The 57,671-nt window shown below is 42.0% G+C and carries 51 protein-coding genes (1 of these 51 running past the window's edge); 19 read left to right on the plus strand and 32 right to left on the minus strand.

The genetic code is table 11. From position 1 onward, the window contains the following. Positions 1 to 191: 191 nt before the first annotated feature. From lepB to P1X15_RS24155, 3 genes are all read right to left on the minus strand, one after another. Positions 192 to 1,358 carry a signal peptidase I gene (lepB, locus tag P1X15_RS24145; protein ID WP_277340707.1) on the minus strand — a complete coding sequence of 389 codons (1,167 nt, stop codon included), beginning with the start codon at positions 1,356 to 1,358 and terminating at the stop codon, positions 192 to 194. Positions 1,359 to 1,453: 95 nt separating this feature from the next. Next, complete coding sequence (locus tag P1X15_RS24150) at positions 1,454 to 2,797, minus strand: ABC transporter permease (protein ID WP_277340708.1); 1,344 nt, start codon at positions 2,795 to 2,797, stop codon at positions 1,454 to 1,456. Positions 2,798 to 2,862: 65 nt separating this feature from the next. Next, entirely contained in the window at positions 2,863 to 3,798 is a 936-nt protein-coding gene (locus P1X15_RS24155; RefSeq protein WP_277340709.1) for an ABC transporter ATP-binding protein, read from the minus strand. Between the two features lie 295 nt (positions 3,799 to 4,093). Between P1X15_RS24155 and P1X15_RS24160 the strand changes: the two genes are divergently transcribed. Together P1X15_RS24160 and P1X15_RS24165 are read left to right on the plus strand one after the other, a co-directional pair. Beyond that, positions 4,094 to 5,080 carry a c-type cytochrome gene (locus tag P1X15_RS24160; protein ID WP_028663903.1) on the plus strand — a complete coding sequence of 329 codons (987 nt, stop codon included), beginning with the start codon at positions 4,094 to 4,096 and terminating at the stop codon, positions 5,078 to 5,080. An 88-nt stretch (positions 5,081 to 5,168) separates the two neighbouring features. Beyond that, the gene (locus P1X15_RS24165) at positions 5,169 to 6,029 is read left to right on the plus strand and encodes an SdiA-regulated domain-containing protein (RefSeq protein ID WP_277340710.1); all 861 of its coding nucleotides are present in this window, start codon (positions 5,169 to 5,171) and stop codon (positions 6,027 to 6,029) included. A 40-nt stretch (positions 6,030 to 6,069) separates the two neighbouring features. Here the strand turns inward: P1X15_RS24165 and P1X15_RS24170 are convergent, their stop codons facing one another. Beyond that, on the minus strand, positions 6,070 to 8,175 hold the full coding sequence (locus P1X15_RS24170; RefSeq protein WP_277340711.1) for a prolyl oligopeptidase family serine peptidase: 2,106 nt from the start codon (positions 8,173 to 8,175) through the stop codon (positions 6,070 to 6,072). 183 nt (positions 8,176 to 8,358) lie between these two features. Here P1X15_RS24170 and P1X15_RS24175 point away from each other — a divergent pair, with 183 nt between their 5' ends. From P1X15_RS24175 to P1X15_RS24200, 6 genes are all read left to right on the plus strand, one after another. Beyond that, positions 8,359 to 9,753: an aldehyde dehydrogenase family protein gene (locus P1X15_RS24175; protein ID WP_277340712.1), complete on the plus strand. Its 1,395-nt coding sequence runs from the start codon at positions 8,359 to 8,361 to the stop codon at positions 9,751 to 9,753. A 102-nt stretch (positions 9,754 to 9,855) separates the two neighbouring features. Next, a complete protein-coding gene (locus P1X15_RS24180) occupies positions 9,856 to 10,167 on the plus strand; it encodes a type II toxin-antitoxin system HigB family toxin (protein WP_277340713.1) in 312 nt (103 codons plus the stop codon). Between the two features lie 16 nt (positions 10,168 to 10,183). Beyond that, the gene (locus P1X15_RS24185) at positions 10,184 to 10,531 is read left to right on the plus strand and encodes a type II toxin-antitoxin system HigA family antitoxin (RefSeq protein WP_277340714.1); all 348 of its coding nucleotides are present in this window, start codon (positions 10,184 to 10,186) and stop codon (positions 10,529 to 10,531) included. 18 nt (positions 10,532 to 10,549) lie between these two features. Further along, positions 10,550 to 11,257, plus strand: coding sequence for a glutamine amidotransferase-related protein (locus P1X15_RS24190; RefSeq protein WP_277340715.1), 708 nt, complete (start codon positions 10,550 to 10,552; stop codon positions 11,255 to 11,257). Between the two features lie 76 nt (positions 11,258 to 11,333). Then, positions 11,334 to 11,930 carry a hypothetical protein gene (locus P1X15_RS24195; RefSeq protein ID WP_277340716.1) on the plus strand — a complete coding sequence of 199 codons (597 nt, stop codon included), beginning with the start codon at positions 11,334 to 11,336 and terminating at the stop codon, positions 11,928 to 11,930. Between the two features lie 93 nt (positions 11,931 to 12,023). After that, positions 12,024 to 12,800, plus strand: a complete 777-nt coding sequence (locus tag P1X15_RS24200; protein WP_028663909.1) for a DUF1080 domain-containing protein — start codon at positions 12,024 to 12,026, stop codon at positions 12,798 to 12,800. A 434-nt stretch (positions 12,801 to 13,234) separates the two neighbouring features. On the opposite strand, the gene P1X15_RS24205 is transcribed toward P1X15_RS24200, so the two are convergent. The 24 genes from P1X15_RS24205 to P1X15_RS24320 all read right to left on the minus strand — a co-directional run bounded on the left by P1X15_RS24205 (position 13,235) and on the right by P1X15_RS24320 (position 36,292). Then, a complete protein-coding gene (locus P1X15_RS24205) occupies positions 13,235 to 14,329 on the minus strand; it encodes a hypothetical protein (RefSeq protein ID WP_409049706.1) in 1,095 nt (364 codons plus the stop codon). Between the two features lie 11 nt (positions 14,330 to 14,340). Then, positions 14,341 to 15,093, minus strand: a complete 753-nt coding sequence (locus P1X15_RS24210) for a GLPGLI family protein (protein WP_277340718.1) — start codon at positions 15,091 to 15,093, stop codon at positions 14,341 to 14,343. 64 nt (positions 15,094 to 15,157) lie between these two features. Next, positions 15,158 to 18,022: an outer membrane beta-barrel family protein gene (locus P1X15_RS24215; RefSeq protein WP_277340719.1), complete on the minus strand. Its 2,865-nt coding sequence runs from the start codon at positions 18,020 to 18,022 to the stop codon at positions 15,158 to 15,160. 263 nt (positions 18,023 to 18,285) lie between these two features. After that, complete coding sequence (gene rpsG / locus P1X15_RS24220; RefSeq protein WP_028663913.1) at positions 18,286 to 18,753, minus strand: 30S ribosomal protein S7; 468 nt, start codon at positions 18,751 to 18,753, stop codon at positions 18,286 to 18,288. A 137-nt stretch (positions 18,754 to 18,890) separates the two neighbouring features. Beyond that, positions 18,891 to 19,319, minus strand: a complete 429-nt coding sequence (gene rpsL / locus P1X15_RS24225; protein WP_028663914.1) for a 30S ribosomal protein S12 — start codon at positions 19,317 to 19,319, stop codon at positions 18,891 to 18,893. Between the two features lie 131 nt (positions 19,320 to 19,450). Continuing rightward, positions 19,451 to 20,041 carry a Holliday junction branch migration protein RuvA gene (ruvA, locus tag P1X15_RS24230; RefSeq protein WP_277340720.1) on the minus strand — a complete coding sequence of 197 codons (591 nt, stop codon included), beginning with the start codon at positions 20,039 to 20,041 and terminating at the stop codon, positions 19,451 to 19,453. A 52-nt stretch (positions 20,042 to 20,093) separates the two neighbouring features. Next, positions 20,094 to 20,468, minus strand: a complete 375-nt coding sequence (locus P1X15_RS24235) for a Dabb family protein (protein ID WP_409049704.1) — start codon at positions 20,466 to 20,468, stop codon at positions 20,094 to 20,096. Between the two features lie 52 nt (positions 20,469 to 20,520). Next, positions 20,521 to 20,721, minus strand: a complete 201-nt coding sequence (locus P1X15_RS24240) for a hypothetical protein (protein ID WP_277340721.1) — start codon at positions 20,719 to 20,721, stop codon at positions 20,521 to 20,523. A gap of 75 nt (positions 20,722 to 20,796) precedes the next feature. Continuing rightward, entirely contained in the window at positions 20,797 to 21,666 is an 870-nt protein-coding gene (locus tag P1X15_RS24245; RefSeq protein WP_277340722.1) for a hypothetical protein, read from the minus strand. An 11-nt stretch (positions 21,667 to 21,677) separates the two neighbouring features. Next, positions 21,678 to 22,328, minus strand: coding sequence for a DUF2306 domain-containing protein (locus P1X15_RS24250; RefSeq protein ID WP_310586044.1), 651 nt, complete (start codon positions 22,326 to 22,328; stop codon positions 21,678 to 21,680). Then, complete coding sequence (locus P1X15_RS24255; RefSeq protein WP_277340723.1) at positions 22,328 to 22,990, minus strand: hypothetical protein; 663 nt, start codon at positions 22,988 to 22,990, stop codon at positions 22,328 to 22,330. Before P1X15_RS24255 ends, P1X15_RS24250 begins: the two co-directional genes overlap by 1 nt. Continuing rightward, on the minus strand, positions 22,977 to 24,245 hold the full coding sequence (locus P1X15_RS24260) for an AAA family ATPase (RefSeq protein WP_277340724.1): 1,269 nt from the start codon (positions 24,243 to 24,245) through the stop codon (positions 22,977 to 22,979). Before P1X15_RS24260 ends, P1X15_RS24255 begins: the two co-directional genes overlap by 14 nt. Position 24,246: 1 nt before the next feature. Continuing rightward, entirely contained in the window at positions 24,247 to 25,440 is a 1,194-nt protein-coding gene (trpB, locus tag P1X15_RS24265; RefSeq protein ID WP_277340725.1) for a tryptophan synthase subunit beta, read from the minus strand. Between the two features lie 81 nt (positions 25,441 to 25,521). Continuing rightward, positions 25,522 to 26,163 (minus strand): phosphoribosylanthranilate isomerase, encoded by a 642-nt coding sequence (locus P1X15_RS24270; RefSeq protein ID WP_277340808.1) that lies wholly within the window; start codon positions 26,161 to 26,163, stop codon positions 25,522 to 25,524. A gap of 25 nt (positions 26,164 to 26,188) precedes the next feature. After that, a complete protein-coding gene (gene trpC / locus P1X15_RS24275) occupies positions 26,189 to 26,989 on the minus strand; it encodes an indole-3-glycerol phosphate synthase TrpC (protein WP_277340726.1) in 801 nt (266 codons plus the stop codon). After that, entirely contained in the window at positions 26,989 to 27,585 is a 597-nt protein-coding gene (locus tag P1X15_RS24280) for a Uma2 family endonuclease (RefSeq protein WP_277340727.1), read from the minus strand. Before P1X15_RS24280 ends, trpC begins: the two co-directional genes overlap by 1 nt. A 1-nt stretch (position 27,586) precedes the next feature. Continuing rightward, positions 27,587 to 28,576 (minus strand): anthranilate phosphoribosyltransferase, encoded by a 990-nt coding sequence (gene trpD / locus P1X15_RS24285; protein WP_277340728.1) that lies wholly within the window; start codon positions 28,574 to 28,576, stop codon positions 27,587 to 27,589. A 21-nt stretch (positions 28,577 to 28,597) separates the two neighbouring features. Continuing rightward, a complete protein-coding gene (gene hemC / locus P1X15_RS24290) occupies positions 28,598 to 29,524 on the minus strand; it encodes a hydroxymethylbilane synthase (protein ID WP_277340729.1) in 927 nt (308 codons plus the stop codon). 25 nt (positions 29,525 to 29,549) lie between these two features. Then, positions 29,550 to 30,530 (minus strand): bifunctional heptose 7-phosphate kinase/heptose 1-phosphate adenyltransferase, encoded by a 981-nt coding sequence (locus P1X15_RS24295; protein ID WP_277340730.1) that lies wholly within the window; start codon positions 30,528 to 30,530, stop codon positions 29,550 to 29,552. Between the two features lie 197 nt (positions 30,531 to 30,727). Further along, positions 30,728 to 31,294, minus strand: a complete 567-nt coding sequence (locus P1X15_RS24300) for an aminodeoxychorismate/anthranilate synthase component II (protein ID WP_028663875.1) — start codon at positions 31,292 to 31,294, stop codon at positions 30,728 to 30,730. Positions 31,295 to 31,378: 84 nt separating this feature from the next. After that, positions 31,379 to 31,828, minus strand: coding sequence for a methylglyoxal synthase (locus P1X15_RS24305; protein ID WP_277340731.1), 450 nt, complete (start codon positions 31,826 to 31,828; stop codon positions 31,379 to 31,381). A 48-nt stretch (positions 31,829 to 31,876) separates the two neighbouring features. After that, the gene (nadE, locus tag P1X15_RS24310) at positions 31,877 to 33,901 is read right to left on the minus strand and encodes an NAD(+) synthase (RefSeq protein ID WP_277340732.1); all 2,025 of its coding nucleotides are present in this window, start codon (positions 33,899 to 33,901) and stop codon (positions 31,877 to 31,879) included. 648 nt (positions 33,902 to 34,549) lie between these two features. Then, positions 34,550 to 35,698: a hypothetical protein gene (locus tag P1X15_RS24315; protein ID WP_277340733.1), complete on the minus strand. Its 1,149-nt coding sequence runs from the start codon at positions 35,696 to 35,698 to the stop codon at positions 34,550 to 34,552. A gap of 72 nt (positions 35,699 to 35,770) precedes the next feature. After that, positions 35,771 to 36,292 carry a redoxin family protein gene (locus tag P1X15_RS24320; protein WP_277340734.1) on the minus strand — a complete coding sequence of 174 codons (522 nt, stop codon included), beginning with the start codon at positions 36,290 to 36,292 and terminating at the stop codon, positions 35,771 to 35,773. 197 nt (positions 36,293 to 36,489) lie between these two features. On the opposite strand from P1X15_RS24320, the gene P1X15_RS24325 reads away from it, so the two are divergent. The 7 genes from P1X15_RS24325 (at position 36,490) to cobA (ending at position 48,027) form a co-directional block, all read left to right on the plus strand. Then, a complete protein-coding gene (locus tag P1X15_RS24325) occupies positions 36,490 to 39,540 on the plus strand; it encodes a TonB-dependent receptor (RefSeq protein WP_277340735.1) in 3,051 nt (1,016 codons plus the stop codon). A gap of 49 nt (positions 39,541 to 39,589) precedes the next feature. Next, on the plus strand, positions 39,590 to 40,987 hold the full coding sequence (locus tag P1X15_RS24330) for a RagB/SusD family nutrient uptake outer membrane protein (protein WP_277340736.1): 1,398 nt from the start codon (positions 39,590 to 39,592) through the stop codon (positions 40,985 to 40,987). A gap of 47 nt (positions 40,988 to 41,034) precedes the next feature. Further along, a complete protein-coding gene (locus P1X15_RS24335; protein ID WP_277340737.1) occupies positions 41,035 to 41,919 on the plus strand; it encodes a hypothetical protein in 885 nt (294 codons plus the stop codon). Positions 41,920 to 41,971: 52 nt separating this feature from the next. Then, positions 41,972 to 42,460 (plus strand): lipocalin family protein, encoded by a 489-nt coding sequence (locus tag P1X15_RS24340; protein WP_277340738.1) that lies wholly within the window; start codon positions 41,972 to 41,974, stop codon positions 42,458 to 42,460. A 1-nt stretch (position 42,461) separates the two neighbouring features. Then, entirely contained in the window at positions 42,462 to 44,840 is a 2,379-nt protein-coding gene (locus P1X15_RS24345; protein ID WP_277340739.1) for a M43 family zinc metalloprotease, read from the plus strand. A gap of 261 nt (positions 44,841 to 45,101) precedes the next feature. Continuing rightward, positions 45,102 to 47,276, plus strand: coding sequence for a nitrite reductase (locus P1X15_RS24350; RefSeq protein ID WP_277340740.1), 2,175 nt, complete (start codon positions 45,102 to 45,104; stop codon positions 47,274 to 47,276). Positions 47,277 to 47,280: 4 nt separating this feature from the next. Then, the gene (cobA, locus tag P1X15_RS24355) at positions 47,281 to 48,027 is read left to right on the plus strand and encodes a uroporphyrinogen-III C-methyltransferase (protein WP_277340741.1); all 747 of its coding nucleotides are present in this window, start codon (positions 47,281 to 47,283) and stop codon (positions 48,025 to 48,027) included. A gap of 129 nt (positions 48,028 to 48,156) precedes the next feature. Here the strand turns inward: cobA and P1X15_RS24360 are convergent, their stop codons facing one another. Continuing rightward, the gene (locus P1X15_RS24360) at positions 48,157 to 49,656 is read right to left on the minus strand and encodes a choice-of-anchor I family protein (RefSeq protein ID WP_277340742.1); all 1,500 of its coding nucleotides are present in this window, start codon (positions 49,654 to 49,656) and stop codon (positions 48,157 to 48,159) included. Between the two features lie 142 nt (positions 49,657 to 49,798). Here P1X15_RS24360 and moeB point away from each other — a divergent pair, with 142 nt between their 5' ends. Both moeB and mnmD read left to right on the plus strand, forming a co-directional pair. After that, positions 49,799 to 50,887, plus strand: a complete 1,089-nt coding sequence (moeB, locus tag P1X15_RS24365; protein ID WP_277340743.1) for a molybdopterin-synthase adenylyltransferase MoeB — start codon at positions 49,799 to 49,801, stop codon at positions 50,885 to 50,887. A gap of 47 nt (positions 50,888 to 50,934) precedes the next feature. Continuing rightward, on the plus strand, positions 50,935 to 51,615 hold the full coding sequence (mnmD, locus tag P1X15_RS24370; RefSeq protein WP_277340744.1) for a tRNA (5-methylaminomethyl-2-thiouridine)(34)-methyltransferase MnmD: 681 nt from the start codon (positions 50,935 to 50,937) through the stop codon (positions 51,613 to 51,615). On the opposite strand, the gene P1X15_RS24375 is transcribed toward mnmD, so the two are convergent. Further along, the gene (locus P1X15_RS24375) at positions 51,606 to 52,028 is read right to left on the minus strand and encodes a hypothetical protein (RefSeq protein WP_277340745.1); all 423 of its coding nucleotides are present in this window, start codon (positions 52,026 to 52,028) and stop codon (positions 51,606 to 51,608) included. The two genes, mnmD and P1X15_RS24375, sit on opposite strands and share 10 nt — an antisense overlap. Before the next feature lie 44 nt (positions 52,029 to 52,072). Then, positions 52,073 to 52,399 carry a LytTR family DNA-binding domain-containing protein gene (locus P1X15_RS24380; protein ID WP_277340746.1) on the minus strand — a complete coding sequence of 109 codons (327 nt, stop codon included), beginning with the start codon at positions 52,397 to 52,399 and terminating at the stop codon, positions 52,073 to 52,075. A gap of 246 nt (positions 52,400 to 52,645) precedes the next feature. Between P1X15_RS24380 and P1X15_RS24385 the strand changes: the two genes are divergently transcribed. Together P1X15_RS24385 and P1X15_RS24390 are read left to right on the plus strand one after the other, a co-directional pair. Further along, on the plus strand, positions 52,646 to 55,720 hold the full coding sequence (locus tag P1X15_RS24385) for a two-component regulator propeller domain-containing protein (RefSeq protein WP_277340747.1): 3,075 nt from the start codon (positions 52,646 to 52,648) through the stop codon (positions 55,718 to 55,720). A gap of 26 nt (positions 55,721 to 55,746) precedes the next feature. Further along, a complete protein-coding gene (locus P1X15_RS24390; protein WP_277340748.1) occupies positions 55,747 to 56,508 on the plus strand; it encodes a LytTR family DNA-binding domain-containing protein in 762 nt (253 codons plus the stop codon). 4 nt (positions 56,509 to 56,512) lie between these two features. Here the strand turns inward: P1X15_RS24390 and recG are convergent, their stop codons facing one another. After that, positions 56,513 to 57,671: the 3' portion of an ATP-dependent DNA helicase RecG gene (gene recG / locus P1X15_RS24395; protein WP_277340749.1), read on the minus strand. The gene runs 956 nt beyond the window's last position; only the last 1,159 of its 2,115 coding nucleotides appear in the window; the start codon falls outside the window, past its right edge; the stop codon is at positions 56,513 to 56,515.

A 57,671-nucleotide genomic window follows, 5' to 3' on the forward strand; every position in this document is an offset into this window, starting at 1 on the left:
TCCAATCGATACAGTTCAATGACATGCCATCGAAAGGCACCTGTTTTGTACTTTTTCTTTAAATTAATAAAGCTGCTCACTTTCATAACTTTACACAATTTGTGTCAAGCTATTTCAGGGATATACACCAAGTTTCGAAGTTGTTTTTATGTTAAACTTGGGAAGTTTGGGCGTTGCTCTTAATAAGAAAGCTAGTTGATAGGCCTCAACAGACGATTCCAACGGATTTTATGCAAAAATGACTTTGGATTGGGGTCAATAGACATCCACGTAAAAATTGCTTTACCTACGATATGGTCTTCGGGAACAAACCCCCAAAAGCGCGAATCGGCTGATTCGTAGCGATTGTCGCCCATCATAAAATAATAGTCTTGTTTGAAAGTGTAGCTATTGAGAGGTTTGCCATCAATGCTGATTTTGCCATTGGCGATGATTACCTTTTCTGTATCATTGTGGTCAAAGTACTTGATAGCGTTTCCGTATTTAGCCACATTAGCCGAATCTAGCTGAATTGTCCAGCCTTTTTTGGGTACTTGAAGTGGCCCCCAAAACTCCTGATTTTGTTTTATCGCCGCCGGGAAAATACCCATTTCGGGGCTTGACGCCGCAGAAGCATATCTTGTTACTTGAGCAATATTTTTTATGAAATCGTGTTTTTTTAGACCTTCTACAATTTCGGGAGTAGTGCGAATTTGGTACAAAAACAAATTTGGTTTTGAAGAGTCCGCAGGGTAGGCACCGTGGTCTTGGATGTCTTCATTTTCAAAAAAACGGTCATCAAGAGCGTCAGAAGATTCTAAACGATAATAAAATTCGGCATGAGGCGGAACAGCGCCCGGTTGACCGTTTACGTACACAACCGCATTTTTGATTTCTATCACATCGCCGCTGACACCGATACACCGTTTGATGAAGTTGTTACGCAAATCTACTGGAAAATGTTTATAGCCTCCGTCACCTCGTATTACATCTTCAAAAGGTTCGTCAGGGTCGCCAGGATAATTGAAAACCACTACATCGTTGCGTTTGACATCAGTAAAGCCCGGTAAGCGGTACATCGGAAGCTGAATCAAAGTTGAAAAAGAGGGGATACGCGTTCCCCAAATAGTCTGATGAGTAAGCGGTACTTGCAGAGGCGTCACGGGAGTACGCGCGCCATAATGAAGATTGCTGACAAAAATGAAATCTCCCACAAGCAAGGTTTTTTCCATGGACGAAGAAGGAATCACATAGGGCGTAAAAAACAACCAACGAATGAAAGTGGCTGCCACTACGGCAAAAACTATAGAATCTATCCACTCTCTAAAAGCAGATTTCTTTTTCTTTTGGGGCGCAGTGGCCGAGGGCGTTGGGTTCATAGTACGTAAGGTAACTCCAGGCTAGAATAAATTATCGGTGAGCATGTAGACCTGCTAAGTTTTCACAACTTAGCAGGTCTCGTAGAGATAGTTAATTAGCCTTTATAAAAAATCCATTTAGACAATTCTTTGTAATTGACTTTTTTGCCGTACATCAAAATACCTACTCGGTAGATGCGCGCCGCCAACCATGTAGTACCTACAAAACCTAATACAAGCAGCACCATGGAAAGCGCAATTTCCCAAGCAGGTACTCCAAAAGGAATGCGTGCCATCATCACCACGGGGGAGGTAAAAGGAATCATCGAAGTCCAGAAAGCCAAGGCCCCGTCGGGTTGATTGATAGCCAACTGCGCAAAAAAGATAGCAGCAATGATAGGCAGCATAATCGGAAACGTAAATTGACCTGCTTCTTGTTGGTTTTCGACTGAGGCACCTATCGCAGCATAGAGTGAACTATAAAGCAGATATCCACCTAAGAAATAAAATAGAAAACAAACGAAGATTTGAATAAGTGGCAATGATTGGGCTGAAGCAGAAAAATCGCTGATGGTTTTGAGAGTGTTGCTTTGTGTTTTCTCAATCTCCTTTTTGAGTTCGGGGTCGGCTTGGGCCGTTTGTTGGTTTAAGACTTCCTCCGTAGCAGTAAATCGATTAAAACCAAAGAGCGTTTGGGTAGCGCTTGTCACGCCAAAAGTCAGAACTCCCCAAAGCAAAAACTGCGTAAGCCCTACGGCAGCAACACCTAAGATTTTGCCCATCATCAAATGGAAAGGCTTCACCGACGAGATGATGACCTCAATGATACGGTTTGATTTTTCTTCCATTACACCCTGCATCACTCCCGCGCCATAAATCAGAATAAAAATATAAAGCAAAAAGGCCGCTGCATAACCCGCTACATACGCCGCCATGGTACTACTCGAACGCGTTTTACCTTCATCGTCGAGGTTGAAAGTTTGGGCATCTACGTTTTGGTTGGCTTCTTCAATCACCTCTTGTGTAATTCCTGCCTTAGAAAGCTTGATATTGCGAAGTTCTTTTTGGACAATCTTTTCGATACGTCCTTGAAGCATAGGCCCTATGTTTTTTTCAGAATAAATCTGCAAACCTTTTGGTTGCTCCATGATATTGGCAGGAATAAAAACCAGTAGATTACCTTCTTTACCTTTGAGCTTTTTTTGGGCTTCGCTGATAGGTTGATTGATGAATTCGAAGGTGGTGTTTTTGTCATTTTTAAATTTGTCTTTAAACAATCCACTTTGGTCAATCACTTGGATGGTCTTGTGTTCGTTTTTGAATGAACCAACAGCCGACCATACAATGATACCATAAAACGCTGCGATGAGAATAGGAGTCAGGAAAGTCATAATAATAAATGACTTCTTACGTACCCGAACCAGATACTCACGTTTGAGAACAAGGAATATATTTTTCATAATTTGTAGTCGTAATGGTTGATAATTAACTTCTTGGTTTAGGGAAATCTTCCAATGATTTTCTTTTAAGAGATACTACCTACTTCATCGGGAATTTCGCCCCCTACGGCTTTGATAAATATCTGATTGAAAGAAGGGATGTTTTCGTGAAACGAAACTAACTCTACTTGATTGATCAGATGTCCTACTAATTGATTGACAGACGCATCGCCTACGAGCTTGATATTGAATTGGTTAAGATTATTTTCAATATTTTTTTGGGAAATAACCTCAAAATCAGAAGGCAAAGAGTCTAAACTACCGTGGAATCTGACAGAATAGCTATTGTCTTTGAACTGATTTTTTATTTCACTCTTGCTCCCGTTAAGAATCACTTTAGACTTGTTGATAAGAGCGATATGGTCACAAAGCTCCTCGACCGATTCCATGCGGTGCGTCGAGAAGATAATGGTGGTGCCACGGTCGCGGAGTTCCAAGATTTCATCTTTGATGAGGTTGGCATTGATAGGGTCGAAGCCCGAAAAAGGTTCATCCAAAATAATGAGTTTAGGTTCGTGCATGACCGTGGCCACAAACTGAATCTTCTGCTGCATCCCTTTTGAAAGGTCTTCGATACTTTTGGTCCACCAAGTTTTGATGTCAAATTTTTTGAACCAAATCTTGAGTTTTTCCATCGCTTGCTTCTCCGAAAGTCCCTTTAACTGAGCTAAATACAAAAGCTGTTCGCCAACTTTCATTTTTTTGTACAAGCCGCGTTCTTCGGGCAGATATCCTATATCTTCGATATGGTCAGGTTTGAGGCGTTGACCATCGAGAAGTACATAGCCTTCGTCGGGAGCAGTAATCTGCGTGATGATACGGATAAGTGACGTTTTTCCGGCGCCGTTGGGCCCAAGTAAACCAAAAATACTGCCTTTCGGAACACTCACGCTCACGTTGTCGAGGGCGCGATGCGTGGCATACTGTTTTACGATGTTGTGAGCTTCGAGAATATTGGACATATGGCTTAAGGTTAAGAAGATAAAAGAGAGCAAACCGCCCTCTGTAATGGTATTTCGTAGTGGATGACTGTAAACTAGGATGGGAAAATACAGCCTTCGTGGCTACAGTTTCAAGCGATTGAGGATAACTGGAGTTTTTGAGGGGTTAAGCGGTAAGGCTAGGGGCTTTAAGGAAAGTGAATATTTTGATGTGTAGAACCTACAAACGATAAATAAAAAAAACTTGCAGTCAGGAGGTTAGCTTTTGCTTTACAGTATCTTTGATGCGTAACTCATTTACAAAAACCTCAACTACATGAAAAAACTCTTCAAAATCGTCGGTATCGTTTTAGGTATCGGTATTGTTGGCCTTTTGGGCGCTATGGCGTATGTTAAATTGGCTCTGCCTAATGTAGGCGATGCACCTGATATGAAAGTCGAGCTCACTCCTGAGCGTATCAAAAGAGGAGACTATCTGGCCAATCACGTCAATGTTTGTATGGATTGCCACAGTACGCGAGATTATACTTTGTTTTCGGCGCCATTGGTACCCGGTACCCTCGGCAAAGGTGGCGAGCTGTTTGATCAAAGGGCTGGCTTTCCCGGGGCATTTACTTCCAAAAATATCACTCCCTACGGGATTGGTGACTGGACCGATGGCGAAATTTACCGCGCCATCACGACGGGTGTTAGTCGCGACGGTCACGCTTTTTTCCCAGTGATGCCTTATCCTTACTATGGAAGCATGGACGAAGAAGATGCCAAAAGTATCATTGCTTACCTTCGTACCCTAAAACCTATCGAAAACAAGCCTGCTGAGTCGAAAGCTGATTTTCCGTTTAATTTTATTCTGAATACTATTCCTAAAAAAGCCCAGCCTACCAAGCGCCCTGCTGACACTGATGTACTAGCTTCGGGCAAGTATTTGGTCAATATCGCAGGCTGTGTAGAGTGTCATACACAAGCTGATAAAGGACAAATTATCGCTGAGAAAATGTTTGCCGGTGGGCGTGAGTTTGCCCTTCCTAACGGTACGCTGATTACGCCAAACATCACCCCTGACAAAGAAACTGGTATTGGAAACTGGACCAAAGATGCTTTTGTGGCTCGTTTTAAAGCTTTTTCGGATAGCACCTATACTCCTCACAAAGTAGGTCCTAAAGAAATGCAGACACTCATGCCTTGGATGATGTATGCTGGCATGACTGAACAGGATTTAGGAGCGATTTATACTTATTTGATGTCGTTGAAGCCTATCAAAAATCCAGTGCCGGAAAAATTTAAGCCTTTGGCAAGTCTCTAAAAAAGCCTTGAGATTTGGATAAAGGAATGGTCACGGGTTTGGTTGTCTCAAAAACTTTGTGTTAGTTGAGAAAAAAACACGCACATATATGACCATTTCTAAAAGAGTATTAGCAACGGCAATGTTGGCGAGCTTTTGGGCTTGTAATCCAACCGAAAAAAAAGAAGAAGCTAGCAGCGAAGATACAATTGCTACCTTTTCGTATGATTTTACTAAATCTGACGAAAAATATGAGATGCCCAAGATTTTAAAAGAAATCTCGGGCATCTCTTTTTATGCCGACGGGCAGCTTGTATGTGTGCAAGATGAAGACGGAGAGGTGTTTGTGTATGATCTCAATCAGAAAAAAGTCACGGCTCAACATCAATTTGGCCCACCAGACGACTATGAGGGCATTGAGAAAGTAGAAGATGAAATCTACGTAATGCGCAGCGATGGCAAACTCCTTAGTTTTAAATTTGGGGATAAAGAAACGCGAGAAATTGAAACGAGTTTGCCCGGAAAAAATGACCTTGAAGGGCTGACCTATGATAAAGTAAACAAACGACTTTGGTTGGCCGTGAAAGACCCTTCCAAAAAAGCAGCCAAAGGTGACGATAAGCTGATTTACTCTTTTGATTTGAAAAGCAGGAGGATTTTTACAGAACTCGAACTCAAAGAACAACAATTTGAGAATGTAGGACTCAAAGGTAAAGATTGGAAAGATTTTAAGCCTTCGGGAGTTGCGTTTCATCCCCAAACTGGCGAAGTATATTTGATAAGCTCGGCGGGGCATCGTCTCATCATTATGAGTCGTAGTGGGGTTCCTTTAAAAAACATTGAGTTGGATAAAGAGCTTTTGAAGCAACCAGAAGGCATTGCCTTTTCGCCTGATGGTACTTTGTATATTGCAAGTGAAGGCGATGGTGGAAATGGCTATATTCTGAAGTTTTCACCTACTTCTAAGTAAGTAAACCCCGGCGCCGTTCAAAACGTCACCGGGGTTAGTGTTACAGTTTCTTCTCAAAAAACGTCGCAATTGCCTTATTGGCTTTGACTTGATTGGCGTGTAGCATAAAATGATGCGTATCATCCACAATCACCATGGTTTCGATAGGGGTGCCTTGGTCTTCTAAGCGTCTCACAAGGTCGGTGGTTTGGCTAAAGCGGACGTTGCGGTCGTCGTCGCCGTGGATAAAAAGAACCGGGGATTTCCAGGTATTTACATAAGCTATGGGCGACGATTTCCAAGCTACTTCTAGCGCACGGGCAGCGTCGGGGGCTTTCTCATATTGGTCGGGCAGCATCAGATTGCGGGTACGTTCGATAGTGCGGTCGTGTACCCCATGTACGTCTACCCCCGCCGCAAAGAGTTTTGAGTCATGCCCTAGGGCAAGGGCGGTCAGAAAACCACCGTATGAGCCTCCATATACGCCTATGCGTTTGGGGTCAATTTGGGGCTGTTTGGCAAGCCACTCGCCCGCAGCTTTGATGTCTATGTATTCAGAGGCACCGTTTGAACCAGCATTTTTGGGTTGGTGAAATTCGTATCCGTAACCAATACCTAAGCGGTAATTGACCGAAAGTACTACAAATCCCTTGCTTGCCAAGTATTGATTCATGGCATAAGCATTGGCATAATAATCCGAATAATGCCACCCCAAAAGCATCTGACGCGGAGGACCACCGTGTATATAAACGATAGCTGGCTTTTTGGCCGCGCCTCCTGCTTTCTCAAAAAGTTGACAGTGAATAGTAAACCCGTCGGGAGTTTTGAAAGTAACCTGTTTAGGAATGACCAAATCGTTGGTAGGGAAGTTGACAGGAATGAGTTCCAAAGCAATGTTTTGTGACGACCCTCCCTTAAAAGCAATAATACTGACCAAAGGTGGGCGCTGCGCTGTGGCGCTGATATAAGCCACCGACTGAGCATCGCCCAGTACCACAGGCGACCATTCTAAGCTTTCTCCGGGAGTAAGTATTTGCATATCAGCTTTATCCACTGATACTTTTACTACGTGACGGCGGTCTATATCTTGGGGAGTATTGCCCGCATTGGCTGAAAAAACGAGGGATTTACCATCTGAACTAAGTTTGATGTGCTCACACATGAAATTCCCCGATGTTAGTAAAAGGGGGCTTCCGCCTTGTTCGGGAAGGGAGTATAAATGCGGCCAACCGTCATGATAAGATAAAAAAACGATGCGATTGGCGGCCCAATGCAAATTAGTTCCTCCGTGGGTAGTGGGCAGCGAGCCATTGAGCCTATTGGGAGATTTCCACAATGTCTTTGTTTCACCGGTGGATAAGTCGGTAGTCATGAGGTGCCACGGCACTAATCGGCGGCTTAAAACTGAATCTGGTTTTCCACCTAGTCCATTGGTACGTACAAATACCAATTTCTTACCGTCGGGTGACCACCTTGGAGAGCTATCACGTTTATACTGAGGGTCTACCCAAATAATGGGATTTTGAGAATCCGTAAAAACACCAATAAAACTATGGTCGGTACGATTTGATTGAAATGCCAAACGGCTTCCGTCGGGCGACCATACAGGAGAACTGTTGCTACCTCGGGCTGAAAACAGCAATGTAGCAGTTTGTGAGCCATCAACGGGTGCAGTGTAAATTTGACCTCCTTTGCTGAAGGCTATTTTATCACTTTTGGGAGAGATGACGGGCGTTTCGCCATCTCCCAAAAGACGAGGATTCCCTCCTTCAAAGGGTATACTCCAAATTTGTACTTTTGGAGGAGTAGGCATAAAAGTCGGATTGACGGGTAAGTCGTCGTTCCAGTTAGAACCATGGTCACCACCCCGTACATACACTACCCACTTTCCATCTGCTGAGAGTGATACACTGCTGAGTTCTTGACCATCATCTTGCAGATAGTTGGTAAGGCGTTTGGCCTGAAAGATCGGCCCTTCTGCTACATAAATATTTCGCTTTCCTTCTTGATTGATAGCCCACGCAATGCGCGTACCTGTAGCGGCAGCCGTAAGCTCATTAGGAAAGGGGTAAGATTTGAGAGATTCTAGAGGCAGGCCGTTTTGTGACCAAACGAAAAGGTTTGTTGTCAACCACAAACCCAAAATAAGGTGTAGAGGAAGTTTCATGAAAATGAAGTTGATGAAATTCAAACTTACTAAAAAACGTTTGTAAAAAGGGAGAGAAGGATAGCCTTTTTTTCCTAGAAACTGTATTCAATAGCAGTAGCTATAAAAAGACTCATATCTGATACCAAACTCTAAAATTTCAAAAAATAGCCGTATTTTTCGGACTTATTGTCTCTCAAACTAATGAAAACATTTCAAGTTATTTCTCCTGTAGATGGCTCAGTGTATCTTGAGCGTGAATACATCACTTCCAACCAAATAGAAACCTTATTGGCAACGGCCACAGCTGCTCAAAAAACTTGGCAGAAAGTGCCTCTTTCTGAAAAAATGGCTATTTGTGAAAGAGCCGTTGAGTATTTTCTAGCTCATGCCGATGCTATCGGCGAAGAGCTTACTTGGCAAATGGGACGGCCTATCGCTTATACACCTAATGAAATCCGTCGAGGTTTTCAGGAGCGGGCACGTTATATGATGCAAGCAGCTCCGCAAGCCTTAGCCGAGGTGTCCGTTTCGGAAAAAGAAGGTTTTCGTCGTTTTATTCGTCGCGATGCTCTCGGTACTGTATTTGTGGTAGCTCCGTGGAATTATCCTTATTTGACTTCCGTAAATGTGATTATTCCGGCTTTGTTGGCGGGCAATACCGTGATTCTAAAACACGCCCAACAAACGCCTCTATGTGCAGAACGCTATGCTGAAGCCTTCAAAGCCGCAGGTCTGCCAGAAGGAGTATTTCAATATTTGCATACTACTCACGACGATGTAGCGCGTATCATCGGCGATTCGCGCATTGATTTTGTCGCATTTACTGGCTCAGTTTCGGGTGGTCATGCGGTGCAGCGGGCAGCCGCCGAGCGGTTTATCGCCACAGGTTTAGAGCTAGGAGGCAAAGACCCCGCCTATGTACGTGCCGATGCTCCCTTGGCCTTTGCCGTCGAAAACTTGGTGGACGGGGCACTTTTCAATTCAGGGCAATCTTGCTGTGGCATTGAGCGTATTTATGTACACGAAAAAGTCTATGATGATTTTGTGCAGGGTGCAGTGGCGTTGGTCAACCAATACATTCTAGGAAATCCTCTGGATGCAGGTGTACATTTAGGGCCGATGGTTCGCACTTCAGCGGCTGAGTTTGTAAGAGGACAAATCAGCGAAGCCGTAACTCAAGGTGCACAAGCACTTATCGATTCTACTTCTTTTGCCCTTGATAAAGCCGGTACGCCTTATCTAGCCCCCCAGCTTTTGGTCAATGTGGATCATAGTATGCGTATCATGACCGAGGAGACTTTCGGACCTGCGGTGGGAATTATGAAAGTAAGTAGCGATGAAGAGGCAATTCAATTGATGAACGATAGCGAATACGGTCTTACGGCTTCTGTGTGGACAGGTGATGCCGACGCAGCTTTACACATCGGAAATCAAATCGAAACCGGAACATGGTTTATGAATCGTTGCGACTATCTCGACCCTGAATTGGCATGGACAGGCGTCAAAGATTCGGGGCGTGGCTGTACTCTTTCAGCTTTGGGCTACGAATCGCTTACGAGACCTAAGTCATTTCATTTGAGAGTATCGGGGTATTAAAATCATGAAAAGTTTTCCAAAAGTAAACAAATTTGTTTACTTTTGGAAAACTTTTTTGGCTATATTTACTCTAAATCCTTTACTTGATCAGGATATTTGTGCATGTTTAATATTTTATCTACCAAAACATTAAATCATTATATTTTAATATATCCTGAAGCTGCTAATGCGCTTCGGAAATTATATAAAGAGATTGAGAAATCAGATTTTGAGAATTTTAATGAGTTGAAGACCGTGTATGGGAATGCAAGTATTGTGGGTGATAATAGAGTCATTTTCAATATACTTGGGAACAAGTATCGATTAATTGTGAGGGTCAATTTTCAACATAAAAGAATGATGATAAAGTGGTTTGGTACACATCAAGAGTATGATAAAATTGATGCAAATACCATAGAGTATATCTATAAATAATAGTAAAGTGAGGCATATGAATCGTATTTTGAAATCTGAAAAAGACTATTTGGAAAGTCTCCGTCGAATTGAAGAGATTTTTGATGCAGCTCCCGGAACTCCCGAGGGGGATGAAGCAGAGTTATTAGTACTGTTAATTAAAAATTATGAAGCAAGGTATCATCCTGTGTTGCCTCCAGATCCAATTGAAGCCATTAAGTTGACAATGGAAGAAAAAGGTATGAAAGCTAAAGATTTAGTTGGTTTGATTGGTTCAAAAGGATATGTTTCTCAGATTTTGAATCGTAAAAAGCCCCTTACTGCTGAAATCATGCGTGTATTAAATCGTCAACTGGGGATTCCGGCAGATATTTTACTTTCTTAAATTTGGTATAATATAATTATGAAAATTGGTCTTTTAGAATGTGACCATGTGCGAGACGATTTTCGTCCTATTGCGGGCGATTATCGCGAAATGTTCCCTGCGTTGTTTAAGCCGTTGGCGAGTGATTGGGAGTTTACCTTTTATGATGTTGTCAATCATCATTTTCCAGCGTCTATTGATGAATGTGATGTTTATATCTGTACCGGTTCCAAATTTTCGGTATATGACCAAGAACCATGGATACAAACCTTAAAAGCTTTTGTCAGAGAGCTTTACATTCATCAAAAAATATATCTTGGCGTTTGTTTTGGGCATCAGATGCTTGGCGAAGCATTGGGAGGAAAGGTACAAAAATCGGCAGTAGGGTGGTGCGTAGGTATTCATGAACTCACCATTGTGGAGCCTCAAAAGTGGATGCAACCTGCCCAGCCAACGCTCAATCTACTGATGATGTGTCAAGACCAAGTTCATACTTTACCGCCTGATAGTTGTGTATTAGCAACCGCGTCTGATTGCCCTATTGCCATGTTTAGGGTAGGCGACCGGATGCTAGGTGTACAAGCGCATCCAGAGTTTCCCTTGGCTTATGAAAAGGAATTGATGCTATCCAGAGTAGAGCGTATCGGTATGCCAAAAATTGAAGCAGGTTTGGAAAGTTTATCAAATCCACTTCACAGTACTTTGATGGCCGAATGGATGATAGCCTTTGTGAAATCTGTTTTGTAAAAAAGGCTTAAAAGCCTGTTCTTTGTCATATCGATGGGCCATTGCTGCAGTGTCGGTATGACAAAATTAATTTGAAATGATTATTGCCCAATTCCAAGTCAGCGAACTGGCGGAATTTCTCAAATACGGTATTTCTGGATTAAGTGCGATTGCTTTTATCCTGTCGTTTTTTCTTTTGAGCCGAGAGAGTAGCCGCACCAAGCCTCGTCCCGAAATGTTGCGTTCTATCCGAATGTTTATGGTACTGGCGTTGGTGTTGGGGGTAGTATCGGGTATTGCGGCCATCATGAATCCGACCCATGAAATTCCCAAATCGACCCGTAAGCCTGTTAAATCGTCGGGTTTGAGCTATGTTCAAAAGAAAACAGTTTCTCCTAAAGTGTGGAAAGTAGAGATATTTTATGATGCAGGAGCTAAACCACTCGCCGAAGAGCTAGAGAGGGAGTTGGGAAATTATCAAGAATATGATGCTAAAATCATACTTTTGAGGCCGACCAAGAAAAAAGAATTGAAAATTAAAAATAGCCAAATCAGATACGAAGTACTTGAAAAAGACGTAGCCAATCAGCTTCAGAAGCGTCTGTCGGGGGTATTGCCTCAGGATGTAACCTTGGCACTTAAGCAAATCACTTCATCATCTCCCGATTATTTAAGCATCTTTGTGTGCGATTAGTAGATTTGATACGTTAAAAAAACACTTATCTATTCTTTCGTAAGAAGTCATCAAAATTTATGTAACCAAACTTTTAATTATTATAAAACTACGATGAAGAAAACGTTTTTGACCCTTTCCTTGTTGGCTTGCGCAGCAGCCGGGTTTGCACAAACGCCAGGCGGTACGCCTCCAGCGGTTTCGCCTATGCCTATGAAACCCGAAATGACCGAAATCTGGGAACCTGAAGTGCCTACCGTCACTCCAGGCAAAAATGCAGGTGACCCGCCTTCAGATGCCATCGTGTTGTTTAATGGTAAAGACCTCTCTCAATGGGTTTCGGCTAGAGACGGTGGGCCGGCTCCTTGGAAAATCGTAAACGGTGATCATTTGGAAGTAGTCCCTAAGAGTGGAGATATCAAAACTAAAATGAAATTTGGTGATTGCCAACTTCACCTCGAATTTAGCGCACCCGACCAAGTAGAAGGAGCTAGCCAAGGTCGTGGCAATAGTGGGATATTTTTCCAAGACCGTTATGAACTCCAAATTTTGGATTCGTACCAAAACCGTACCTATCGCAATGGTCAGGCGGGAAGTATTTATAAAGACCATGCTCCCCTCGTCAATCCTATGCGTAGCCCTCTTGAGTGGAATGTATATGATGTAGTATATACAGCACCACGTTTCAAGCCTGATGGACGTTTGGATTATCCAGCTCGTATTACTGTGTTTTTGAACGGGGTATTGGTTCAAAACAACGTTACTATCAATGGATTAACGCTTTACATTGGTTTACACCACTATCCTGAAGCGCACGGTGATGATGTACTTCACCTCCAAGATCACGGAAATAAAACTCAATTCCGTAATATCTGGGTTAGAAAGCTGTAAGCACTTGTAAGAATCATAAACATGAGTCATCTCGAATTTAGATGATTCCCAAAAAAACCTTCTGATTTGTGTTTGAGTAGGTGCAAACTCTCAAATGTAAATGGAAGGTTTTTTTATGCTTATCATAAGTAGTGATTGCAGCTATCGTTTTTACAAATCTCTTTTGATTCTCTCCTCAAGCAAGCTTATGTTTGACTTCTCCGAAGTCGTTTGTTTTGGGTGGAGAATCTGTTAGCTACAAATTTTGCGCCTCTCCGAGGCAGAATATGAGAATGCTATTAGAGAGGAATAGCTTCGGAGAAGCTTAACCTTTATAGTATGAGGTTTTCAGCTTCACACCAAGAACTTCGGAGAAGTCAAACAAACCTAAACAATCTTCTGCTTCTATCTGGTACGTCTTGCAGGTTATCTGTTGCATTCTCCAATCTTCGGGATTATAATCCTACGATTTCCTTGAGTTTGCTAAAAAAGGCTTTTTTGCGAGGCGAACTTATTTGCCAGTTGACAGGTACGGATTGATAGCCTTCCTCAAAACCTTCGTTTTTCATCCGATAATCAAAGAATCCCCAAGAGGTATAGACACTAGTTGCTGCCACGAAGTTGTTCATCGGTTTGTCGAAATCAAAATGGTCATCTTCATTAAAAACAATAGGCATGGGGCGATAGCTCGGTAAAGTACGGGTCTTTTCCACCATTTCTATAATTTTGGCGGGGTCGCTTACGCCATTGCCATGAAGAAGAAGAAAGTCTGCTTCTTTTACAACATTTTCATGAGGAATAGCTCCGCCGCCATAGCTGGTACTTACCAACAATCGCCTGCCTTTATGTTTAGTGTTTTTAATCCTACCGATAAGTTCGTGCACCCGTTCGGGCTGTAAAATAGGATGGTCGTAACGAATGTTACATTCATTGTTGACTTCGATGATTACATTTCCATAGCCTTCTTCCAAAATCCACTTAGTGGCATTGTCTACCGCCCGTACCACTGCTGCTTCATCTCGGAGGCGTTCGTCTTGACCAAAATAGAAGAAGCCAAGGATAACTACCATACCTTGGTCGTCGGCTTTATCTAAGATTTTTTTGAGACGATGCCAATAATAAGGATTCCATGAGCCGTCGGCATTGAAGGCGGAGTTGTGCCAAGGTTGGTCTTTGGAGTACCCTTGTGGACTACCCCCTTGTAAGTTGAGCGTAAAAGCCAAAAGCCCGTGCTGTTTCCAGACGGGCATGGCTGCTAAAAATTCGTTTGTATTACGGTCGGCATCCCACTTTTGAGTATCGGGGTAAGCCCATTGAGTGCGAGTGTCGGGGTTGGTATCATCAAAAATCCCCTGTACCATCCGCGAATTAGGAAGTAATCCTTCAATGCTGTATCCTTGCCATATTCGCTTAGGAAAGGTGGGTTTTCCATTGATAAAAAACTTCTCTCCTTTGATGCTAACTTTGGTGTGTCGTTTGGGTGGATTGGCCAATGACACGGTTGCCCAAAGCACCCAAACGACAATAAATCTACAACGTAAGGTCCTCATCATCTTGGTCTTTAGTATCTAATAGACCAATAAGGGTTTCGTTGGGCTTTTATACTATCTGCAATGTGTTTTTTGAGCAACTGGTCGTAGTCACTGTTTTTGATTTTCTTACCTTTCATTTTAGGTAAGGTCAAGTCTTTATCGACGTTTTTGAGTTCTACCTTTTGAGCAGAAACAACAACATCACCATCGTTGATATCCAATTCTAAAATGACCCCAGGAAGACCTAAATAACGCTCCGGCCCCGCTGGTACGGGAATATCTTGCGCAAACCAAGCAGTAATTTTGTGGTTTTTGATAGGGTCAAACGTTTCAGCTTTCATACACACATAACCTGCCACATCCTTGATTTGGTTTTGGATACGCCAGTTGTAGCTCATCAAAGAATCTTCTAATAAGAAAGTTTTTCCGAGCATTTCGTAGTGCTCTATTATTTTTTCTTTTTCAAAATTTCGATAAACGAGATAGTCTTCCTGACGCCACGAGTATCGACCGTCTTCGGTTTGGCCTTGTTCGTTGCCATAAGTATAGATACTCTGCTTGTCATTGAAAATCAGCTTCATTTTAGTGCCAGGCCCATTATCTTCGTTACCCCAAGTGAGCTGCATACGGTCTTTTTCTTCCTTGCTAAGATAGGTGAGCCGTGAGTTTACCTTAATCCAATTGTATTTGTGGTCGTAGGTGATGATGCCCTCGGTTTGTTGGGCAAGTGCTCCTAAGGCTACACAACAGAGAATCGTTAGTGAAAAAAGGGTCTTTTTCATAATTTTCGAAAAGTCGAATAAAAAATGAATTTAAAAGTATTTTGTGCTTTTTACAAAGTCGGGTTTAGTACCATCCTCTACGTTTGATGTTGGTATTCATACCGCGCATATTGTAGGTAAAGCTAAGCATGTAGTAGCGAGCCAATGTTTGGATACGTTCTTGTGATACGTAGTTTTGGTTGGCAAACTGATTTACTCCCAAGTTACGATTGAAAGCGTCGTATAGCGATAGTCTGATTTCTGCTTTTTTAGATTTTCCCAAAACCTTATAAATCGAAGAATTCAAAACAGGTACTTGCTGGTTAAACCCAAATCGGTCGTTGGTGTAAATTTGGTAATTGAAATTGGAGTTGATATAAAAATCTTTGGGCAAACGAATATTCATCGTACCTCCATAGGTCTGGGTCACAATCTTCTGATTTTGTGTGGTATTGATTGAGTACTTAGTGTTGCCTATGCTCCAGTTGGCATTGGGATAAAACGTAAACACATCGCTTGGTGTAAGATCAAGACGCACCCCAAAACGGAGGCTATTGGTATTGGTCTCATTCATAATGCCATTGATAGGCGTTAAGTTTTTGCTGATGCCCGGACTAGCATTGAAGTTGATAGTCGCTTTGGTTTTTTTCAGAGGAAAGCCAAAACCAATGTAAGAACCCAAATTTTGACCACCTGAAATGTTAACAGGTTTGGTGACAGTAATCAGTGTATTAGGGTCAACTTGTTGATTATAAATAATTTGATTGATATTGTAAGTGTAATAAAGGTTCACATTTAGGCTTGTAAAACTAGCGGGGTTAAACATATTATACCCCATGCTGATACCATGTGATAGCGACGGCAATAAATCAGGATTACCTTGACGAATCACGAGCGGGTTGCTATTGTCGATGATGGGCTGTAGGTCTCTTGTATTGGGTTGATTGACATTCACATTGTATCCTGACCAGAAATAACGGTTGTTTTTGAGGTCATAGCTAAAGGAGGCATTGGGGATTACCGTTGTGTAGTTTCGTTTTACATTGATAAAAGTATTGGGTTCTTGCCCAAGGCCAAATTTACCGTCGATTTGGAAAGTCTGAACCGCCAAGCCACCTGAGAAATTCAACCCTTTGTACGAATAACGAATACTGCTACCAAGTCGAGCGTAGTTATAATTGTTTTTATAATAACTACTGAGGCTATCTACTGGAATGCGTCGTCCATTTTCTTTGGCCAAATCAAATACATTACGATCTACAAAATCAGAACGATGACTTAAATTGACGAAGGTTTCGGAAAAGAAACGCTTACCTATAGGCTCAACAAATAGTAGGCTTGTTTTAAACAAATTGACACGGCTACCAGTGTTGTTGGTAAGATCCAGTAATTGTCTAATAACGTCGTTGGGATTGGTAGCATTGTAAAATAAATTGAGTGAATTTTGGTCAGCTACCCCGTCGTTGTTAGTAAAATTATAGGAAGCACTTGCGGCAAAACTCCGGCCTTTTTTCTTGAATTTATGACGATACAGAAGGGTATTTGCCGTCTCGATTTTGTCTACCAAAGTAGAATTGTTGATGGTACTTTCGTTCGATTTAAAATTGTTACTTCTCAAATATTCCGTAAAGCTACTCAAACGCGTATTACCAGCATTTAATCTACTATTGTTGCTGAAAATCAAAGTGTTGAGAGAGTCGATGGTTTGCTCGTGTCTAAAAGACAATCGGTGGTTACCTACAAAATTCACTTGATTGCTTTCTTCATTGGTTTGGAATGAACCATTCTGGAGGAAGTTTTCGCGGGTACGTAAGGCATCAAATACTTGGCGATTGGAGTTGTAATAATAACTAGCGTTGGTCTTGATTTTTTTGGTGTTACGGTTGTAGTTAATCCCCGCTGCGATGTTGTTGGAGTAGCCGCGGTTTAGTCCACCGCCTACTGGAATACTCAAGCCGCCGTCGTCGTCGCCGCCGATAGAAATATAATATCCTCCGCCTCCGCCACCAAATCCAAAGTCGCCGTTGTCGTTCCATTGATTAAAAGAACCACTTCCTCTAAAATCTTGATAATCATCCCACGACATCCCTGTTTGGTTGGTGTTGTTGGTAAGGCCGATGATTGAAAACTGATTTTTGTCGTCAAATTTGTTATAGTTTCCTTTGATTTCGCCGCGAGGGTTGGCGCTATTGTTACCGTCGAGTCCCACACCGGCTGTTACTTTTCCAAAACCACCTTTTTTAAAGCTGTCTTTCAGTTGAAGGTTTACGGTTTTTTCCTGCTTTCCGTCATCTACTCCCGTTACTTTTGATTGTTCGGTTTTATCATTGAAAATCTGGACTTTATTGATGGCTTCGGCAGGCAGGTTTTTGGTTGCCATTTTTGGGTCATCTCCAAAAAAACGTTTTCCATCTACGGTTACTTTTTGGACTTGTTGCCCCTGAGCGATGATATTGCCGTTTTGGTCGATTTGCACACCGGGTAGTTTACGAAGTAGGTCTTCGACCGTTGACCCTGGGGGTACTTTAAAAGAAGCAGGATTGTACTCGATGGTATCGCCTTTGATACTCATCGGGGCGCGAGCGGTTTTGATTACTACCTCAAAAAGCTCTTTGGTGATAGGCTTGAGTCTAAGCGTGCCCAAATCAATGAGTTCTTTATCACCAAAAACAATGTCTTTTTCAAGTGGAATAAATCCTACGTAGGTGATTTTGAGGAGATAGTCTCCTTTTTTGATATTGCGAAAAGAAAATGCCCCTTTTTCGTTGGTACGAGAAAAGTTGACAAGTGAGGAATCTTTTCGTTGTAGAAGCATTACCGTGGCTGAGCCTAATGGATTGGCTACTGTATCGGTAGTCATACCTTGAATCTGAAAACGACTGGGAGTGGTTTGGGCATACAATGCACTCAGGCATGGCCACAAGAATGCCAGGAGGAGAATTTTTCGCATGACTGTTGTTAGAATAGAGGTTTAAGAAAATGTGGTTAGATGGTGTATTTCTCAATACGGCTATTGAATCGTAAACGTACTAATGATTTAGTTTATTGTCAAGAAATATTAAAAATATATTTAAGAATGTTAGATATATAGAAATTTATAAGTAAGGAATGCTGCGGATATATACTTTATGATTATGAAAAGGTTACAGCTAAAAACAAAAAAAGAGCCAATTTGTGGTTGGCTCTTTTTGAATGATATAAAATCGCTTGAAATTAGAAGCGGAAGTGCGAAAACGCCTTGTTGGCTTCGGCCATACGGTGGGTATCGTCTTTTTTCTTTACAGAAGCACCTTCACCTTTTGACGCAGCAACGATTTCAGCAGCTAGACGGTCACGCATGGTTTTTTCACCGCGCAAACGAGCATACTTAATCATCCATTTCATACCTAAAGCTACCTTACGATCAGGACGAACTTCGGTAGGAACTTGGAAGTTAGCTCCCCCCACACGGCGGCTTTTTACTTCTACGGCAGGCATTACGTTGTTCAATGCGCGGCGCCAGATTTCGAGGCCATTTTCGTTGAGGCGTTTTTCGGCAATTTCCAAAGCACCATAGAAAATATCATAAGCGATGCTTTTTTTGCCTTCCAACATCAAGTTGTTTACAAATTTGGTTACCATTACATCCCTGTATTTAGGGTCAGGCAATAGGTATCTTTTTTTAGGTTTTGCTTTTCTCATTGTACTGAGTTGTTAATCAATGGAGGTTTCGTTTTGTTCAGCTTTATCGCTGATTTTAACTGATTCATCCCGAACTAACTTCGGAATTACTACCCTTTTATGCTATTGTACTGTCTTACGCAAACAAAAAGGACGGATTACTTCTTCTTACCTGGAGCTGGTTTACCACCTTTTCCTACAGGTGCTGCTTGACCTGGTTTCGGACGTTTTGCACCGTAAAGTGAGCGGCTTTGTTTACGACCGTTTACACCGGCTGTATCAAGCGCACCACGAACTACGTGATAACGCACCCCTGGAAGGTCTTTCACACGACCACCACGCACCAATACGATTGAGTGCTCTTGGAGGTTGTGGCCTTCACCTGGAATGTAAGCGTTGACTTCCTTCATATTTGATAAACGTACACGCGCTACTTTGCGCAAAGCCGAGTTTGGCTTCTTCGGGGTCGTGGTGTATACACGCGTACATACACCGCGGCGTTGTGGGCAAGAATCTAAAGCCGGAGACTTAGATTTCCACGTCATTTGTTCACGTCCTTTGCGTACTAACTGTGAAATAGTTGGCATTATATATTACTGATTATGAGAAAAATGGATATACCACCCCAAAAATGGGAGTGCAAAATTAGGGTCTTTCTTTGAAAAGACCAAGTGATAGACGATAAATTTGAAGATTAAATGATTGGGTGCTAGCTTTTTTAGCGTAAAGCTAGCTTGATAAGCTGCTCCACGGTGATTTGATCGCCTTCACGTTTGAGAATTGTGTCAACGCTTTTCTCGGCGGTAGGTTTTGGAATACCCAACATCACCAAAGCGGCAATCGCTTCGTTTCGGATTTGGCTGTTGGCTCCCAAGAATATGCTAGGCTGAGGAGCCGTGAGCCCTTCTTTTTTGATTTTATCTTTTAAATCTATGATGACTCTTTGGGCTGTTTTACTACCAATTCCTTTGATAGTCTGAATAAGGCGGACATCTTCTCCGACAATAGCTTGTTTGATTTCGGGAGCCGACAACGAAGAAAGCATAATAAGTGCCGTAGCCGAGCCTACCCCTGATACACTGATAAGATCTAGAAAAAGATTTTTTTCGGTAAGTTCTGCAAATCCATACAAAACATGAGCATCTTCCCTGATTTGTTGGTAAGTCAATATTTTACACACTTCACCAAGGTTAGGCAATGCACTGTAGGTTTGTAAAGAAATTTTTACTTCATAGCCCACTCCTCCTACATCCATGATAAGATATGCGGGATCTTTGTGGGCAAGTTTACCGTTTAGATAAGCTATCATATATTGTTGAGGAGATTAGCTCTTTGGTAATTTTTGTACCAAAGAGCTAATATTATTTTTGTGTCCAATAATCAACCACCAATACCTTGTCGAGGTAGGGACCCAGCACTTTGCCAAATGCTTTGTGGTCAGGGTGAGGTAGATATATGGCGCGGTCTTCTTCAGAATTGAAAGTCAAAAAGAAACAATGCGTAAATCCTTGGGCGAGGCCTTCGGGGCTATTGTTGGTGCCCCACTCAAAGCCTTTGATTTGTTTGATTTGGGTAGGGAGCTTTCTAAAAGCATCCTCTACTTGTTTTACTTGGGCTGGGGTAGTATTGTCTTTAAACTTAAACAATACTACGTGTCGTAGTACTTTGTCGTTTTTTTGGGCCATAGCGCCAAAGGCAAAAAAGGTTAGAAAAAGGGCTAAGAGTTTGATTTTCATGTAAGTGAAATTAATACATAAGAAAAAAATTGATTGAGATGCTGCCACAAAACTAGCCTGAGCAGTTGATACATTCGCCACTTTCATCTCTTACGCTACGTTCAAAATCACCGAGTTGTTCTTTCAATTCCAAGATTTCGTCTTCAATTTCGCAGCGTTCAAAGAGGGAAAGCTCGCCAGAGGCTATTTCTTTTTCAAGGGTTTTGAGTTTCACGCGCATTTCTGAAACTTCCATTAATGTTAAAGTTGCCATGAGATATTTTGGGAGTAAATTATGAAATTATGGTTTTGTGTTAATGCGAAAGTTACTAAAAAAGTTCGGAAAAATTTATTGAATTACGGAGTTGTTGTACCACCATTCGTCATTTTCCCAGTAGTTTTCCCACCCTAAATGACGATACTTTTTATTGATTTCAACTTCTCGTTCGCCAATCGAAAATTCGGTCAAAATTTGATTTGCAAAAGCAAACAAATCTTTGGCCCATACCACAGGCTTGGTGAGATTTTGCTGATAGCTTCGCCACGTACCCTCAAATTTGAAACCACTAGCTTGGGCAGGTGCATTTGGCGAAAAATACCATAATTCTGTATTTCCGTCCTTTTTTTCAAAGAAGTCAATCAACATTTTGCCCGAAAATAGGCCCGACGCCTTGGTGCTTGGTTCTTCTTTTAGCTCAAAAGTAGCTTCGGCAGTGTAGGCTTCTTTAAGGTCAAACCCACCTTCGTCGTAATGCTCCTCCTTAAGATTAGGGTCTTTGAAGGTACTGAGATTGTGAAACGTAAGCGTGCCTTCAAAGGGGATAATATTGTTTTTAAAGCGATTTTTGCCAGACACGTGATAAACATGAGGCTGTAAAGAATCTTTTTTGAAGTTTGAAAAATAAAATTCAATACGATGATAATCATTGCCATAAAAACCATCAAAGCGATTGGCATATCCTCCCTCGGGGGTAGCATCAAAAAATAATCCACTTAGGTCATGATTGCTGAAAAAAGCCGCTCTTTTGTCGTCCGACAATCTTTGTATTTTAAGCGCTTTGAGGGGGGCAGTGGTATCACGCCGAAGAGAGTCTATGGCTTCTTTGTGCGTAATGAGCTTAAGCGGAACGGCGGTAGGTTTGGTATTTTCTTTAGCTTGGCGAGCGCAAGCATACCAAAGCAAACTAACGGCTAACATCCCTAAGGCAATTTTTTTCATCGACGCACTATTTATCTAGCTTTTTGCAGGATTTTTTTTGCTAAATCATTATATATCAAAATCTCTACTATCATCAAATTGATCACCCAAGAGGCCCAGGTGACTGTGAGGTAAGTTTCGATAGGTTTGGTATAAAAAAAATAGACCATTCCAAAACTTCCTATGCGCAAACTCATGGCAGCCAGAGTGACGGCGTAGCTTCGCATCATCCATTCAACGTGCTTTTGCCAGTGTTGCTTTACAATTTCGCGCCATGCGACCCAAGTGATAAGCCACCATACGACACATTGAAGCGAAAAGCCTACTTTGGCAGGAAGGCCTCCGTTGGCATAGTATCCTAAAACCAAACCTGAGGGTGCGGCCAAAATCAATATCGAAAATACATAAATTTTTCCAAGGAGGCGATGCCCGTTGGAATATTTTTTAAGAAATAGCGGAACAAATTGAAATATTCCTATAGTCATTACCCATGCACTGCTCAGTATATGTACGTAAAAGGCTGTGGTAAAGCTTTTTTTGCTTAAGACAGCATTGGTTTTTGTTGTTAAAAATCCAATTTCTGATTCGAAGCTAAGGTAAGGTATTATTTTGGTAAACATAAGCAGCGTAAATGCCGCTACTGAAAATAGGAAAAGAATATATATGAGGGGTGTCGTACGCATTAACTTTCTTGCATTTTTTGCCGACACATTTCCAGAGCAGTAAAAAATTGGTGATTCACTGCGGATTCATGTTCCCAATTGCCTAGCCCACTTTGTATTTTTTCGATGATTCTACGTAAATGATTTTTACGACTTTTTACTACCCACGACAAATTAATTCCAAGCACCACCAGCATATCGTTAATCCGTTGTTGAAGTATTTCATCTAATTCGGTATTTGCAATAAAAACGTGCAATTGATTGTCGTACTCCAAAAGCTTAAAAGGGTCGTAGTCGCTCAAATCGGGTTTTAGGATATAATCTACAGCTTTCTCTCTTTTATGTTTATCATTGATGTCTTTCGAAACCATAAAAAAATTACTCCATAGCCAGCCTTGTGTTGGTTTTAAATTAGGGTCAAAATGGTCTAAAGCACCGCTAAATTCTGGTTTTTGGGAACAATATTTTCCATTGTCCCAAAGCTCAAATTGATAATATTCATCATCACATAAACTAATTTCACTATAAGCACATACTCCTTTTTGGCAATGAAATAAGTTCATAACTACATCATAATAGTATTTGCCATTCGAAGAATTATAGAAGGGATGATTGTCGTAGAAACCTTCCTCCCAATTTTTATAAGCTGTGGAAAAGATTTGTGTTTTATCAATTTTCTGCATCGTATTCCCAATCTAATAAATTCGCCAATTTTTCAAATTGGGCTTGCAGCTTTTGTTTTTCTTCCATCGAAAGCTGACCGTTGTCTTTGTGAAGTTTGCTACGTAATGTTGCCAACTCCATCAATTTACGCGTACGTGCCTCGTTACTGTCATTATCTAAATCAAATATCCGAGTCAAAATAGAATCCCAACGAAGATAGCGAGGGTCTATGGTATAATTGTCAACGTGATTTTCTTTTTGTGAGTCATAGTATAGCTCTCTGTACACACTGCCATCGGGTTTAAATTTGAGTTCGACGATTTCCCAAGGTTCAAAACAAGAAGCAATCAAAGGAGAGTGCGTAGCAAAAAAGAATTGACAATCGGTGGATAAGCTTGTATAAAAATCTATGATTTTAGTCTGAATATCAGGGTAGAGAGACCGTTCTGGTTCGTCAAATAGAATTATCGTTTTTGTAGGCTTTGAAGCATACAAGGGAAGTGTTGTTAAAATAATCTGTTTGGTACCAGTGCTCAATAAATTGTTTGGAACTTCTTTTCCCTCGATTGTCTCAATTTTAATAGTTTTTATATCTTCTGTCTTTTTAAAATCTAAGCTTTGTTTCACTCTCAAATAAAATTGAGAAAGAAGTTTATCTAAGTAGTTGTCTGCTAAATCTTTGAGAGGGTTTGGTCGGCTTTTTTGCCATTCGTTAAATTTATCCAGTTCGGTCTGAAGTAGTTCTTGATTAGTAGTAACCAATTCCGCTATTTCTAATTTTTTCTGAATTTCTTGTTCTCTAAAAACAATTATATCTTTTATTATATCTTGCCAATACTGTAAATTTTCTCCTAAATCTTTGTCACCTGTATGAGCGTCAATGATTATAGGTAAGGAATACCGTGATTGTGAGTATTCAGCTCCATTCTTATAAACTAAGTAACCATTGTCAAATAAAGTAAACCGAATGTCATTGTCGCTATTTACATATTTTATAAAACTTAAATTTTTATTATTAAAATCCAAGGGAGTAGTAATCTGATTATTGTTAAACAAATCAGATTTGGTAGTAGGGTCTGAATAATATTTTTTTTCAGCTGGCTTGGGCTTGGCAAGCTTATTTAACAAACTCGTTTTCCCTGTGCCGCTTTGGCCGATAATACAGACTTTATCCAGCGGTTTCCCTGCTTTGGGGTGCCCCGCTGGATAAGTTAAGTCCAATTCAAAGTCTTTAAATTGGTGATAGTCTTTTATGTAAATATGAGAAACTTTCATTTTACAAATACTTCATATAAGTTGACAAGTCCTTGTCGCCGCGTCCAGAGAGATTGATGACGACTGTTTCGTCGGAAGTAGCTTTCAAATACGACAAAACCGCCAAGGCATGAGCGCTTTCTAAGGCTGGAATGATTCCTTCTAATTTGGAAAGCTCCATCGCTGCTTTTACTGATTCATCATCCGTAATGGCATAAAACTGCGCCCGATGCGTATCATGCAAATGTGCGTGAAGTGGCCCGATACCTGGATAGTCCAAACCCGCAGAAATAGAGTGTGGCTCGACTACTTGCCCGTCTTCGGTTTGCATCAAAATACTTTTGCTACCGTGCAAAACTCCCATTTTTCCAAGAAATGTGGTGGCTGCTGACATCCCCGAACTAATTCCATGTCCGCCTGCTTCGGCAGCAATGAGTTTGACGGAAGTATCATCTAAAAAATGAAAAAAAGCACCAGCGGCATTGGAACCTCCCCCTACACACGCAATGACATAGTTAGGAAGTTCGGAGCCTGTTTTTTCTAGTAATTGCTTTTTGATTTCTTCCGAAATGACCGATTGAAAACGCGCCACCATATCGGGATAAGGATGTGGCCCTACTACCGACCCAATGATATAGTGCGTGTCGGTAGGATTGTTGATCCAATGTCGCATGGCTTCGTTGGTAGCGTCTTTGAGGGTTTGTGAGCCACTCGTAGCGGGGCGTACTTCTGCTCCGAGCATGCGCATACGAGCCACATTAGGCGCTTGACGTTCGATGTCAATCGCACCCATATATACGATACATTCCATGCCCATCAACGCACATACAGTGGCTGTTGCCACGCCATGTTGACCGGCTCCCGTTTCGGCCACGATTTTGTTTTTACCGAGGCGTTTGGCAAGCAATATCTGACCGATTGTGTTATTTACTTTGTGAGCACCCGTGTGGCAAAGGTCCTCACGCTTAAGGTAGACGTTGGTATTGTATTTCTCAGAAAGTCGTTTCGCAAAATATAGCGGCGTAGGGCGGCCTACATAATCGCGCAACAATCCGTGAAATTCTTCCTGAAAATCAGGCTGTGCGATGATTTGGAGGTAGTTTTCTCGAAGCTCTTCCACGTTAGGATATAGCATTTCGGGAATATATGCCCCTCCAAACTGCCCGTAGTAGCCACGGGTATCCACTTGGAAAGGGGAGTTTACTAACGTTGTCATGGGATGCTCTATTAAATTAGATTCTGAAAAAGTGATAAAACAAAGGTCGATTTTGTGGGCTGGTGTAACATAAAGAGCGATTTAGGCTTCTACTTCTTCGGCGGCAGGTCTAACCATTTCCATAAGTTGTTTTAGTTTCTCAATGTCTTTGATGGCTGGTTCTGTCTCAAACTTGCTGTTTACGTCTAAACCAAAAATGGCGTTTTCGAGTTTAGAAACATCTTCAATATTTTCGAGCGATAGCCCACCACTTAAAAAGAAAGGTTTGTCGTTGTCGTAGCGCTTAAGAACGTCCCAGTTAAACGTAATGCCATTCCCGCCTGGCTGAGTGCCTTTGGCGTCGAAGAGAAAAAAGTCGCAATGAGGTTTGTAATTGTTGAGGGTTGCGAAGTTGAAGTTTTCATCTACCGAAAACGCTTTTATGATATTAGCACCACGCATTTTGAGGGTTCGACAAAAGTCAGGTGTTTCATGACCATGCAGTTGTACAAACTGTAAATCGTATTTCTTGACATTTCTGAGAATAAAGTCGGGATTGGCATTGACAAAAACACCTACTTTTTTGATAGGTTTTGGTATATTTTTTACAAACTCTTCATCAAGGGCTTCTCCCACAAAACGAGGAGATTTGTCATAAAAAATAAAACCTATAAAATCAGGTTTCAACTCAAGTAGTTCAGCTAAATTAGCTGTGTCGCGCATTCCACAAACTTTAATCTTCATCATAGTAGTAGGTACTTTATGGTTGTTAGTTGATGCTCATTTGAAACTCATCGATGAGGTTTTTGAGCGCAAGTCCAGGGTCGTCAGTAGTCATAAACGATTCTCCAATCAAAAACCCTTGGTAGCCAGCAGCTCTGAGTTTTTGAATAGTTTCGGCATTTTTGAGACCACTTTCTGATATTTTGACGAAATCATTTGGAATAAGTTGCGCTAATTCCAAAGAAGTTTCGATAGAGGTTACAAAAGTTTTAAGATTTCGATTGTTGACTCCTACCATATCCACAAATTCACATATACTTTGTTCCAATTCTTCTTGGTTGTGGACTTCTAGCAAAACCTCTAATCCTAGGCTTTGGGCTTTTTGACCCAAATGCCGAACTTCGGCAGGAGTAAGATTGGCGGCAATGAGCAAAATCACATCGGCCCCTATCGCCTTAGCTTCCCATAGCTGGTATTCGTCAATCATAAAATCCTTGCGAAGCATAGGAGTGTAAGGATTGGCCGCGCGCGCTTTGGCAAAGTCGTCGAAAGTGCCTCCAAAAAACGCTGTATCTGTCAAGACCGACAAGCCATTAGCCCCTGCTTCTACGTATCCTTTGGTGACGATTTCGGGCAAAAGACGGTCATTGATAATGCCTTTGGAAGGTGATTTGCGCTTAAACTCAGAGATAATACCTGATGCGCCTTCCGCTTTAAGGGCATTTTTAAGTGAGATGGTCTGACGCGTGAAAAGAGGAGCTTGTTCGAGTTGTTCGAGGCTTACTTTAGCTTTGGCCGCTTCTACTTCTGTGCGCTTATGGGCTATTATTTTATCTAAAATATTCATTAAGGTTCAAAAATTTTACTGACAGATATTTCAAGGTTTGGAATCACACTGGATCTGATAATGTCGTTTTCTGTATAAGGACGTAAACCTATATATTTCCCTTCATCATTAAGAACATATACAATGATGACATTGTCGTTAGGTTCGACTAACCAATATTCTTTTACCCCATTTTCTTCATACACTTGAAATTTGTCGCTCATTTCTTTTTTTGTATTGCCTGGCGATAAAATCTCAACAATCATATCAGGGGCACCTAAGCATCCGCGCTCATCGAGTTTTGTGGGATCGCAAATCACACAAATATCAGGTTGTACTACTGTATAAATCTGATTGTCTGTGTGCTTGCTTTGTCGCGGGGTAAGTCTGACATCAAAAGGAGCAGCATATACTTCACATAGCTGTCCATCCAGTAAGAGGCTGATAGGGGTAAATATTCTTCCTGAAATCTTTTGGTGCCGTCGGGCAGGAGCAGGCGACATATTGAAAATTTTCCCCTTGATGAGTTCAATGCGCTCATCGAAGGTCCATTTCAAATAGTCGGCATAAGTATAGATACCGCTTGGATTTAAATCTTTTATACTTAGTACTCCCATATCAATCTTCAATTAGTTTTTTGAAACAAGCCAGTGCTTTTTTGCTTTCTAATGATTCGCGGGCAGTGGCAATGGCATCCGACAACGACAGAGAGGGGTTAGCAGCATAAATAGCTAAACCAGCATTGGCCAATACTGCCTGTTTTTGGGCAGGAGTGGCTTCGTCTTGAAGTACATTTAAGAAAATATCAGCTGATTCTTTGAGGCTACTCCCTCCCGATAATTCGCTAGGCGCAAGAATGTCTAAGCCGAGATGAAGCGGCGAAAGAATTTGCTCGCTTTGAGCTGTAGTTATTTTAAAATCACCCGTCAAAGACACTTCATCATAACCGTCTAAAGCGTGAACAATCACATAATAATGCTTGGATTGCTGGTAAAGATAGGCATAAAGTCTGGCTAATTCAAGGCTAAATACTCCGACCAACTGTTTTTTGGGAAAACAAGGATTGGTAATAGGGCCTAACATATTGAAAAATGTTTTGATGCCTAATTCTTTCCGAATAGGTGCTACGTATTTCATCGCAGGATGAAAAAGTGGCGCGTGTAGATAGCAGATATTTGCAGTTTCGATTTTTCGAGTGAGATAATCTACATCGTTTGAAAACTTAATCCCCAAATACTCAAGAACAGTAGAAGAGCCTACCAAACTCGATACGCCGTGATTGCCGTGTTTGGCAATACGCTGGCCCGTGCCGGCTACCACAAAAGCCGAAAGCGTGGAAATATTGAAAGTGTCTTTGCCGTCACCGCCCGTGCCGCATACGTCCATGGGGTCAAAAGCCGAAAAATCAAGGGGAAGGCACAACTCCAACATCGCATCCCGAAATCCTCTTAGTTCTTCTACGGTAATTCCTCTAATGGCAAAAATGGTAAGAAAGCTCGCTGTTTGAGACGGGTTAAATTCGCCTCTTCCTATGCCGAGCAAGGTTTGATAGGCCGTTTGGTGGTCGATGGTTTGGTAATTGAGGAGATGATTGAGCGTAGCCTTCATTGGTGGGGTAAAGGTCAAATATTACTGGTTTTGTTTGATTTGGGCTAAAATATCAGCCGCGCCTTGGGCCAAAAGCGCTTCGGCTAGTTGAGTTCCTACGGATTCGCGTTTAGAGCGTGAACCATTGAGGGTCTGTTTGAGAAGGGTGTTTCCGTCTAAACTTACCACTCCTCCTGTCATCACTAAGGAGTCGGCTTGTAAAGTAGCTAACCCAAAAACGGGTACACTACATCCTCCCTGTAACCGTCGCAGAAAAGCCCTCTCGGCCAAAAGACAGGTTTCGGTATCTGCATGATTGAGCAATGACCTTATTTTATCACGTTTGGTAGGGTCGAGGGTTTGGCTACATTCAATAGCCACGCTTCCTTGACCTACCGCAGGTGTAAATTCGTCTAAAGAGAGGTGCTCAGCAATCAATTCGTCGTATTCCATGCGATGAACGCCTGCAAATGCCAACAAAATGGCATCGCATTGGCCTTCGTCTAATTTACGAAGTCGGGTTTGCAGATTGCCGCGCATATCGACTGTGCGGATATGGGGATAAAAATGTTTGAGCAAAGCTACTCGTCTCGTAGAAGAAGTTCCTACCGTAAAGCTATCGCCCCCTTTGAGAGAAAGTGAAGTATTACGGCTCACCAATACATCATTGACTTGTTCGCGCTCAGTAAAGGCGATTAGATTGAGGTCCTCATCAAGCTCTGATTGTAAATCTTTGGCACTATGAACTGCGATATCGATACGGCCATCGCGGAGCTGGTCTTCAAGCTCTTGCGTAAAGACGCCTTTACTACCGATTTTGGACAAAGAACGGTCAAGGATTTGATCACCTTTTGTCTCGATGAGTACGATTTCGGTCGGAAGTCCTCCTTTTTGCAATAAATTTTCGACATAATAAGCTTGCCAAAGTGCCAAACGGCTGCCGCGTGTTCCGATTTTGATAGGAGTCATGGAAAAAATGGGTATAGCTGCTTGATTATTCCAAGCTTTTTTTTGCTTCTGATTTTAGAGTTTCTTTGTTGATGGGCACTACGCCTACGTGCTCGCATACAAGCCCCCCGCCGAGGTTTGAAAGTTCGGCAACGATATTGGGTGGGAGCTTGAGCGCAAGGGCACACGCGGCAATGCTGATGACTGTGTCACCCGCACCCGACACATCTGCAATTTCGCGCTCGTGAGCGGCAATACGGTGTTGTTGGTCAGAGAAATCGATATAAACCCCTCTTTCGGAAAGGGTTACAAAAGCGCCTTTGGCATTTAGTTCGTGGCGTAATTTTTTGACAACCGCTTTGAGTTCCTCTTCTTTTCTTACATCAAAATCTACTTTCAAGCCCTCTTTAAGTTCTTTAAGATTAGGTTTAAAAAGGGTTACATTTTGATAAGCCAAGAAATTCCGCTTTTTAGGGTCTACTACCGTCGGAATATCGTGAAGATTGGCATAATCCGTAATTTCTTTGATGACATTGGGACACAACACGCCTTTGTCATAATCCTGAAACAGAACTACATCACAGTTTTTCATCAACTCCTTCGCTTTGTCGATGAGCTGTGCTTGCTCTTCTAAAGTGATGACTTTATCAGTTTCGGTATCTACTCTGACGACTTGCTGTGAACCCGCAATGATGCGTTCTTTGATAGTAGTGATACGGTCGGGACTTTGGAGGATGCCGTCGGTTCGCAAGCCTCTTTTAGTTAGTTCTTCCAACAAATTTTGACCTTGGGTATCGGTACCAATCACCGAACAAATGATAGGCTCAGCCCCTAGCGCATGCACATTCAGAATGACATTGCCAGCGCCGCCCAAACGGTATTCGCGGTGATGTGCTACTACCACAGGCACAGGAGCTTCGGGCGAAATTCGTTCTACTTTTCCCCATACATACGCATCCAACATCACATCTCCTACAATCAGTACTCTTAGGTTGGGGAAAGAGTCAAATATTTGATCAACTGTCATTTTATAAAAATCAAATTTGATAAATGAATGATTAATGAAGAGGTTTGTGTATTTGGAATAATCTTCTAAAACACCCTACTTCAAATAAGGCAGAAGAATCTGCAAAAGGCGATTGCTGCCTATCAATCAAAAATACGAGGTGAAAGTAAGTATTTGGGTCGCTACTTACTTCCAACTTTTATGGTAGAAATGTATTTTTAAATAGCGAGCCAATTTTGCAACATTTGTTTGCCATGCTCAGTCAATACCGATTCGGGGTGAAACTGCACCCCTCTTACATCATAAGTATTGTGATGAAGGGCCATTACTTCCCCGTTTTCGTCGACGGCGGTGATAGTCATGGTATCAGGGACGGTCGCACCTACCACCGTCCATGAGTGGTATCGACCTACTTGAAAAGAGGAAGGAAGCCCCTGAAAAAGAGGCTCAGAAGGGTCTGTGACGATTGCTTTATCGCTAATTCCATGCAATACGTCCGACATATTGTTGAGGGTAGCGCCAAAAACTTCTCCAATACCTTGATGCCCTAAACATACTCCCATGATGCTCTTAGTGGGAGCGTATGTTCGAATCAAATCCTGCATGATACCTGCTTCGGAAGGAATGCCAGGGCCAGGAGATAGAAGAATTTTATCATACTGAGCTACCTCATCAAGAGATATTTTATCGTTGCGATGGACTTCTACATCGTCATGCAGCTCTCGTAAAATATAGACTAAATTATAAGTAAAAGAGTCGTAATTGTCAAGGACTAAGATACGCATTGGTGGATTAATGAAAAAGTGAGTAGGTAACCAAATATGTTTATTTTCAATTGAAAACACAAAAATACCATTTCCTATCTTACCTCAAACCTTCCGTTGGAGATAAGCATCATAATCAGGCAAAATGCTCTCGTAAGGCTGACTCATGAGAGGAGAGGTCATCAGGAAATCGGCGGAGGCGCGGTCGCAGGCAATCGGTATATTCCAGACTACTACAAGGCGAAGAAGGGCTTTGATATCGGGGTCGTGAGGCTGTGCCGACATAGGATCCCAAAAGAAAATCAATACATCAATCCGACCTTCGGCAATCATAGCGCCTATTTGTTGATCTCCGCCGAGAGGGCCACTCAAAAGCCGCGTTACGGGAGTATCTAAAGCCACTTCGAGTAGTTTGCCGGTGGTGCCTGTCGCATACAATTCATGAGGGATTAGTAGGTCTTTATTGTGCGAAGCCCATTGAATAAGATCTACTTTTTTGTGGTCATGGGCTACCAATGCGATACGTTTTCGAGCGGCAAGTTGACGAATATGCATTTTGTTAATAGTTTTAGAAAAACTTTTTGATGTCTTTAGGCTACAATTTTAAAACCCAATTTTGCCTTTGCGACCTGTGTTGGATTTACCTTCATAATAAGCTTTTAGCTCTTCCAATTCTTTTTCAAAACCTCCTGACAAAATCGGAAAACGGCACCAAGAGCGTGGATCGAGATTGAGGTCATCGAGATGAAAGCTCGGTGCATAGCGTTCTCGTTTCCATTGATTGCGACTCCACAATTTAAAAAATCTATCTACCGAAGTAAACAACATCTCACGGGAGTATTTTCCTTCAAAACGTACCTCCATGAATTTTAAACAATCAATAGGCGATTTTTTATCGCGGATGGCGACCTCTTCGATAGCATCCAATACTTCATAAGGCATCAAATCTTTTTCGTCGGTTTGCATTTTGTCTTTAGGGCGTAGTTCGGCCGTTGGCTGAAGGCTGTTTACTTTTTTCAAACCTTCTATTTTGATATGATACCCTTTGACATGGCAGCCGATAGTTTCGAGCCACACTAGCCACTCACGTAGCCAATGCTTGTCAATGCCCGCAATGGGACTAATACTCCCCGCCGTGTCGCCGTCCATTGTACAATAGCCCACCGCTACTTCGGAGCGATTAGAAGTCGCCAAGAGCAAATGCCCATAAAGGTTAGTCAACAACCATACACTTGGGGCACGTACCCTTGCTTGGATATTTTGAAGTGAAATATCATCTTGCTCCCAAGTCAAGTCTCGTCCAATCTGCTGCTCAATAAGTCCTTTATAAGTTTCGACGAGCCCATTGATGTTGACATTATAAAAGGTAGCACCAATCGAATCAGCCAAGCTTTCGGCTGATTCGTAAGTATCTTTTGAGCTATTTTCGGTACCTTGGTAGATGCTGTGAATCAATTGTTTGGCAATGCCTTCAATCGTGGTTTCAGCCTGAATTTTTTTGATATAACTTAGCTTTTGTTTGAAAGCCTCCAGACCTATGCTTTCGTCGGCTAGCCGAATCATCAAACCACACAGAGCCACGCAAGCGCAGGAATCGGCTCCCCCTGAAAGCGAAATCGTAAAACCTTGCGAACGAGATTTGCGCAAGTAATCAAACAAAGCCAAACATACCGCGCGCGCAAATTCTTCTTCTTTCAGGAAACCACCTCTTTCAAAAGGCTCTAACTCTGCTACTTGGTAAGCAGGGCTAGTTTCTGGCCATGCAAAAGTATCGGTGACTTTCCAATTGCCCGTTGGAAGAGAAGATTTAATTTGGGAGTGAGAAAGACGTGTGAGGTCAGTATCAATAACAGCCGCAGTAAGATGATAATCCGCATACCCAAATCGCGGACTTGACGCTAGTAAGGTGCCATCAGATGCAATCATTGCATCTCCGTCAAAAATAAGGCGGCCCGATTCGTTGCCAAGCAAATTGGTATAGACGTAACTGCATGAAAAAGAACGAGAACCGTCAATCACGAATCTTTCGCGGGTCAGGAATTTATGAAAGGCAAAAGGACTTGCACTTGGATTGAGCATAATATCCACCCCTCGCTCAAAATGAGAGCGTCCTGGTCGCAATGCTACCCAGGCATCTTCACATATTTCAAAGGCAATTCTGACGCCAGAGAGGTCAAAAACCAAATCGCCAATAGGATAGCTAAAATCGCCTACCTTGATTTCTTCTCGTGCTCCACTTGGCCAGCGATGAAACCACCTATCTTCATAAAACAAGCCATAGTTGGGAAGATGCTGTTTGGCCGTGAAACCTAGAATACGTTTGTTGGCAATCAAACAAGCCGTGTTATAAATTTTATTGTTGAAACGCAGAGGCAATCCTACTGAGACCACTATTCCACTCGTCTGATTTACTATTTCGTGAAGGCTTTCAAGGGCTTGATTAAGGGTGTTTTGACTATAAAAGGCATCGTCGCAACCATAGCCTGTGATGCACAATTCGGGTAGGCACAATAGGCTTATGTTTTGTTGACGCGCTTCCTCTATGGCATCAATGATAATCTTTTTGTTTGATTCCCACGCCAGGGGCGTTGTATTGATAGTTCCTGCGGCTACTTTGAGGAGTGGCATGTTTGAATAGGAGTTTATTTGGTACAAAATTGAGATTTCCGACGGAGAAAGCCAATCTATCTGCTTGAAACCTTTTAGGAAGATAAAAACGGGACGTAGCTAAGAAATATATTTGAGAGAAGGAGAATGTCTTTATTGACCTGTTATGTTAGTGAATATTTGTTATAAAAAGTCGCCATTTTAGGAGTGTGTCTGTCATTTTTCGCGCGTTAGACGTTGTATTGGTATATAAGTAACGTTGTTTTAGGATATTTTTTTGAAAGTTTTTCTGGACAATTATGCTATTTTTAATTTTTACGATACCAATCATTACATCTTAAAGTATGTACTCACTCTTGATCGCTGACTATGACTACGGTTATCTGCTCAATATCAATGAATTGCATCAAAATCACTCCCTAAAGACGTACTTGAAATTGAGGTTAATAGTACAAAATTAAGTTATATCTCGTGTTTAATTATGTATATACGTCAAAACAAGAAATTTGCATTTTTTAATTATAATGCGATAGGTGAAAAAATGTAAATATCTCATAGTTAATGAGATATAAGGTGAAGGGTTGTGAAATGTAGCTGTCATTTTTTTGGGTTAGACGCTAGAGATTAATAAAAGTCACGCCTAAAAGCGGGTAAGTTTTTTGGATAAAACTACTTTTGAGTAAAAGTGGCTATTTCTTCATAACCTTTTATTAATAGCTCTTTGAGCTGGGTCGAAACTTGTTCAGCGGCTTGTTTGCGTTTTTTTACATCTTGAAGAGTAATATTTTTCATATACAGTTCTACCTGATTATCAATACTTCCATTTTCGTCAATGTGCCAACCTGCGTTTTGGAGTAATGCCCATGTATCGGCTTCTTTGCTTCCACAAAACAGTATACTTCCTCCTGCCCCTATCGAACTCATAGCTTTGGAAGGAACCGCAATGTGCGTCCATTTAATGAGAAGACTTACTAGATGAACATCAATATAGCGTAGCTGACTACGAGGCACACTGTCCAAAATCGTAATACCAGCACGGTCTCTGGCAATTTGGAGTACTTTATCGGCTTTGGTACCATATAGGGCCAAAATGAGATGATGTTTTTGAGGATTGAGGTGCTTTATAAGTGCTAAAAGAAAAATATCAGAATGAGCATCTCCTAGATTCCCAGCATAGCCAAAGTAAATTTTATCGTCGTTGAGTCGCCATGAGGGGAGGTGGGGGTCAAGGGGTTGATTGAGAAGCACCCCACATGGTATAATAGTAGTAGCAATCTTCTTCCCATAGCTATTTTGGACATAGAATGCTTGATTGGGACCCAAGGCAAACAGGGCAGAGGGGGCAAAACGATAAGTGACCCAATGTACGAACCGATAAATAGGATTTGAGGCTTTGATTACACCATCCGCTGCAAAACCTTCGGGAAATAAATCCATCGACCATAAGGCCCATCGTACTCCAAACAATGGAAAAAGCCAAGAAGCCCAAAAAGGTAGAAGTGGAGGGCTTGTCATGCAGAGAACAGGGCCGCGTCGAACTTGTAAGGTTTTGATAATGAGAAAAAATCCGTCAAAAAAACCAGCGACAAGTTTTAAAAACCCTTTTTTGCCTTTATAAAGGGTTGGGATAGAGAATGTTTGGCCAATAGGCACTCGTACAGCCCCCCCCCCTAAATCACTTCTTTTGACATGGACGATACGGACTTCAAAGCCATGATATTCGATTAAGTATTGAGCCAAATCCCAGGCTGATTCTCCCGTGATACCAGGGTTGGGAGGGTAATGACGATTGACAATTGTGAGAAATTTGTTAGGCATTCCGCAAACTCAGTAAAATAAGCTGGAATTACAAAGGTTTATGTTTTGAATGAATCTATCACATTTTAAGAATCACAAAATTTTTGCGGGTGCTTTTTTTCGATTGATAAGACAGCCTACGGTTTCTGTTTTGTTAGGCGTAATAGTTTCCCCCTTTAGAAGTGCTTCTAAGGCAGTTTTAAGATAAAATTCGGTGGTTTTTGGGCGATATTTTCCTAATCCAAAAAACTGATTATCGATTGCACCACGGTATACTTCTTGATTTTGTGCATTGAACAATACTACTTCAGGGGTAGTTTTGGCGTCATACTGTTCGACGAGCTTATGTTTTTTGTCAATCACATAAGGGACGGAGAAGTTATACTCTTTGTTGAATTGCTTTACGGCAGATTTTTTAAGGGTTTTGGTCGAAAAAACTACCTTAAACGCAACATTTGTGTGATATTTCTCGTACAATTCTTGTAAACGTTGAGACGATTTTTGACAGATAGGACATTCCGTATCAAAAAAGATGAATACTTGTCCTTGGGCTTTACTTATGACTGGTAAGACCAGTATACCAAGCAGTAAAATAAGGGTTGAACGAAGTGTCATTTTTTTGTATATTTTTAGATTTGGGTATCAGAAAGAGGTCTTTATAAAACAATCAGCCTCCTGTTTCGTTTTTAAATTTGCAAATAATTTGGTAGAGTGTCATTTGAGCCAAATTTTTTCTCTAAATTTTCGACCTAGAACCACACACCTACAAAAGCTCTTTTAGAAATTCCTTATATTTTTCAAAATTTTCATACATGAATCATTCGTTACTTAAGTATTGTGTTACTGTTTTTTGTGCGATGCTTTTGAGTGTGGCAGTTGTAGCTCAAACGCGTACGGTGACTGGAAAAGTTACCTCTGCCAATAGTGGGGAACCGATGCCAGGCGTAAACGTGACCCTCAAGGGAGCTACCACGGGGGCGAGCACTGATATTGAGGGCAACTATCGTATTACTATTCCAAGTGGCAAAGCTACGCTGGTTTTTTCATTTATTGGGATGCTTACCCAAGAAGTCAATATTACAAGCCGCACTACCATCAATGTCGAACTAGTTGAAAGCCCTACTCAACTCAATGAAGTGGTGGTCACGGGTTATAATTCCACCCAAAAGAAAGATATACTAGGGTCAATTACTTCTATTTCTACCTCCAAATTTAAGGATATTCCGGTAGCGGGTTTTGACCAAGCACTGCAAGGTCAAGCTGCTGGCGTACAAGTGACACAGTCTTCGGGTACGCCGGGTGGAGGAGTTGCAGTGAGGATTCGAGGAAATACCTCTATCTCTGCTTCCAATCGCCCACTTTTTGTAGTTGACGGTATTCCTGTAATGGATGATGCCGTATCAGGGCGTAGTTTTGGGGGGCAAAACGACAATACACTATCATTTATTAACCCCAATGATATAGAGTCGATGCAAGTCCTGAAAGATGCATCGGCCAAGGCGATTTATGGATCAAGAGCTGCCAATGGGGTAGTTCTTATTACAACAAAAAGAGGAAAAGCCAACTCTCGTACTACGGTAACGCTTGATGCACAACGAGGTATCGTAGATATCATCAAAAAGGTTGATTTGTTGAATTCCAGCGAACTACTCGCTTTACAAAGAGAGGCGGTCATCAATGCAGGGCAAGACCCCGACCGCAGAGGGCTCATAGCGGGTGTAACAGACGGAATCAATACCGATTGGTTGGATGCGATTTTGAGGCGAGGTATTTATCAACAATATCAAGTTTCGGCAAATGGAGGTAACGATAAAACGCGGTTTTATTTAAGTGGAGGGTTTAGGGATGAAGAAGGCGTGCAGCTCAACAACCGTTTTACGCGTTATTCTGGGGCGTTGAATTTAGACCATAAAGCTAGTAATAAGTTTACCATTAGTTCAAATTTGGCTTTGACCTTTACAACCAATGACCGGGTCAAAGGAGACAACTTCTTGGATGGGGTGTACTCGGGAGCTATAAAGAGTCTCCCTTATTACTCTCCCTACAATGAGCAAGGGCGACTTTACGCACCGGGTGATGCCAATTATCCAGGTTTTCCCAATTTCAATCCCGTCGCACAAGCTGTTTTGCCCCGTTTCAAAACCTACGGAACCAAAATTTTAGCGGGAGTAAGTGGCCAATACGAAATCATTAAAAATTTAAAGCTCACTAGTAAAGTTAGTTTGGATTATAACAACTCTGAAGAAGATCAATATGAGTCTTCGGCTACGGCAATTGGTGGCTTTTTGCCCGCAGTAGGTGGGCAAGGGTATGGGGTATATAGTACCAATACACTTTATACACTGCTCAATTCAAATACCCTTACTTATTTGTTTAATATAGGTGAAAAACATCATTTCAATACACTTTTGGGGGCTGAAATTTTACAAACCAAAAATCGTAGCTCTTTTGCGTCAGGAAGAATTTTTCCAAGCGATGATTTTACTTATATCAACTCGTCGGGCGTACAGGATGCCGCCGGTTCTGGATTTGCCCAAAATGGCCTAATGTCAGGTTTTGGGGAAGTTAGGTACGATTTTGAAGAAAAATACTTGGCCACCTTTACGGCGCGTTATGATGGTTCATCACGCTTTGGGCCGAATCGCCGCTTTGGCTTTTTCCCCTCCCTATCGTTAGGGTGGCGCCTGTCTGAGGAAGAGTGGCTCAAATCTTGGGACTTTCTCCAAGATTTGAAAGTAAGGGGTAGTTTTGGATATACAGGAAATGAGCGCATCGGAAACTTTACCTATTTAGGTACATGGGCGGCCTCAACCTATAGTGGTGCCACGGGAGTAAGCCCTAACAATCTCAATAATCCATTGCTCCAATGGGAGCGTACCCGTGAAGCAAACGTTGGAATAGATGCTTCTTTTTGGAGTGGACGTTTGAGTGTTATTATAGAGGCTTATGACAACCTCACCGATAATTTACTCTTTAACCAACCTCTCCCGCTTACTACTGGGTTTGGGGGTTTTCAGGGTAATATCGGGTCTATCTCCAATCGCGGCTTAGAATTTACCCTTTCTACTGTTAACATCGATAGAAGTGGAGATGGAGGGGTTCGTTGGAATACTGATTTGAATCTCTCGCACAATCAAAACAAAGTAGTTCAACTCGTAAATGATCAACCCCTTTTTCGTGGTTATACTGCCAATGGTGTAAGTGCTACCAACGTCATTTTACCTGGTCAGCCTTTGGGTACATTTTGGGGATTGAAGTTTTTGGGAGTGGATGTAGCCACGGGCGATGCACTTTATGAAGATTACAACAAAGACGGCAGAATTAGTCCTGATGATGCGCAAGTAATCGGCACAGCACAGCCTAAGGTCATTGGTGGTTTTACCAATCGTATTTCTTGGCGAAATTTTGATTTGAGCGTATTTTTTCAATTTACATACGGTAATAAAATTCTTAATTTCTCTAATACTACTTTGCTAGATAATGGTGCAAACCTAGAAAATAATCAGGTGAGGGCTGCTTTGAGACGTTGGCAAAAACCTGGCGATATTACTGATGTACCTCGCTATGAGTTGGGGAATACTTATAATAATTACCATAGCAGTCGCTTCTTAGAAGATGGCTCTTACCTTCGCCTAAAAAACGTCGCATTGGGCTATAACTTACCGCAGCAGTGGTTGAGTAAAGTAAAGGTCAGAACTGCACGCTTGTATGCCACGGGCATTAACCTTTGGACTTTGACCTCCTACTCTGGGGCAGACCCCGAAGTAAGTACTTTGGACGGTTCTACCTCTGCTCAAGGGATAGACTTCTTTACATTGCCCCAAACTCGGAATATTACTGTAGGATTAACTGTCGGATTTTGATAGAAGAAGGCTCGTGGGAATTTTTTAAATGTTTCAACTGAAATTACACATGAACAGATACCATATTTCATTTACATTAGTAATGGCCTTGTGGCTAAGTAGTTGCCGAGAGATATTAGAACCTAAGCCTATTGATATTTTGGCCGATCAGTTTGTACTCAATGAAGCAAAAGATGTAACAACAGTGCGCTTAGGGGCTTATGCTGCTTTCCGTAGCACTGCTGCTCCTAAGGTGATTGTAGGAGATTTTACGGCCGATTATATACAGCACAATGGTACTTTTACGGATTATCAAGAACTTGGAAACAAACAAATCACTTCGGCCAATGGTGTAGCTGGAGCTTTATGGGGAGCTATTTTCAATACAATTTATGTATGTAATTTTTTGATAGAGAAGCTCCCTACGGTACCGGGCGTTCGGGAAGCTGATAGAAAATCAGTAACTGCTGAGGCTCGTTACTTGCGCGGAATGGCCAATTTCATCGGGGCAACTACTTTTGGTGGAATTCCCAAAGTAACCACTACTGATATAGATGCCAATAAAGTAATTGCCAAATCTTCTAAAGAAGAGATTTTGGCGAGTGCGCTTGCCGATTTTCAAGCTGCTTTGACAGACTTGCCCGAGGGTAGCCCTACGCAGGGACGTTCGGTATTTGCGGGTTATGCTACTAAAGGAGCTGCGAGAGCAGCACTGGCACGGTATTATCTATACCAAAAACAGTGGGCAGAGGCCGAAAACTACGCTACTTTGGTTATTAATTCTGCAAACTATGAGCTGGTAAATTACATTGATGTAGTGGCTAAAGATTTTAATAACGAATCCATATTTGAAGTAGGTTATACAGCATCAGATGACCCTGGAACAAGTGCTTTTGGCTTGAACAACTTGCTCGTGGGTCGTAGAGAGGTGATTCCTTCAAATCAGTATATTTCTCAGCTTATCACCCGTGATGCTGGCGAAAGGCAGCAAACTATCTCGTTTGATTTCAATGAACAAGGTGGTGGGGACAATGGCTGGAGAGTAGATAAGTATGGCACACCCGATGAAGACAACAACAATATCGTTATTTTCAGATTAGGTGAGATGTACCTTATTCGGGCGGAGGCTCGGGCTCAACAAGGACGAGTAACAGGTGCCAATGGGGCGTTGAGTGACATTAATGTGCTTCGCACTCGGGCTGGCAAAAATTTAGCTACCGATCAAAAACCCCTCTTGATGACAGCGGCCTCGCAATCAGAAGCACTCTTGATTATTGAAAGAGAACGATTGTATGAATTGTCTTTTGAAGGACACCGTTGGTATGATTTAGTACGCACAGGGAGAGCACAGGTAGTTATGTCTGCTTTTTCTCCTAATTGGACTCAGAAATATGAACTTTGGCCAATTCCTCAGACCGAAATACAACGCAATCCGTCGCTGGTAGGTCAGCAAAACCCAGGGTATTAGATTTAAAAATATTGAAACGAATTAGTATTTAGCAAAATACATTCCTTATGAGAAATAAAAAATATTTGTTTAACGGGACCGTAGCGGTATTTTTCTTGCTTTTTATGGTAGCGGCAGGTCTTGGATTAGCAGGTTGTGAAGAGCAGGTAATTGTATATGACGGGCCTAACTTCGTGAGATTTTCGGATACTACCTTGAGCTATAAGGAGAGTTATCCCAAAGCGATTAAGATAAAAGTCCACAACGGAGGACCCATTTTGAACGAATCTATCAATGTATCTTATACCGTAGGCGGAACAGCTCGCGAAGGCCGTGATTACCGTATCGAAGGCAATAAAGGGACGGTTATTATTCCGCTAGGGCAAAGCTTTGGGGAGATTACATTGTATCTTCTCAATAATTCCAATAACATTTTAGAATCAAGTTCTATTGAGTTTACCCTTACCTCCGTATCTCCTAGCGATAAGATAAAAGTGGGTTTTGGCGAAGGAGGATTAGGCACAAAAATGACCTTTACCATACACGATGCTTGCATTATGGAAGGATTATTTACGGGGCAGCTCCCAGTAGGTGGCAATCGGGTGTATCAAGTAACCGATATCGATATTGCTAGCTCAGATTGTAAGCGATATACAGTGTCAAATATCAATATTGGTTTGCTAGGGTTTCCCCAGTTTTTTAATTGGGATGCTCCTGTAGGATTTGAAGCTGAGCGCCCGAAGCTTGATTTTATAGATAATGGCAACAATACCCTGACGATTCCTCCTCAAGCAGTTTCGGGACTAGCTTCTGGCTACGACACTCTCTCGGGAACAGGGGTATGGAATCCACTCAATAAGCGTATTACCCTCAATATCAGGTGGAAAATTTATCGCTTGGCTGATGGTAAAGATAGTGTTGTTACTATTCCGCTGACTTATATCCCTCAGTGAGGTTAGTTGCTATAAACAGTCTGGCTGTAAAAAAACTTTTAAAAAGAGTCATATGAAATCAATTTTAAATATTGTCGTTTTTGGCTTGATGATAGCTATCGCAAGTAGCTGTTCGGAGAAACTGGAGCCGAAGCCCATTACCTATTCTCAACTCTTGACAGGTACCGAAAAAAAGTCGTGGGGGCTTACATCTGTTACTATTGTGGATCAAAAAGATCCCTTTGATCTTCCAGGTAATCAGGTTCTTAACCCTTGTGCATTGGATGACCAATTTGTGTTTTATGCCGATGAAGAGAAAAAAATGGAGTATACAAACGGAACGCTAAAATGTAGTGCAAGCGAGCCTGCTGTTCTCATTACTGATACTTGGCAACTGACCAATGCTAATGCTACCCTCGAAATTGGTATTCCACGTATTTTTGGGGGCGTTAAGTTGCCATTTATAATCAAAACCCTAACTGAAAATACAATGGTACTGGAGATATTTTTTGATGATATAGATGCCAGTTATCGTTTTACTTTTAATTCAAGCAGCAAATAGCATGTCAAGAGTATTTACGCGTATCCTGTTAGCTTCGTTTATGCTGGTAGTGGGCTGGGTTCAGGCGCAGCGTCGTCCAGAGCAATGTGCCACTATGGAGATGGATAGCTTGTTACGATTACGGCATCCTGAAGAAGGTTCACTCAGCGAGTTTGAGCGAGATTTGCAGCGAAAAATGGTGCAAATCAAAGCTAAAATGGCCGCAAATAGAGGTACTGCCGAGGTGATTACGATTCCAATTATAGTTCATATTGTACACAACGGTGAAGCAATAGGCACGGGGCGTAACATTAGTCAAGCGCAGGTGCAATCTCAAATCGAAACCCTCAATGAGGATTTCAGAAGAAAGGCTAACACCAATGGCTTCAATAATGATCCTCGTGGGGCAGATATCGAAATAGAGTTTTGTTTGGCGCAGCTAAATCCACAAGGTCAACGGATGGCAGAGCCAGGCATTGAGCGTATCAATGGCAATCGGGCCGATTGGGCGCGTAATGATATTGAAGGAACTCTTAAACCTACTACTTCTTGGGACCCCAACAAGTACTATAATGTGTGGGTACTTGATTTTGGTGGCCAAGATGGAAATCTTTTAGGATATGCCCAATTTCCTAGCAATTCCAATTTAGCAGGGATTCCATCAGGAGGAGGAGCTGCTAGTACGGATGGAGTAGTGATTAATTACGCTAATTTTGGAAATGCTCAAAAAGGTAGTTTTCCTATTTTGGCCGCGCCCAACAATCTAGGTCGGACGCTTACTCATGAAACTGGCCACTGGTTAGGCTTACGTCATATTTGGGGAGATGCTTCTTGTGGAGATGATTTTTGTGATGATACTCCTCCACAAGCTTCCGAAAGCCGTGGTTGTCAGAAAGGAAGGGTAAGTTGTGGCTCTACCAATATGGTCGAAAATTACATGGATTATTCCGATGATGGCTGTTTTAATATTTTTACACGCGACCAAAAAACAAGGATGCGAGCTGTCATGGAAATAAGTCCACGTCGTGCTATTTTACTCACATCCAATGTGTGTGGTCAATTGGTCGTATCGCGTCCTGTTCCTGAGTTTCAGGCCGAAAATCGGGTTGTATTGCTTGGTGGTCAAGTGAAATTTACGGATCTCTCTTCTAGTTTTCCTACTGCGTGGCAATGGGAGTTTGAAGGAGGTGACCCCGCTACTTCTACTCTTCAAAATCCGACAGTCACTTACAAATCCCCTGGTAAATTCAAGGTATCGCTGATTGTATCTAACTCAGTGGGAGCTTCTGCGCCACTCGTCAAAACAGAATATATTGAGGTGATCAATGCAGGGCTTTGTACTACCATAACCAATTTTGTAGGAACTGGTACGGTGATAAAGCAAACTCCTGGTACAGGCTATGTCGCAGGGCAGAATAGCCGACGTACAAAGGCAGTAGCCGAATTGTTTGAAAATGTGTTGGGGTATACTAATCTTCGAGGTGCTTCTTTGAAATTTGGAGTGGCAAAAGCCGCCCGTGGTAGTGCTACCGAATCAGTGGTTAGGGTAAAAGTATGGAATGCTCGGGGCTTTCAAGGAGGGCCCGGTTCGGAGTTGACGGTCAAAGAAATCCCGCTTAGGCGTATCCTAGAAGATGTTACCAACAACCGTCCTACAAATGTGATTTTCGATCAAAATATTGACCTATCTCGACAAAACAACCTTGCGTTTTTGATAGGAGTAGAGTTTGACTATGTGGCAGGGGATACGGTAGCTTTAGTCACTACCAAAGATGGTGAGTCGCTCAATGCAACTTCTTGGGAGCAGGATGTGAATGGGAGTTGGGATCGTTATATTGTACGAACAGGTCTCAATGTGGCTCACGCTATCACGGCCCAAGTAGGGATGAAGCCATCCGTACAAATACAAACCTCTGCCCAATTTATAGACCCTGGACAAGCGGTGACACTTCAAGGTCGGGGTGCGGGAATTATCAACTGGTCGCCACCTGAAGGACTAAGTTCTACGCTTGGTCCTCAAGTAGTAGCTCGTCCTACCCGAACTATTACTTATTCTCTTAAAGGAACAGGTTCTGATGTATGTGTAGATTCGGCAAGTGTAACTTTATATGTCAGAAATGCGCAGGTGCTATCCAATGAAAAGCTGTCCGAAAAAGACTTTACTCTTACCCCAAATCCGACCAATGGATTGGTAGAAGTAAGTTTTACAAATGCCTTAAGAGGAAAAGTAAATGTACGATTGCGTAGCATAACAGGTGCTGAAATTTGGAAAGGAGACTTTGAAAAAGAAAGCGATATATTCAAGCATACTCTCAATATGCAAGGCTATCCGGCTGGCTCTTATTTTATCGATATTCAATTAGGTGAATTTGCCGACCGAAGGCGTTTGGTTAAGTACTAATACGGAGAGAGGTCAGATAATGCCTCATAAAGAAAAGCGATAACTTTTCTTTATGAGGCATTATTCTTTTTTATTATTACCAATTAGGATTTTCGCTCATAATCACCCAAATTTGCATAACAATACTAATTCAATAGAATATATTTATCTATAATCTATTTGCATAGAAGATAAATAGGATTGTATTGGTAATCCCCCCAAGGCCTCAAAAGCCTTCTTACATTTGAATTAAAAAATATAAAATCGATAGAATATAAGGATATGTCAATTCCATTCTCACCTAATGTTAGTGAAGCCGCACGCCGAGATATACTTGAGTTAGAAAGTAAAATCAGTGTATTTCGCAGCGGTGATGTACCCGAAGAGGCTTTTCGTAAGTTTCGTTTGGCCCGTGGAGTATATGGGCAACGCCAACCTGGCGTGCAAATGATTCGGATTAAATTGCCTTATGGACGAGTAACCGCCGATCAATTGGTAAGAATTGCTGATTGCTCAGACAAATATGCTACTGGAAATCTCCATGCTACTACTCGACAGGATATCCAGCTTCACTTTGTGAAATTGGCCGATTCGCCAGCGCTGTGGGCAGAGTTGGAAGATGCTCGTATTACCTTGCGCGAAGCTTGCGGCAATACCGTTAGAAACGTAACTGCTTCTGCTAAAGCAGGTATTGATCCTGATGAACCATTTGACGTAACCCCTATTACTCATGCTATTTTTGAATATTTCCTTCGCAACCCCATTTGTCAGGATATGGGGCGGAAATTCAAAATAGCTGTTTCTTCTTCAGAAAAAGATTCTGCTTATGCTTTTATGCATGATGTGGGATTGATTCCTCAGACTCGTATCAATGAAAAGGGTGAGTCTATCAATGGCTTCAAAGTATTGATTGGAGGGGGATTGGGCGCGCAGCCTTTATTGGCCAAGCAAGCCTACGAATTTTTGGAAGAAGAAGCCGTGATTCCTTTTATTGAAGCCGTTATCAGAGTATTTGACCGCTATGGTGAGCGCGTTCGTCGTCACAAAGCACGGATGAAATTCTTGTTGGCAGATATTGGTTTAGAAGAGTTTTTAAGAAGAGTTGAAGAGGAAAGAATCGCCGTTAAAAATAAGCAGTACAGTATTCCTACGCCTGCTTTTTTGGTCGATAATACCCTCTATCAAAGTGAAAGAATCGATACAATCACAAAAGAAGAATTGATAGCTCAATCCTTGACTCAGGGAGATAGCCAATATACACATTGGTTGAAAACCAACGTGTTTGAACAAAAACAAAAAGGATGGTATGCCGTACAGCTTCGTGTATTATTAGGCGATTTTCATTCTTCGATTGCCCGCCAATTAGCTGATGTTGTACGTCAGTACGCAGCAGATGATATTCGCGTTACGGTCAACCAAGGCTATTTATTGCGTTTTGTAAAAGCCGAAGACTTGGCGGCAGTTTACCAAAAATTGAATGAATTGGGCTTGGCCGAACCAGGTTTTGATACTACTGCTGATATCACTACTTGCCCCGGAACAGATACTTGTAACTTGGCAATTTCGAGTAGCTACGGAATCACGCGGGTCTTGGAAAGCATGATGAAAGAAGAATTTCCAGACCTCATTTACAACAATGACATCAAAATCAAAATCAGTGGGTGTATGAATGGCTGTGGGCAGCATAGCGCCGCTAATATTGGTTTTCATGGTAGCTCTCTCAAAAACGGTAAACTGGTTTTACCAGCTATTCAGGTATTGTTGGGTGGGGGATTCAATGGTGCAGGCGAAGGGATGATTGGGGATAAAGTAATCAAGCTTCCTGCCAAACGTGGTCCTCAGGCATTGCGCGTGTTGTTGAATGACTATGAAAACAATGCTTACGAAGGTGAGTATTACAACGATTATTTCGTGCGTCAAGGAAATAAGTACTTTTATGCTTTGCTCAAGCCTTTGGCCGATTTGACTTCTCTTGTAAGTAGCGATTATGTGGATTGGGATCATGATGAGCCATATCAGACCGAAGTAGGGGTAGGAGAGTGTGCAAGTGTGTTGATTGATTTAGTGGCCACAACTATCATCGAAGCACAAGAAAAATTAACTTGGGCTTCCGAAACCCTCACCAAAGGAGTTTGGGCCGATGCTATCTATCATGCTTACAATGTGTTTGTGACGGGTGCCAAAGCGCTCTTGGTAAGCAAAGGAGTATCTACAAATACTCAATATGGTATTATCAAAGATTTTGAAGAAAATTTTGGAACTGACTTCAGTGAAGGCGAATCTTTTAAAGAGTTGGTGTTTAGTATCAATAAAAATGAGCCAACTGAAGCTTTCGCCCAAGATTTTGTGACTAAAGCTGCTGGGTTTTTGAAAAAAGTTAACGAAATTCGGAAAGCCCAATTGGCCGAAGACGACGAGCCTGAACTGTCTTTGGTAGAATTTGGAAAAGATAGTTAATCCTATGACGAAAGTGACACTTATCGGGGCAGGCCCCGGCGATCCTGACCTCATTACGCTCAAAGGGCTAAAAGCTTTACAAACGGCCGATGTGGTATTGCATGATGCCTTGGCAAGTACTGAGCTGTTGGCACATTGTAAGCCATCTTGTGTGATTGTCAATGTAGGCAAGCGTTTTGCCCAGCATAGCTGCAATCAAGATGTGATTAATCATCTCATTGTGGAGTATGCCCAGCAATACGGCCACGTAGTACGACTAAAAGGTGGCGATCCCTTTATTTTTGGTCGGGGCTATGAGGAGTTAGAGTTTGTACAGCGTCACGGAATAGAAGTAGAGATAGTACCGGGTATTTCGAGTAGTTATGCTGTGCCTGCTTTGGCAGGGATTCCGCTTACTAATCGCGGTATGAGTGAAAGCTTTTGGGTTATTACGGGGACTACCAAAGACCATAAACTTTCGGCAGATTTACAACTTGCTGCTCAATCTACCGCTACGGTTGTAGTTCTAATGGGAATGCACAAACTGGGCGAGATTGTAGAAATATACGCCCAGCTCGGAAAAATTGACTTACCGGCTGCCATTATCCAAAATGGAACACGAGCCGACGAGAAGATTGTCACGGGTAAAGTAGGAAATATATTACAATTAGCCCAAGCCGCAGGACTTAGTTCACCAGCTATCATTGTGTTGGGAAATGTGGCACAACTCGCCGATAAAGTTCACCAGATTTCTCAATTTGCGATTAATTAACCCACCCTTTAATTCGGTTTCCGTTGTCGTAGAGGCTTTTTGAGTAACCCTCAAAAGCCTCTTTTCGTTTTTATTAAAAAAGCAAAAGTCATCTCGAATTTCGAGATGACTTTTGCTTCAAAGGAGAATTTAAAGAGGCTTGGCTTGAAAAACTTTAATAACACCGTCGTTTTCACTACTTACTACTAATAAACTTTGCTTCGTAGGACTATAAGTGGCTGAAATAAACAGCACTCCTTCTGGGGCATCACCAGATTTAAGAAGTTGTAAAAATACGGGAGCTTGTGGGTTGGTGACATCATAAATAGCGACGGCATCTGAGCGTTCGAGGCCCACAAAGATTACTTTTTTAGCACCTACTTGCCCAATTGCTATACCTTCTGGTTCTACACCTTTGTCGTCACTACGCCCATCATCATACAATCCGGCGGTGATGTTACGGGCTTCAAGATCATTTTGGCTGTCGAATACCAAAGCACCAGTATTACCATTCCATACACTGAAAGAACGAGCGCCAAAAGAGTACAGGGCGTCATAATCTTTATCGCCATCAGTGTCGCCGAGGGTAGTGGTGATATTAAGACGGCCTAGTTGTGCCTCCTGTTTGAGTGTACTGGCATTGGGAAAAATAGTAGGATCTAGCGCAACAGCATTAGCTCCGATACGGCGATTTTCGGCAAAACCAGTATATTCACGTACATCACCTTCGTTGGCCGTAAATAGGTAAGGAACGCCATTGTGCGTATAGGTGGCGATTGCATCAGGCTGATACATACCATATACAGGCCATGCATTCAGTGAAATTGCGTTGTCGCGGTCGCTAGGGTCTATCCCCGTAGGTGATGTATTATAACTTTTGAAGCCCAACGGAAAAATCCCCGTAATGGTTTTGCTAACAAGGTCAATTTTGGCAATAGCATTGTTTTCTTGGAGTGTCACCCATGCTGTTTTTGAGTCTTCAGACACCGTGATGTATTCGGGCTCGATGTCTTGAGCAAAGCTAGCATTAGGGCCAAAAATTCTCAAACCTTTTGCCATCAATGCGGCTTGTTGGCTGGCAAATGGACTAAAATCTAAGTTGACTACGGTATAATTATCCTTGACAGAAATAATAGACACACTCCCTACAGGGTCTACTGAATAGGCATCGTTGGGCTCGCCTTCGTTGGCTGTAAGGATAAAGTTACCGTCTTTTGAATAAGTAACCATATCGGGCAAAGCACCCACTTCTACCACTTTGATTTCGGCATAGGTAGTCGTATTAAACACCACTACTTTTCCAGACTCTTGTTTATTAAGAGATTCAATAGCGGCGGCCAAATGACCATTAAAAGTACTGAGGCTATTAACTGCTCCTCCGTAAGGCGCCATACTGATACTCCCGATGACCTTCATCGCCGAAGGATTGCTAAAATCCACTACGTCAATTTTATTTACTGTACCATTGTTTACTACAAAGAGCCTTTTTGTGATAGGGTCATAGGCGGTGATTTCGGCAGCACCTACGTCGCCTATATCAATCATGCCTATTTCGCTGAATGCCGAAGCGTCTTCATTGACAAAGTCAAGGTTGTGGTCAGCACAGCCAAAAAATAAGGTAATGAATACAATAGGTAGTAATTTTTTCATGAAGTTTTTTTAAACAAAAATAGGCATGGTGTATGATGCAGATATGACCCAAAAGTTAAACAGAAGTTAAATGTTGTGTATTTTTGGAACTTTTAGATAGTCCACATTTTTATATTATTTTAATCCTAAATTGGGTTTACAAATGCTATCCACTGAAGAACTCCGCCGCTATAGTCGCCATTTGCTGATTCCCGAATTCGGGATAGAAGGGCAGCAGCGCCTCAAGGCTGCCAAAGTACTTGTGGTGGGGTGCGGCGGGCTAGGTAGCCCTATTTTATTGTATTTGGCCGCGGCAGGAGTAGGTACTTTAGGAATTATTGATGGTGATAGGGTAGATGAGAGCAATCTTCAACGACAAATATTGTACGGCATTGAGTCGGTCGGGAAACCTAAAGTAGAAGAAACAGCCCGCCGTTTACAATCCCTAAATCCTTCGATAAAGATAGAGCCTTATTTTGAACAACTAACTTCTCAAAACGCTCTTGAGATATTAGAACCTTATGATGTAGTGGTAGATGGCTCTGATAATTTTCCAACGCGATATTTGGTCAATGACGCTTGTGTACTACTCAACAAACCACTGATATATGGTGCTATCTATCGATTTGAAGGACAAGTCGCCATTTTTAATTACCAAAATGGACCCAATTATCGCGACTTATTTCCTGCTCCACCTCCTCCAGAGCTTGCTCCTAACTGCGCCGAAGCGGGAGTGTTGGGGATTTTGCCTGGAATCATAGGATGCTTGCAAGCCAACGAAACCATTAAACTCTTGGCTGGTATCGGAGAACCTCTCACGGGAAAGCTCTACGTGATGGATGCGCTTACGCTTCTGTCTCGTACTATCAAAATTCCTCGTTTGCCCGAACGCCCCGTGATTGATAAACTTATCGATTACGACGAATTTTGTGGCGTCAAAAAAGAAATACCTGACGATGAAAATATAAGTCCTAACAAGCTAAAACTGTTGTTTGAAGAAAAGGCAGATTTTCAGCTTATCGATGTCAGAGAGCCTCACGAATACGCTATTGATAATTTAGGAGCTATCCTCATGCCCTTGTCTCAATTGGAGCAATGGGTACCCCAAATTGAGCAAGAAAAAAGGGTAATTATTCATTGTCAAAGCGGTATGAGAAGCCAAAAAGCTATTCAACTCTTGCGGGAAAAATATGGTTTTACAAACCTGAAAAATTTGGAAGGAGGAATCGTCGCTTATCGAAAACTAGGATAATTTTGGGCACTAAATCTAGCAGCATTTTGCTATAAATACTTTTTGTAATGACTACTCAACTCGTTGTTACGGCTGATGGTTCGCATACTTTATTGAACGAAGCACTCAATGTTCATTACCATTCGATTCATGGGGCTTTGCAAGAATCGCTGCATATTTTTATCGATTTAGGACTCAGAGAAGCCTTCAAACGATACCAACCCGAAAACGGCCCCGTTACTATTTTTGAAATGGGATTTGGTACGGGACTCAACGCCCTTCTTACTTGGCTAGAAGCCGAAAAATCTCAAATTCCAGTGCATTATGTAGCCGTTGAGGCTTTTCCCGTGGCTATTCAGCAGCATCAGCTGCTCAATTATGGAGGAGTGCTAAATGCCGCTCATTTCTCCCAACTTTTTGAAGCATCTTGGGGAGAAAAGGTTCAGATTTCTCCTTATTTCTCTTTAGAAAAGCATCATACTACTTTACAATCGTTTCAGACTTCGTGGAGGTTTGATGCGGTGTATTACGATGCCTTTGCCACTTCGGCGCAGCCTGAACTGTGGACACAAGATATTTTTGAAAAACTAGCTCAATGGCTTAAACAAGGAAGTAACCTAACGACTTATTGCTCAAAAGGCTATGTACAGCGTAATTTGAAAGCGGCTGGTTTTGAAATCCAGAAACATCCTGGCCCTGGACATAAACGTGAGGTGCTGAGAGCTATCTTTATTGACACTCATGTATAGGCACTAAGGTAGCTTTGAAGCGTGGCAAAATACCTTGCAGGCAACGCAATCGTAATACCGTCAATGGTGCATTTTGCTGAATGACTCATCAGAAAATCAGTCTCATGTAGGTTTTTTAGCTCACTCCACGGAAACAACAGCGGAGGATGCCCCATACCAAAGAGAGACATGACGTGTAGGTAGAGTCCATTTTCGCTAAATGCTACTCGCAAAATCCCATTGTAACTTACCATGCCGATGCGCCCTGAGATACCAGTATAAAGGCCCTTGGTTTGGAGAGGAGTTTTGTATTTGAGGGCTAAGCGCTGCCATCCACTTAGGTAAGACATCAAAAAAACAATTCCTGACCATAAAGCTGAAACTAGCACAATACACCCAGCGCAGAGACCCAATATCATCAAAAACTCTTTCATCGGATGTTGGAGAGCTTAGGGTTAGATAATCGTAAATAGAATATTCAACTTGCTAAACGAGGAAGGAGAGCAAATGCTTGAGTGTATTGTTGAAAAAAAACTTTGCGCTTGCGGCGAGCTATAGGTAAGCAAATCCCATTGTAAAGACGTATTTCATAGCCTGCGTAATTGCAGCTTTCAATCGCACTGAGGTTCACTAGATATGATTTGTGGATACGCGCAAAAAGAAAAGCGTCTAATTGGTCATTGTATTCTTTGAGGGTTTTGGCAATCAAAAACTTACGGCCATCTCGTAGATAAACATAACAATAATTGACGTCGCTTCTGATGTACAAAATCTCCGTAATAAATACCGACACGAAACGATTCATGAAAGGAAGGATGATTTTTTGATTTGAAAATTTACTACGATGAATTTGTAAAAAATGCGTTGAGTTAGAAATTGAATTCATGAGACTGAGCTATGGTTTAATTAGAAGGATTAGTCAAAACTAAGACTTAGTATTTTTTCCAAAAACAACCGATGAATAACTGGCAGCTTCAATAAAAAGCTGGCAGGCTTTGATGTATTTTTGGTAATTACGTACTTTGACTTACACTCCTAAAGCCCCTTTTAAATGCGCTATTGGTCACGGATTTTTGTAGGCTACTTTTTAATAATGATTCCTTGGGTAGGGATAGGGCAGGTGTTTCAAAATGTATGGGTCGAAAATTTTGATAACCGAAACGGACTTACCCAAAATACCGTTTGGGATATTCTTCAAGACCACTCGGGTTTTTTATGGCTCGGTACGGATGATGGCTTGCTGCGCTACGACGGCTATCAGTTTAAGGTATATAGGTCGGCGATTGGAAAAATTCAAAACGGCTTGGCGAGCAATAGCGTTCGGTATTTGTACCAAAATCAGGCAGATGTCTTGTGGGTTGGCACTCCCAATGGGCTTTCTCGTTTGCATCTAGCCACTGATTCGCTCAGGAGTTTTTTACCTAATATTCGGGTGAGGCGTATTGCTTACAGAGATAGTGCTAGCTTATGGCTTGCAACAAACAAAGGCCTTTACTATTTCAATACTGCCAACAATACCTTTTTTTGTAAAGCTCCTAATCTCAATGTGCTCAATGTCATATATTTAAATCCCCAACGACTGCTTTTTACTACTCCCGAAAAAACATGGGTGTTGGATGTGGTACAAAATCGATATTATCCAATTTTGAAAGAACTTCCCGAGGATTCCAATATCAGACCTATTATTTTAGAGAACAATATTGTTTGGATAGGTGTCGAAGATTTTGGACTATGGAAAGTAGATGCACGTACTTTTAAGGTAATCAAGAAGTATGATTTGCGGGAGTCGTTTCCTAAGCTCACTCGCTTTCCTGTACGAGAGGTGTTTAGAGACCGCGCTGGAAAGATATGGGTGAGTATTCATGAAGGAATTTTTTGTTTTAACCCCACTAGCGAAAAACTAGAGTTCTTGGCTTCTGATTTGGATTATCGGCGTCTCAATAGCCTCAAAGGAGCTCCCCTCAATAGTATTTATGAAGATAAGACAGGGTTGTTTTGGGTAGGAAGCAACAACAGTGGTCTCAATAAAATCAATTTGCGACTAGGTAAGTTTAGGACTATCAACCAAGACCAAGGACTAAACTACAATTTTGTCCTGTCTTTTGGAGAGTTTGGCAATCGGCTTCTGATAGGAACAGATGGAAAAGGAATCAATTTATGGAATCGTGATACCAATCAATTTGAAGTAGTAGAAACCCCCGAACAGCAGCAAAATCGGGTGTTTTCGATGGTGGAAGTGAGTCCTAGGGTATTTTGGTGCGCTACGGCTAGGGGTTTGATAAAAGTGGATGTTTTACAAAAAAAAATCCTTTCGCCTCTTCCACATGAGAGGGAATTGTTTGAGTATTTATCCCAATCTCATCTAAGAACCCTATACAAAGATAGTCATCAACGTCTGTGGATTGGTTCAGTAAAGGGTTTTATTACCTACGATTTTGGTACGCATCGGCTGCAACTATGGCCCAATGCTAATCAAGCGGGAGATATAGTTACTTCTTTTAAAGAAGACCAAGAAGGAAATATATGGATAGGAAGAGGAATAGGGTTGCAGAAGTATGTGGCTAAGTCGGGGCTGATAGAGTCAGTTCGGCTGATGCTGCCCAAAACTCAAAGTAAATTTGAAGACATAAGTGATGTAAACATTCAAGGCGACTCAATACTCTGGCTGAGTAGTTATCGAGTAGGGTTGGGTAAATACAATCTACGCACCAAACATCTCAAGCTTTATACGCCCACCGAAGGTTTGGCCAATAGCATTGTTTATGGCTCTTTGATTGATTCACAAGGCTATGTATGGATTAGTACCAATACGGGACTTTCTCGCTTTGATCCTGTCCGTGAGACTTTTACTAATTTTGATGTATACGATGGTCTTCAAAACAACGAGTTTATTGGAGGTTCGTTTTTGCTCTTAAAAAATGGTGAAATGGTGTTTGGGGGCGTCAATGGCTTCAATATTTTTCGTCCACAAGGTTTACAACGCAATAGTAATCTGTCGCCGGTAGCAATTACGGATGTGAAAGTCATGAACGAGTCGGTAGGGTTTGAGAGGGATTTGCCTTTGATTATTGATTATAAAAACAACTTTGTTTCTTTTGAATTTGCCGCCCTTGATTTTGCCGCACCTCAAAAAAACCAATATGCTTATCAACTAGAAGGTATCGATAAAAAGTGGATTTATAGTGGCAATCGTCACTTTGTGAGTTACTCACAATTGCCAGCGGGCGACTATACCTTTAAAGTAAAAGCAAGTAATTCGGCAGGTGAATGGAATGAAACCGCCACTACTTTTCGCTTAAGAGTTGTCTCTCCTTTTTGGGTCAAAGATTGGTTTAAAACCCTAGCGATTGTTTTAGGTGTGATCGGCATTGTATTTTTCTTTACCCACCGAATCAGGTTTATTAAGGAGCGTGAAAAAGAAAAAATTAACCTCAATCGACAAATTGCCGAGTTAGAAATGAAAGCGTTACGGGCGCAAATGAACCCCCACTTTATTTTTAATTGCCTCAATTCGATTAACAATTTCATTTTGCATGACCAAAATCGGCAGGCTTCCAAATACCTCACCAAGTTTGCAAAATTGATTCGTCAGATTTTAGACAATACCGATACGCCGCTAGCGTCGGTGGAGCGTATCGTCAATTTTATGAATCTCTACATCGAACTGGAACAAATGCGATTTGTGAACAATCGTTTTGATTTTGAGATAGAAATCGATCCCTTGCTCAATGCTCACGAAACGGTTTTTCCGACGATGATGATTCAGCCGCACGTCGAAAATGCGATTTGGCATGGATTGATGCACAAAGCTGAACGAGGGAAAATCTCGCTAAAATTTTGTCGAGAAAATAAAGACTACGTGTCGTGCATCATCGAAGACAACGGAATAGGGAGGACCAAAGCACGTGAAATAGTGCAGCATCTTTCGCCTAGTCGTAAATCCAAAGGAACTCAAAATGTATTGGATAGTATCGAAACCTTCAATCGACAACACAATACAGAGGGGGCAAAGATTATCATTGATGATTTGTATGATATGCAGCAACAACCCACTGGTACGCGCGTGAAAATAATCTTGCCTGACTTGGCACAACAAGGGTTGAAATTGGTAGACAATGGATTTTAGGGCGGATACTTTAGATACTCAACGTTATGTTAAAAGCACTCATTATTGATGACGAACTGATGGGCTGCCAAGCCTTAAAAAAAATGCTAGAGCCTTTTAGTTCCCAGATTTTTGTGGCGCAGTTTTGTCATTCGGCCGATGAAGGGATTAGGGCTATTCGGGCACTTACACCAGACTTGGTGTTTTTGGATATTCAAATGCCCAGCAAAAGCGGCCTTGATATGCTCAATAGTTTGGGGCATATTCCCTTTGAGGTCATTTTTACGACAGGTTTTGATCATTATGCCGTCAAAGCCTTTAAGATTGGAGCTGTCGATTATTTATTAAAACCTATTGATATAGATGAACTCGAAACGGCGGTAGAAAGGGCGATTGCTCGTATCAAGGGCAAGACCAATGTTATCCCAAATTTGGAAGTTTTTTTACAGAATTTGAGAGGAGGGCAAGCCGAAACCATGCAGATTGCTCTGCCCACACAGGAAGGTATTTTTTATGTGCCTATTAGAGAGATACTTCGTTGTGAGTCGGATGCCAATTATACCATTTTTTATATGGTAGGGCGCAAAAAAATCATGGTTTCTCGCAATCTGAAGGAGTATGAAGAATTGTTATCGCCTTATCATTTTGTGAGGGTGCATAATCAATATTTAGTCAATCTGAGACACGTAAAAAAATACATCAAAGGAGAGGGGGGCATCATCGTGATGAACGACGACACCCAAATCGAAGTAGCTCGTCGCCGAAAAGAAGATTTTCTGACCGAACTCGCTAAGTTGACCATCAAATAAGCCCCTAGCTGATTCGGCTCCAGTTGGTTTCTTCTTTGCGAAGCGAATCAATATGAGCTCTGATAGGTTCGTTTTTGGGTAAAATCAAATCCGTATCTTCTTGTAAAATCGCTTCGGCAGCGGCGCGGGCGGCTTTCAGGATTTCGCCATCTTTGGCCAAATCTGCAATCAGTAAATCAAGCAGACCGCTTTGCTGCGTGCCCGACAAATCCCCCGGCCCGCGTAGTTTGAGGTCCACATCTGCAATATCGAATCCATTGTTGGTTTGGCAGAGGGTATCGATGCGGAGCCTTGTGTCCTTGCTTAGTTTGACGCCTGTCATCAAAATACAATAACTCTGCTCGGCGCCCCGTCCTACGCGACCTCTGAGCTGATGGAGCTGAGAAAGCCCAAAACGCTCAGCACTTTCGATGACCATCACACTGGCATTGGGTACGTTGACTCCTACCTCTATCACGGTAGTAGCTACCATGATATGGGTTTCGCCCCTTACAAATCGCTGCATTTCGTCGTCTTTTTCGTAGGCCAGCATTTTGCCGTGGACGATGCTCACATGGTATTCGGGAAAGGCGCGCGTCACGCTTTCGTAGCCGTCCATGAGGTCTTTGTAATCCAGTTTTTCTGACTCTTCGATGAGGGGATAAACGATGTAGATTTGACGCCCTTTTTTGATTTCTTCCCTCAAAAAACCAAATACCGTGATGCGATGCTGGTCGTAGCGGTGTACTGTTTTGATGGGCTTACGTCCTGCGGGAAGCTCATCAATGATACTTAAATCTAAATCGCCATAGAGCGTCATAGCTAAGGTACGCGGAATCGGGGTCGCTGTCATGACCAAAACGTGAGGCGGAATCGTGGGGTTTTTAGCCCAAAGTTTGGCGCGTTGAGCTACGCCAAAGCGGTGCTGTTCATCGATGATACACAGCCCTAGATTTTTGAATTGAACGGGATCCTCAAGCAGCGCATGTGTACCCACTATGATATGAATGTTTCCTTCGGCTAAGTCCGGCAAAATCAACTTTCTGCCTTTTTTGGTCGTAGAGCCTGTCAGCAGGGCGATGTTGAGCCCAAGGGCATCGACAAATCCTTTCAATCCGCGATAGTGCTGGTCGGCTAAGATTTCGGTAGGAGCCATGATACAGGTTTGGGCGCCATTGTCGATA

Origin of the sequence: Runella sp. MFBS21 (genome assembly GCF_029433105.1) — a bacterium.
Taxonomy (GTDB): Bacteria; Bacteroidota; Bacteroidia; order Cytophagales; family Spirosomataceae; genus Runella.

Coding starts and splice junctions, on each gene's coding strand:
- lepB (WP_277340707.1), bottom strand. CDS start 1,358: ATGAACCCAACGCCCTCGGCCACTGCGCCCCAAAAGAAAAAGAAATCT.
- P1X15_RS24150 (WP_277340708.1), bottom strand. CDS start 2,797: ATGAAAAATATATTCCTTGTTCTCAAACGTGAGTATCTGGTTCGGGTA.
- P1X15_RS24155 (WP_277340709.1), bottom strand. CDS start 3,798: ATGTCCAATATTCTCGAAGCTCACAACATCGTAAAACAGTATGCCACG.
- P1X15_RS24160 (WP_028663903.1), top strand. CDS start 4,094: ATGAAAAAACTCTTCAAAATCGTCGGTATCGTTTTAGGTATCGGTATT.
- P1X15_RS24165 (WP_277340710.1), top strand. CDS start 5,169: ATGACCATTTCTAAAAGAGTATTAGCAACGGCAATGTTGGCGAGCTTT.
- P1X15_RS24170 (WP_277340711.1), bottom strand. CDS start 8,175: ATGAAACTTCCTCTACACCTTATTTTGGGTTTGTGGTTGACAACAAAC.
- P1X15_RS24175 (WP_277340712.1), top strand. CDS start 8,359: ATGAAAACATTTCAAGTTATTTCTCCTGTAGATGGCTCAGTGTATCTT.
- P1X15_RS24180 (WP_277340713.1), top strand. CDS start 9,856: ATGTTTAATATTTTATCTACCAAAACATTAAATCATTATATTTTAATA.
- P1X15_RS24185 (WP_277340714.1), top strand. CDS start 10,184: ATGAATCGTATTTTGAAATCTGAAAAAGACTATTTGGAAAGTCTCCGT.
- P1X15_RS24190 (WP_277340715.1), top strand. CDS start 10,550: ATGAAAATTGGTCTTTTAGAATGTGACCATGTGCGAGACGATTTTCGT.
- P1X15_RS24195 (WP_277340716.1), top strand. CDS start 11,334: ATGATTATTGCCCAATTCCAAGTCAGCGAACTGGCGGAATTTCTCAAA.
- P1X15_RS24200 (WP_028663909.1), top strand. CDS start 12,024: ATGAAGAAAACGTTTTTGACCCTTTCCTTGTTGGCTTGCGCAGCAGCC.
- P1X15_RS24205 (WP_409049706.1), bottom strand. CDS start 14,329: ATGAGGACCTTACGTTGTAGATTTATTGTCGTTTGGGTGCTTTGGGCA.
- P1X15_RS24210 (WP_277340718.1), bottom strand. CDS start 15,093: ATGAAAAAGACCCTTTTTTCACTAACGATTCTCTGTTGTGTAGCCTTA.
- P1X15_RS24215 (WP_277340719.1), bottom strand. CDS start 18,022: ATGCGAAAAATTCTCCTCCTGGCATTCTTGTGGCCATGCCTGAGTGCA.
- rpsG (WP_028663913.1), bottom strand. CDS start 18,753: ATGAGAAAAGCAAAACCTAAAAAAAGATACCTATTGCCTGACCCTAAA.
- rpsL (WP_028663914.1), bottom strand. CDS start 19,319: ATGCCAACTATTTCACAGTTAGTACGCAAAGGACGTGAACAAATGACG.
- ruvA (WP_277340720.1), bottom strand. CDS start 20,041: ATGATAGCTTATCTAAACGGTAAACTTGCCCACAAAGATCCCGCATAT.
- P1X15_RS24235 (WP_409049704.1), bottom strand. CDS start 20,468: ATGAAAATCAAACTCTTAGCCCTTTTTCTAACCTTTTTTGCCTTTGGC.
- P1X15_RS24240 (WP_277340721.1), bottom strand. CDS start 20,721: ATGGCAACTTTAACATTAATGGAAGTTTCAGAAATGCGCGTGAAACTC.
- P1X15_RS24245 (WP_277340722.1), bottom strand. CDS start 21,666: ATGAAAAAAATTGCCTTAGGGATGTTAGCCGTTAGTTTGCTTTGGTAT.
- P1X15_RS24250 (WP_310586044.1), bottom strand. CDS start 22,328: ATGCGTACGACACCCCTCATATATATTCTTTTCCTATTTTCAGTAGCG.
- P1X15_RS24255 (WP_277340723.1), bottom strand. CDS start 22,990: ATGCAGAAAATTGATAAAACACAAATCTTTTCCACAGCTTATAAAAAT.
- P1X15_RS24260 (WP_277340724.1), bottom strand. CDS start 24,245: ATGAAAGTTTCTCATATTTACATAAAAGACTATCACCAATTTAAAGAC.
- trpB (WP_277340725.1), bottom strand. CDS start 25,440: ATGACAACGTTAGTAAACTCCCCTTTCCAAGTGGATACCCGTGGCTAC.
- P1X15_RS24270 (WP_277340808.1), bottom strand. CDS start 26,163: ATGAAGATTAAAGTTTGTGGAATGCGCGACACAGCTAATTTAGCTGAA.
- trpC (WP_277340726.1), bottom strand. CDS start 26,989: ATGAATATTTTAGATAAAATAATAGCCCATAAGCGCACAGAAGTAGAA.
- P1X15_RS24280 (WP_277340727.1), bottom strand. CDS start 27,585: ATGGGAGTACTAAGTATAAAAGATTTAAATCCAAGCGGTATCTATACT.
- trpD (WP_277340728.1), bottom strand. CDS start 28,576: ATGAAGGCTACGCTCAATCATCTCCTCAATTACCAAACCATCGACCAC.
- hemC (WP_277340729.1), bottom strand. CDS start 29,524: ATGACTCCTATCAAAATCGGAACACGCGGCAGCCGTTTGGCACTTTGG.
- P1X15_RS24295 (WP_277340730.1), bottom strand. CDS start 30,530: ATGACAGTTGATCAAATATTTGACTCTTTCCCCAACCTAAGAGTACTG.
- P1X15_RS24300 (WP_028663875.1), bottom strand. CDS start 31,294: ATGCGTATCTTAGTCCTTGACAATTACGACTCTTTTACTTATAATTTA.
- P1X15_RS24305 (WP_277340731.1), bottom strand. CDS start 31,828: ATGCATATTCGTCAACTTGCCGCTCGAAAACGTATCGCATTGGTAGCC.
- nadE (WP_277340732.1), bottom strand. CDS start 33,901: ATGCCACTCCTCAAAGTAGCCGCAGGAACTATCAATACAACGCCCCTG.
- P1X15_RS24315 (WP_277340733.1), bottom strand. CDS start 35,698: ATGCCTAACAAATTTCTCACAATTGTCAATCGTCATTACCCTCCCAAC.
- P1X15_RS24320 (WP_277340734.1), bottom strand. CDS start 36,292: ATGACACTTCGTTCAACCCTTATTTTACTGCTTGGTATACTGGTCTTA.
- P1X15_RS24325 (WP_277340735.1), top strand. CDS start 36,490: ATGAATCATTCGTTACTTAAGTATTGTGTTACTGTTTTTTGTGCGATG.
- P1X15_RS24330 (WP_277340736.1), top strand. CDS start 39,590: ATGAACAGATACCATATTTCATTTACATTAGTAATGGCCTTGTGGCTA.
- P1X15_RS24335 (WP_277340737.1), top strand. CDS start 41,035: ATGAGAAATAAAAAATATTTGTTTAACGGGACCGTAGCGGTATTTTTC.
- P1X15_RS24340 (WP_277340738.1), top strand. CDS start 41,972: ATGAAATCAATTTTAAATATTGTCGTTTTTGGCTTGATGATAGCTATC.
- P1X15_RS24345 (WP_277340739.1), top strand. CDS start 42,462: ATGTCAAGAGTATTTACGCGTATCCTGTTAGCTTCGTTTATGCTGGTA.
- P1X15_RS24350 (WP_277340740.1), top strand. CDS start 45,102: ATGTCAATTCCATTCTCACCTAATGTTAGTGAAGCCGCACGCCGAGAT.
- cobA (WP_277340741.1), top strand. CDS start 47,281: ATGACGAAAGTGACACTTATCGGGGCAGGCCCCGGCGATCCTGACCTC.
- P1X15_RS24360 (WP_277340742.1), bottom strand. CDS start 49,656: ATGAAAAAATTACTACCTATTGTATTCATTACCTTATTTTTTGGCTGT.
- moeB (WP_277340743.1), top strand. CDS start 49,799: ATGCTATCCACTGAAGAACTCCGCCGCTATAGTCGCCATTTGCTGATT.
- mnmD (WP_277340744.1), top strand. CDS start 50,935: ATGACTACTCAACTCGTTGTTACGGCTGATGGTTCGCATACTTTATTG.
- P1X15_RS24375 (WP_277340745.1), bottom strand. CDS start 52,028: ATGAAAGAGTTTTTGATGATATTGGGTCTCTGCGCTGGGTGTATTGTG.
- P1X15_RS24380 (WP_277340746.1), bottom strand. CDS start 52,399: ATGAATCGTTTCGTGTCGGTATTTATTACGGAGATTTTGTACATCAGA.
- P1X15_RS24385 (WP_277340747.1), top strand. CDS start 52,646: ATGCGCTATTGGTCACGGATTTTTGTAGGCTACTTTTTAATAATGATT.
- P1X15_RS24390 (WP_277340748.1), top strand. CDS start 55,747: ATGTTAAAAGCACTCATTATTGATGACGAACTGATGGGCTGCCAAGCC.